Annotated in this window: 53 protein-coding genes and 1 pseudogene; 39 read left to right on the top strand and 15 right to left on the bottom strand. The window is 59.3% G+C overall.

Going from position 1 to position 55,861, the window contains the following annotated elements; genetic code table 11:
• Nucleotides 1-44: 44 nt before the first annotated feature.
• Nucleotides 45-686, bottom strand: coding sequence for an MBL fold metallo-hydrolase (locus ACYVM5_RS10790; protein ID WP_460618123.1), 642 nt, complete (start codon nucleotides 684-686; stop codon nucleotides 45-47).
• Between the two features lie 123 nt (nucleotides 687-809).
• Here ACYVM5_RS10790 and ACYVM5_RS10785 point away from each other — a divergent pair, with 123 nt between their 5' ends.
• The 7 genes from ACYVM5_RS10785 to ccsA (ACYVM5_RS10755) all read left to right on the top strand — a co-directional run bounded on the left by ACYVM5_RS10785 (nucleotide 810) and on the right by ccsA (ACYVM5_RS10755) (nucleotide 10,346).
• Nucleotides 810-1,886, top strand: coding sequence for an NAD(P)/FAD-dependent oxidoreductase (locus tag ACYVM5_RS10785; RefSeq protein WP_460618122.1), 1,077 nt, complete (start codon nucleotides 810-812; stop codon nucleotides 1,884-1,886).
• Nucleotides 1,887-2,087: 201 nt separating this feature from the next.
• Nucleotides 2,088-5,369 (top strand): hypothetical protein, encoded by a 3,282-nt coding sequence (locus ACYVM5_RS10780; RefSeq protein ID WP_460618121.1) that lies wholly within the window; start codon nucleotides 2,088-2,090, stop codon nucleotides 5,367-5,369.
• Nucleotides 5,370-5,500: 131 nt separating this feature from the next.
• Nucleotides 5,501-6,169: a heme exporter protein CcmB gene (locus ACYVM5_RS10775; protein WP_460620181.1), complete on the top strand. Its 669-nt coding sequence runs from the start codon at nucleotides 5,501-5,503 to the stop codon at nucleotides 6,167-6,169.
• Nucleotides 6,170-6,171: 2 nt separating this feature from the next.
• Nucleotides 6,172-6,837, top strand: coding sequence for a cytochrome c biogenesis protein CcsA (ccsA, locus tag ACYVM5_RS10770; RefSeq protein WP_198067237.1), 666 nt, complete (start codon nucleotides 6,172-6,174; stop codon nucleotides 6,835-6,837).
• Nucleotides 6,827-7,072 (top strand): CcmD family protein, encoded by a 246-nt coding sequence (locus ACYVM5_RS10765; protein WP_460618120.1) that lies wholly within the window; start codon nucleotides 6,827-6,829, stop codon nucleotides 7,070-7,072. The genes ccsA (ACYVM5_RS10770) and ACYVM5_RS10765 overlap by 11 nt, the downstream gene beginning before the upstream one ends.
• Nucleotides 7,073-7,129: 57 nt before the next feature.
• Nucleotides 7,130-7,558 (top strand): cytochrome c maturation protein CcmE domain-containing protein, encoded by a 429-nt coding sequence (locus tag ACYVM5_RS10760; RefSeq protein ID WP_198076662.1) that lies wholly within the window; start codon nucleotides 7,130-7,132, stop codon nucleotides 7,556-7,558.
• Nucleotides 7,559-7,745: 187 nt separating this feature from the next.
• On the top strand, nucleotides 7,746-10,346 hold the full coding sequence (gene ccsA / locus ACYVM5_RS10755) for a heme lyase CcmF/NrfE family subunit (RefSeq protein WP_460618119.1): 2,601 nt from the start codon (nucleotides 7,746-7,748) through the stop codon (nucleotides 10,344-10,346).
• A 312-nt stretch (nucleotides 10,347-10,658) separates the two neighbouring features.
• Here ccsA (ACYVM5_RS10755) and ACYVM5_RS10750 read toward each other — a convergent pair whose 3' ends face one another.
• The gene (locus tag ACYVM5_RS10750; protein ID WP_460618118.1) at nucleotides 10,659-14,309 is read right to left on the bottom strand and encodes a T9SS type A sorting domain-containing protein; all 3,651 of its coding nucleotides are present in this window, start codon (nucleotides 14,307-14,309) and stop codon (nucleotides 10,659-10,661) included.
• Nucleotides 14,310-14,552: 243 nt separating this feature from the next.
• On the opposite strand from ACYVM5_RS10750, the gene ACYVM5_RS10745 reads away from it, so the two are divergent.
• The 7 genes from ACYVM5_RS10745 (at nucleotide 14,553) to ACYVM5_RS10715 (ending at nucleotide 18,982) form a co-directional block, all read left to right on the top strand.
• Nucleotides 14,553-15,347, top strand: coding sequence for a Rossmann-like and DUF2520 domain-containing protein (locus ACYVM5_RS10745; RefSeq protein WP_460618117.1), 795 nt, complete (start codon nucleotides 14,553-14,555; stop codon nucleotides 15,345-15,347).
• A 70-nt stretch (nucleotides 15,348-15,417) separates the two neighbouring features.
• A complete protein-coding gene (locus ACYVM5_RS10740) occupies nucleotides 15,418-15,753 on the top strand; it encodes a 2Fe-2S iron-sulfur cluster-binding family protein (protein WP_460618116.1) in 336 nt (111 codons plus the stop codon).
• A gap of 120 nt (nucleotides 15,754-15,873) precedes the next feature.
• Nucleotides 15,874-16,110, top strand: coding sequence for a Fe-S cluster assembly protein IscX (gene iscX, locus ACYVM5_RS10735; protein ID WP_460618115.1), 237 nt, complete (start codon nucleotides 15,874-15,876; stop codon nucleotides 16,108-16,110).
• 140 nt (nucleotides 16,111-16,250) lie between these two features.
• Nucleotides 16,251-16,445 (top strand): cold-shock protein, encoded by a 195-nt coding sequence (locus ACYVM5_RS10730; protein ID WP_168673555.1) that lies wholly within the window; start codon nucleotides 16,251-16,253, stop codon nucleotides 16,443-16,445.
• 153 nt (nucleotides 16,446-16,598) lie between these two features.
• Nucleotides 16,599-17,537, top strand: a complete 939-nt coding sequence (locus tag ACYVM5_RS10725) for a geranylgeranylglycerol-phosphate geranylgeranyltransferase (RefSeq protein ID WP_460618114.1) — start codon at nucleotides 16,599-16,601, stop codon at nucleotides 17,535-17,537.
• A 155-nt stretch (nucleotides 17,538-17,692) separates the two neighbouring features.
• A complete protein-coding gene (locus ACYVM5_RS10720; RefSeq protein ID WP_460618113.1) occupies nucleotides 17,693-18,385 on the top strand; it encodes a YjjG family noncanonical pyrimidine nucleotidase in 693 nt (230 codons plus the stop codon).
• A gap of 48 nt (nucleotides 18,386-18,433) precedes the next feature.
• Nucleotides 18,434-18,982 carry a nucleoside/nucleotide kinase family protein gene (locus tag ACYVM5_RS10715; protein WP_460618112.1) on the top strand — a complete coding sequence of 183 codons (549 nt, stop codon included), beginning with the start codon at nucleotides 18,434-18,436 and terminating at the stop codon, nucleotides 18,980-18,982.
• A 375-nt stretch (nucleotides 18,983-19,357) separates the two neighbouring features.
• Here ACYVM5_RS10715 and ACYVM5_RS10710 read toward each other — a convergent pair whose 3' ends face one another.
• A complete protein-coding gene (locus tag ACYVM5_RS10710) occupies nucleotides 19,358-19,744 on the bottom strand; it encodes an RDD family protein (protein ID WP_460618111.1) in 387 nt (128 codons plus the stop codon).
• 151 nt (nucleotides 19,745-19,895) lie between these two features.
• Between ACYVM5_RS10710 and pruA the strand changes: the two genes are divergently transcribed.
• A complete protein-coding gene (gene pruA, locus ACYVM5_RS10705; protein ID WP_460618110.1) occupies nucleotides 19,896-21,560 on the top strand; it encodes an L-glutamate gamma-semialdehyde dehydrogenase in 1,665 nt (554 codons plus the stop codon).
• A gap of 109 nt (nucleotides 21,561-21,669) precedes the next feature.
• On the opposite strand, the gene ACYVM5_RS10700 is transcribed toward pruA, so the two are convergent.
• Both ACYVM5_RS10700 and ACYVM5_RS10695 read right to left on the bottom strand, forming a co-directional pair.
• On the bottom strand, nucleotides 21,670-22,086 hold the full coding sequence (locus ACYVM5_RS10700) for a response regulator (RefSeq protein WP_460618109.1): 417 nt from the start codon (nucleotides 22,084-22,086) through the stop codon (nucleotides 21,670-21,672).
• Nucleotides 22,067-23,626, bottom strand: a complete 1,560-nt coding sequence (locus ACYVM5_RS10695) for a sensor histidine kinase (protein WP_460618108.1) — start codon at nucleotides 23,624-23,626, stop codon at nucleotides 22,067-22,069. Before ACYVM5_RS10695 ends, ACYVM5_RS10700 begins: the two co-directional genes overlap by 20 nt.
• Before the next feature lie 233 nt (nucleotides 23,627-23,859).
• Here ACYVM5_RS10695 and ACYVM5_RS10690 point away from each other — a divergent pair.
• The 11 genes and pseudogenes from ACYVM5_RS10690 to ACYVM5_RS10640 all read left to right on the top strand — a co-directional run.
• Nucleotides 23,860-24,249 (top strand): annotated as a pseudogene (locus ACYVM5_RS10690) (NADH-quinone oxidoreductase subunit A); the annotation flags it as partial.
• Nucleotides 24,250-24,351: 102 nt separating this feature from the next.
• The gene (locus tag ACYVM5_RS10685) at nucleotides 24,352-24,909 is read left to right on the top strand and encodes an NADH-quinone oxidoreductase subunit B (protein WP_305014534.1); all 558 of its coding nucleotides are present in this window, start codon (nucleotides 24,352-24,354) and stop codon (nucleotides 24,907-24,909) included.
• A 110-nt stretch (nucleotides 24,910-25,019) separates the two neighbouring features.
• Nucleotides 25,020-25,580, top strand: coding sequence for an NADH-quinone oxidoreductase subunit C (locus ACYVM5_RS10680; RefSeq protein ID WP_460618107.1), 561 nt, complete (start codon nucleotides 25,020-25,022; stop codon nucleotides 25,578-25,580).
• Nucleotides 25,581-25,673: 93 nt separating this feature from the next.
• Nucleotides 25,674-26,861 (top strand): NADH-quinone oxidoreductase subunit D, encoded by a 1,188-nt coding sequence (locus tag ACYVM5_RS10675; protein WP_460620180.1) that lies wholly within the window; start codon nucleotides 25,674-25,676, stop codon nucleotides 26,859-26,861.
• 21 nt (nucleotides 26,862-26,882) lie between these two features.
• A complete protein-coding gene (locus ACYVM5_RS10670; protein WP_460618106.1) occupies nucleotides 26,883-27,458 on the top strand; it encodes an NADH-quinone oxidoreductase subunit NuoE family protein in 576 nt (191 codons plus the stop codon).
• Nucleotides 27,459-27,488: 30 nt separating this feature from the next.
• A complete protein-coding gene (nuoF, locus tag ACYVM5_RS10665; protein ID WP_342295887.1) occupies nucleotides 27,489-28,829 on the top strand; it encodes an NADH-quinone oxidoreductase subunit NuoF in 1,341 nt (446 codons plus the stop codon).
• Nucleotides 28,830-28,955: 126 nt separating this feature from the next.
• Nucleotides 28,956-29,972 (top strand): NADH-quinone oxidoreductase subunit G, encoded by a 1,017-nt coding sequence (locus tag ACYVM5_RS10660; RefSeq protein ID WP_460618105.1) that lies wholly within the window; start codon nucleotides 28,956-28,958, stop codon nucleotides 29,970-29,972.
• A gap of 122 nt (nucleotides 29,973-30,094) precedes the next feature.
• Complete coding sequence (gene nuoH, locus ACYVM5_RS10655; RefSeq protein WP_460618104.1) at nucleotides 30,095-31,174, top strand: complex I subunit 1/NuoH family protein; 1,080 nt, start codon at nucleotides 30,095-30,097, stop codon at nucleotides 31,172-31,174.
• 6 nt (nucleotides 31,175-31,180) lie between these two features.
• A complete protein-coding gene (locus ACYVM5_RS10650) occupies nucleotides 31,181-31,759 on the top strand; it encodes a NuoI/complex I 23 kDa subunit family protein (RefSeq protein ID WP_460618103.1) in 579 nt (192 codons plus the stop codon).
• A gap of 84 nt (nucleotides 31,760-31,843) precedes the next feature.
• Complete coding sequence (locus ACYVM5_RS10645; RefSeq protein WP_342295879.1) at nucleotides 31,844-32,350, top strand: NADH-quinone oxidoreductase subunit J family protein; 507 nt, start codon at nucleotides 31,844-31,846, stop codon at nucleotides 32,348-32,350.
• A 213-nt stretch (nucleotides 32,351-32,563) separates the two neighbouring features.
• On the top strand, nucleotides 32,564-33,514 hold the full coding sequence (locus ACYVM5_RS10640; protein WP_460618102.1) for a phytanoyl-CoA dioxygenase family protein: 951 nt from the start codon (nucleotides 32,564-32,566) through the stop codon (nucleotides 33,512-33,514).
• Nucleotides 33,515-33,653: 139 nt separating this feature from the next.
• On the opposite strand, the gene ACYVM5_RS10635 is transcribed toward ACYVM5_RS10640, so the two are convergent.
• Nucleotides 33,654-33,842, bottom strand: coding sequence for a hypothetical protein (locus ACYVM5_RS10635; protein WP_460618101.1), 189 nt, complete (start codon nucleotides 33,840-33,842; stop codon nucleotides 33,654-33,656).
• A gap of 274 nt (nucleotides 33,843-34,116) precedes the next feature.
• Here ACYVM5_RS10635 and ACYVM5_RS10630 point away from each other — a divergent pair, with 274 nt between their 5' ends.
• A complete protein-coding gene (locus ACYVM5_RS10630) occupies nucleotides 34,117-34,662 on the top strand; it encodes a hypothetical protein (protein WP_460618100.1) in 546 nt (181 codons plus the stop codon).
• 64 nt (nucleotides 34,663-34,726) lie between these two features.
• Here the strand turns inward: ACYVM5_RS10630 and aspS are convergent, their stop codons facing one another.
• Nucleotides 34,727-36,490 carry an aspartate--tRNA ligase family protein gene (gene aspS, locus ACYVM5_RS10625; protein WP_460618099.1) on the bottom strand — a complete coding sequence of 588 codons (1,764 nt, stop codon included), beginning with the start codon at nucleotides 36,488-36,490 and terminating at the stop codon, nucleotides 34,727-34,729.
• Between the two features lie 169 nt (nucleotides 36,491-36,659).
• Between aspS and ACYVM5_RS10620 the strand changes: the two genes are divergently transcribed.
• The 4 genes from ACYVM5_RS10620 (at nucleotide 36,660) to ACYVM5_RS10605 (ending at nucleotide 38,894) form a co-directional block, all read left to right on the top strand.
• On the top strand, nucleotides 36,660-37,100 hold the full coding sequence (locus ACYVM5_RS10620) for a T9SS type A sorting domain-containing protein (protein ID WP_460618098.1): 441 nt from the start codon (nucleotides 36,660-36,662) through the stop codon (nucleotides 37,098-37,100).
• A 72-nt stretch (nucleotides 37,101-37,172) separates the two neighbouring features.
• Nucleotides 37,173-37,733, top strand: coding sequence for a hypothetical protein (locus tag ACYVM5_RS10615; protein ID WP_460618097.1), 561 nt, complete (start codon nucleotides 37,173-37,175; stop codon nucleotides 37,731-37,733).
• A gap of 3 nt (nucleotides 37,734-37,736) precedes the next feature.
• The gene (locus ACYVM5_RS10610) at nucleotides 37,737-38,174 is read left to right on the top strand and encodes a nucleoside deaminase (RefSeq protein WP_460618096.1); all 438 of its coding nucleotides are present in this window, start codon (nucleotides 37,737-37,739) and stop codon (nucleotides 38,172-38,174) included.
• Nucleotides 38,175-38,279: 105 nt separating this feature from the next.
• Nucleotides 38,280-38,894 carry a superoxide dismutase gene (locus ACYVM5_RS10605; RefSeq protein ID WP_198067266.1) on the top strand — a complete coding sequence of 205 codons (615 nt, stop codon included), beginning with the start codon at nucleotides 38,280-38,282 and terminating at the stop codon, nucleotides 38,892-38,894.
• Nucleotides 38,895-38,989: 95 nt separating this feature from the next.
• Here the strand turns inward: ACYVM5_RS10605 and ACYVM5_RS10600 are convergent, their stop codons facing one another.
• Nucleotides 38,990-39,466, bottom strand: a complete 477-nt coding sequence (locus tag ACYVM5_RS10600; protein WP_460618095.1) for an SMI1/KNR4 family protein — start codon at nucleotides 39,464-39,466, stop codon at nucleotides 38,990-38,992.
• Between the two features lie 295 nt (nucleotides 39,467-39,761).
• On the opposite strand from ACYVM5_RS10600, the gene ACYVM5_RS10595 reads away from it, so the two are divergent.
• Both ACYVM5_RS10595 and ACYVM5_RS10590 read left to right on the top strand, forming a co-directional pair.
• The gene (locus ACYVM5_RS10595; protein ID WP_460618094.1) at nucleotides 39,762-40,892 is read left to right on the top strand and encodes an alkene reductase; all 1,131 of its coding nucleotides are present in this window, start codon (nucleotides 39,762-39,764) and stop codon (nucleotides 40,890-40,892) included.
• Between the two features lie 148 nt (nucleotides 40,893-41,040).
• The gene (locus ACYVM5_RS10590) at nucleotides 41,041-42,327 is read left to right on the top strand and encodes a nucleoside permease (protein ID WP_460618093.1); all 1,287 of its coding nucleotides are present in this window, start codon (nucleotides 41,041-41,043) and stop codon (nucleotides 42,325-42,327) included.
• A gap of 110 nt (nucleotides 42,328-42,437) precedes the next feature.
• On the opposite strand, the gene ACYVM5_RS10585 is transcribed toward ACYVM5_RS10590, so the two are convergent.
• On the bottom strand, nucleotides 42,438-42,848 hold the full coding sequence (locus tag ACYVM5_RS10585) for a nucleoside-diphosphate kinase (RefSeq protein ID WP_460618092.1): 411 nt from the start codon (nucleotides 42,846-42,848) through the stop codon (nucleotides 42,438-42,440).
• Nucleotides 42,849-43,075: 227 nt separating this feature from the next.
• Between ACYVM5_RS10585 and ACYVM5_RS10580 the strand changes: the two genes are divergently transcribed.
• The 5 genes from ACYVM5_RS10580 (at nucleotide 43,076) to ACYVM5_RS10560 (ending at nucleotide 47,402) form a co-directional block, all read left to right on the top strand.
• Nucleotides 43,076-44,122 carry a DHH family phosphoesterase gene (locus ACYVM5_RS10580; RefSeq protein ID WP_460618091.1) on the top strand — a complete coding sequence of 349 codons (1,047 nt, stop codon included), beginning with the start codon at nucleotides 43,076-43,078 and terminating at the stop codon, nucleotides 44,120-44,122.
• A 38-nt stretch (nucleotides 44,123-44,160) separates the two neighbouring features.
• Complete coding sequence (locus ACYVM5_RS10575) at nucleotides 44,161-45,204, top strand: FKBP-type peptidyl-prolyl cis-trans isomerase (RefSeq protein WP_460618090.1); 1,044 nt, start codon at nucleotides 44,161-44,163, stop codon at nucleotides 45,202-45,204.
• Between the two features lie 89 nt (nucleotides 45,205-45,293).
• Nucleotides 45,294-45,890 carry an FKBP-type peptidyl-prolyl cis-trans isomerase gene (locus ACYVM5_RS10570; RefSeq protein ID WP_460618089.1) on the top strand — a complete coding sequence of 199 codons (597 nt, stop codon included), beginning with the start codon at nucleotides 45,294-45,296 and terminating at the stop codon, nucleotides 45,888-45,890.
• 10 nt (nucleotides 45,891-45,900) lie between these two features.
• Nucleotides 45,901-46,422, top strand: a complete 522-nt coding sequence (locus ACYVM5_RS10565) for an FKBP-type peptidyl-prolyl cis-trans isomerase (protein ID WP_460618088.1) — start codon at nucleotides 45,901-45,903, stop codon at nucleotides 46,420-46,422.
• Nucleotides 46,423-46,448: 26 nt separating this feature from the next.
• Nucleotides 46,449-47,402, top strand: a complete 954-nt coding sequence (locus ACYVM5_RS10560; protein WP_460618087.1) for an FKBP-type peptidyl-prolyl cis-trans isomerase — start codon at nucleotides 46,449-46,451, stop codon at nucleotides 47,400-47,402.
• Between the two features lie 88 nt (nucleotides 47,403-47,490).
• Here ACYVM5_RS10560 and recO read toward each other — a convergent pair whose 3' ends face one another.
• The 4 genes from recO to ACYVM5_RS10540 all read right to left on the bottom strand — a co-directional run bounded on the left by recO (nucleotide 47,491) and on the right by ACYVM5_RS10540 (nucleotide 51,812).
• On the bottom strand, nucleotides 47,491-48,210 hold the full coding sequence (gene recO, locus ACYVM5_RS10555; protein WP_460618086.1) for a DNA repair protein RecO: 720 nt from the start codon (nucleotides 48,208-48,210) through the stop codon (nucleotides 47,491-47,493).
• Between the two features lie 63 nt (nucleotides 48,211-48,273).
• A complete protein-coding gene (gene porZ, locus ACYVM5_RS10550; protein ID WP_460618085.1) occupies nucleotides 48,274-50,625 on the bottom strand; it encodes a type IX secretion system anionic LPS delivery protein PorZ in 2,352 nt (783 codons plus the stop codon).
• Nucleotides 50,626-50,696: 71 nt separating this feature from the next.
• The gene (locus ACYVM5_RS10545; RefSeq protein WP_460618084.1) at nucleotides 50,697-51,323 is read right to left on the bottom strand and encodes a thymidine kinase; all 627 of its coding nucleotides are present in this window, start codon (nucleotides 51,321-51,323) and stop codon (nucleotides 50,697-50,699) included.
• Nucleotides 51,324-51,473: 150 nt separating this feature from the next.
• Nucleotides 51,474-51,812, bottom strand: coding sequence for a 2Fe-2S iron-sulfur cluster-binding protein (locus ACYVM5_RS10540; protein ID WP_460618083.1), 339 nt, complete (start codon nucleotides 51,810-51,812; stop codon nucleotides 51,474-51,476).
• A 37-nt stretch (nucleotides 51,813-51,849) separates the two neighbouring features.
• Between ACYVM5_RS10540 and ACYVM5_RS10535 the strand changes: the two genes are divergently transcribed.
• Entirely contained in the window at nucleotides 51,850-53,031 is a 1,182-nt protein-coding gene (locus tag ACYVM5_RS10535; RefSeq protein ID WP_460618082.1) for a hypothetical protein, read from the top strand.
• A 60-nt stretch (nucleotides 53,032-53,091) separates the two neighbouring features.
• Here ACYVM5_RS10535 and ACYVM5_RS10530 read toward each other — a convergent pair whose 3' ends face one another.
• A complete protein-coding gene (locus ACYVM5_RS10530; protein ID WP_460618081.1) occupies nucleotides 53,092-54,429 on the bottom strand; it encodes a hypothetical protein in 1,338 nt (445 codons plus the stop codon).
• Entirely contained in the window at nucleotides 54,429-55,664 is a 1,236-nt protein-coding gene (gene rodA / locus ACYVM5_RS10525) for a rod shape-determining protein RodA (protein ID WP_460620179.1), read from the bottom strand. Before rodA ends, ACYVM5_RS10530 begins: the two co-directional genes overlap by 1 nt.
• Nucleotides 55,665-55,861 lie beyond the last annotated feature (197 nt).

Here is a 55,861-nt window from a genome sequence, read left to right as displayed (position 1 = left end):
GAGAATGGGCCGTTGCCCAATTCCTCATTCCCCATTTTTCATTCTTAATTTAAAAAAGGGTTGCCGCGCCGCTCCTCGCCGATGGTGGTGGCGGGGCCGTGGCCGGGGTACACCACGGTGTCGTCGGGCAGGGTCATGAGCTCGGTTTCGATGCTGTGGAGCAGCGTGGCGTGGTCGCCGCCGGGCAAATCGGTGCGGCCGATGCTGCGCTGAAACAATACGTCGCCGCCAATGACGGTGGCCGTAGGCGCGTGGTAGAAAACGACGTGGCCCGGCGCATGGCCCGGCGTGAAACGTACTTCCAGTTCGGTCTCGCCGATGTGCACGGGCTGGCCGGCCACCAGCTCGCCGGTGGGTTCGGCCGGCTGGTACTGCGGGAAGCCGTAGCTGCCGGCGTAGGTGGGCACGGCGCGCAGCGTGGGCAGGTCGAGCCGATGCAGCAGGAACGGAGTGCCGGGCCAGGTTTTCAGCACAAACTGGTTGCCCAGCACGTGGTCGATGTGCGCGTGGGTATTCAGCAGCATAACTACTTGCAACTTATTCTCCTCCACGTACTCCCGCAGGGCCTGCTGCTCGGCGGGCGCGTAGCAGCCGGGGTCCACGATGGCGCACTGCCGGGTGGCCTCGTCGATGAGCAGGTAGGTGTTCTCGGAAAAAGCGTTGAAGGTGAAACCAGCGACAGTCATAGCAAAACAGAGGGTCTGAGCAATGCGGAAAGGTACGACGCGGGGCGGAATGAGGAATGAAGGCGTTTGCCATTCTCCAGTTCTCAATGCCTCATTAAGCCCGGCGTCCTTACCTTGCCAGCCATGACGAACTGTGATTTTCTGGTGGTGGGCCACGGCATTGCGGGCGCCACGCTGGCTTATGTATTGCGCGAGCGGGGCCACCGGGTGCTGGTGTACGACCCCGGCCAGGAAAACTCGGCCTCGAATGTAGCAGCGGGCCTGATGAACCCGGTGGCTGGCAAGCGCTTCGCTCTCACCTGGCAGGCGGCCGAGCTGTTGCCCTTCGCAGCCACGTTCTATCGCGAGCTGGAGCAGCGCTACCAGCAGCCGTTTTTCACCGAAACGCCTATTTTCAAAATATTCGGCTCAATAGAGGAGCAGAATGCCATGCTGGCCCGCAGCGCCGACAACCCGTGGGGTGACTTCGTGGCCGCTCTCGATACCACCGACCCTGGTCTGCCCGGCGTGCACGCGCCTTTTGGCGGGGCCTGGCTGCGGCACGGCGGCCACGTAGCCGTGCGCGAATTATTGGCAAGCATGTCCGCCGAGGGCACCCGCGACGGCTGGCTGCGCCGCGAAGCGTTTGACTGGAGCCAACTGGCTTTCGGGCCCACGGGAGCCGAATACGCCGGGCAGGTGCGGGCGCGCCACGTTATCTGCTGCGAAGGCGCGGCGGCTGTGCGCAATCCTTACTTCAACTGGCTGCCTCTCACGCCCAACCAGGGCGAAGTGCTGGACGTGGAATGCCCGGGGCTGAGCCCGGACCAGGTGCTCAACCGGGGGGCCTACGTGGTGCCAATGGGCGCGGGGCGGTTTCGGGTGGGCGCCACCTACCGCTGGCCGCCATTTGCCGACGGCCCTACGGCCGTGGGGCGCGAGGAGCTGGCCGCGCGGCTCACCGTGGTCACCGACCTGCCGTTTGCCGTGACGGGACAGCGCGCCGGGGTGCGGCCCGCCGTACGCGACCGCCGGCCGCTGCTGGGCCCCCACCCCACCGTGCCGGCCTTAAGCTTTTGCGGCGGCTACGGGTCCAAGGGCGTGATGCTGGCCCCGCGAATGGCGGTGCTGCTGGCCGATTTTCTGCTTAATCAGACGGAGCTTTGGCCCGAAGCCAGCTTGCACCGTTATAAGGCTTTACAACCGGTCGGCGTGCATTAAAACCTCGTTGAGCGTGGCCCTAAGCGGGGAGGCGGGGCTCCGTTTGAACGGCCGAAGTGCGGCCGGATAACAATTCTCCGTTAACTGCTTTTATTGCAGCCCGGGCGGGCAGTTTGGGGCTTGCTCAGCCGCCCGGCCTAGTCCGCAAATTTTTTAGCGTTTCGGCGGATTAATTTTTGTTTTTGCTCGTTGGTTCTCATTATGACCATTCCACTATCCACTACTACGAAGCGTACGCTGGGGGTCCTGGCGCTACTGCTCCCGATGCTTTGCCCGCCCACGGCCCTGGCCCAAACGGCGCAGGAGCCTTTTGGCCGGGTACGTATTCAGTATAAGGATTTCCGTTGGCAGCAGCTTAGCACGCAGAATTTCAACGTGATGTACTACGACGGCGGCCAGGGCAGCGCCCGCCGCGCCGCCGAGTACGCCGAGAAGGAGCTGCAACGCATCACGGCGCTCATCGGCTATTACCCATACTCGAAATCGACGCTGCTGTTCTACAACTCGGTGGGCGACTTGCGCCAGAGCAACATCGGCCTCACCGCCACCCAGCAGCAGATAAACGGCGGCGAAACTCCGCTGGCCCGCATGAGCAAGGTCCAGATTGCCTTCACCGGCGAGGAAACCGAATTCAAGCGCCAGCTCAGCACCCAGATTACGGAGGTGCTGCTCAATGACATGATGTACGGCGGCTCGCTGAAGGAGGTGCTCCAAAGCAGCTACCTGTTGCAGCTGCCCGACTGGTTTATCGGCGGAGCCTCGGCCTACGCCGCCGAAGGCTGGAGCGTGGACATGGACGGCTACATGCGCGACATGACCAAACAGTACCCCACCGGCAACCGCACGGCGCCGTTTTTCCTGCGCGATTCCAAGCTGGCCGGCCAGAGCATCTGGAACTACGTGGCCGAGCGCTACGGCTACACCACCATTCAGAACATTCTGAACCTGACGCGCATCACGCGCGACGTGGAGGTGGGCATCAGCTCGTCATTGAACGTGCCGTTTAAGGTTTTCCTGAAAGACTGGCTGACGTACTACCGCGAACTCAACGGCCAGCCCGTGGCCACGCTGGTAGAGCCCGACAAAAAATTCCGGCAGAGCGGCCGCAACCGACACGCCGATGTGTTCTCGCAGCCCATTGTGAGCCCAAACGGCCAGCAAGTAGCTTATGCCCAGAACGAAGGCGGCCGCTACCGCGTGATGGTGGTAGACCGCGACGGCCGCCACCGCCACACCCTGAGCCGCGGCGGCTACCACACCCCCGACCAGCAGGTGGAAACCCGCCTGCCCGTATTGGCCTGGCGCGGCAACTCCCAGGTGGCCGTGGCCGAGATGAGCCGAGGCGAAATGGCCCTGCACCTGCGCGACGCCGACGGCCGTGGCTTGGTGCGCCGGGTGCGCGAGGCCATCCGGTTTTCGCGGCCGGCGTCGTTGTTCGCCGCTTATGACCAGATTCTGAGCATGAGCTACTCGCCCGATGGCAAGGCGTTGGTATTTAGCGCCGTGCGCAATGGGCAGAACGATATTTACCTGCTGCGAGCCGGCAGCCGCAAGGTGGAGCAGCTCACCGACGACTTATTCGACGACGTGCAGCCGGTGTTCCTCCCCGGCGGGCAGGCATTGGTTTTCAGCTCCAACCGTTACCTCGATTCGCTGGGCCGGGCCCGGCCAGCCACGTTCCAGAACGTGGTGAACAACTACGACTTGTTCCAGTACCACCTCGACGGCCGCCCCGTGCCGGTGGAAACGCTGGTGAGCACGATTTCGAACGAAACCCGCCCTCGCGCCATCTCCGACGATGAAATTCTGTACCTCGGCGAGGAAAGCGGCGTGCGCGCGCTGTATCGGTATTCGCTGAAAACCAAACAGCATGCCCCGTTAACCAACTGGCTGCCCAACACGCAGGACTTTGATTACAGCCCGCTGACTTCGGCGCTGGTATTCGTGGCCCCGGCGCAGTCGCGCGACATCCTGTACGTGTACCCCGAGTACCCGCTGCCAACCACGCTGCCCCTCACCAAAACCGCCCGCCAGCAAACGCTGGAAGAACGCTCGGCCGTCCCGCGGGCTGCTACTCCCAAGCCGGCCGCGCCGGCGGCCACACAAGCCGCTACCACTGTAGCCGTGCCGGCCGCTGCGGATACCACTTCGCAGTCGGCCAACCGCCGCGAGCGCCGCAAGGCCAACGAAGCGGTGAATACCAGCGACTACCAGTTTGAGGAAGATGAGCCCGTACAGGCCGCCTCAGCCAAACGGCGCCGCCTCACGCCTACCGCCGCCTCCACGGCAGCGGCGGCCACGGCCAAAGCGCAGGCCGAAGCCCCGGCGCTCACTGGCCCTTTCCGCTACGACACGCGCTTTATGGCGGATAACGTGTCGACCTCGCTGTACATGGACCCATTGCTGGGCCTCGGCCTGCAATTCAAAGCGGCCCTGACCGATGTGCTGGAAAACCAGCGCATCGACGCCAGCTTGTTTGGATTATTCGACTTGCGTACCAGCAATATCCGGGCTTCCTATACCAACCTGACCAAGCGCTACGACTGGGGCATTTCTTACCAGAAACAAGCCTATTTTTTCGACCTCGACGACGGCCGCTACCGCTACGGCCGCCACGAAATAGCCCCCACCATTGCCTACCCACTCACCCACAACCTGAGCGTGCGCGGCGGCCCCCGCTTCGTGAGCATTTCGCGCACCCGGCTAGGCGATGTGTCGACGGAATCAGACCAGAGCTACAACTACCTGGGCTACAACGGTGAGCTGGTGTTCGATAACAGCATCAACACCGGAGTGAACATGGTAAGCGGCACCCGTCTGAAAGCCAGCGTGCTGAACCTAACCAATATGAATAGCCAGAGCCTGAGCTTCGGCAAGTTTGTTATCGACCTGCGCCACTACCAGAAAATCAGCCGCTCCATTGTGTGGGCCAACCGGGCCAGCTACGGGCAGTTTTTTGGCTCCCGGCCGCAGGTATTCCGCATTGGTGGCATGGATGATTGGTTGAACGGTGGATACACTGGCAACCGTTTCCTGACCGACTACCAGGCTCCCGACCAGGTATTCAACCAGGAGTTTGTGACCAACCTGCGCGGCTTCGACTACAGCGCCCGCAGCGGCCCGCGCTATGTACTGTTCAGCAGCGAGTTGCGTATTCCCATTGTGCAGTACTTCGCGCACCGACCCATCTATTCGGGCTTCTTCCGCAACCTGCAATTGGTGGGTTTCACCGATGCGGGCACGGCTTATTCGGGCACCAACCCGTTCGGCACCGACAACTCGGCCAATACCAAAACCACGCAGTTCAACCAGTATTTTGGGGCCACGGTCACCAATTTCAGCAACCCGTTGCTGGTGGGCTACGGCGTGGGCGCACGCACCACGCTGCTGGGCTTCTACGGCAAAGTAGACGTGGCCTGGGGCCAAGAAGACTACGTGACCCACGGCCCGAAATTTTACTTCACGCTGGGCTACGATTTCTAAGGCTTGCCCGGCAAGCACACTCCCCACCGGAAGGTTCTGTTGAGCATGGCTCGGCAGAACCTTCTTTTTTATGCCCCTCAGCGCCCGGTCCGGTCGTATCTTTGCGGCCCGAAACCGACCCATTGCCTGTGCTGCTCCGCGAAATTTCCACCCTGCTAGCCAAAGACTTCCGCCTGGAATGGCGGCAACGGGCGGCACTGGGCGGGCTGCTGCTCTACGTAGGCAGCACGGTATTCGTGTGCTTTCTGAGCTTTAGCCTGCGCGGCGGCACTCCCCCGCCCCCGGCCTGGAATGCGCTGCTGTGGGTCATTCTGCTCTTCGCCGCCATCAATGCCGTGGCCAAAGGCTTTATGCAGGAAAGCCCCGGCCAGCGGCTGTACTACTACACATTGGTGCGGCCGCAGGCCGTCATTCTGGCCAAAATCCTGTATAATACCCTGCTGCTCACGGCCGTGGCCTTACTGGGCCTATTTCTCTACACCGTATTTCTGGGCAACCCGATTCAGGATGCGCCGCTGTTTGTGGCTAATCTGATACTTGGGGCGGTGGGCTTTGCCACCACGCTCACGCTGGTATCGGGCATTGCGGCCAAGGCCGGCGGCAACGGGGCCACGCTCATGGCCATCCTCGGCTTCCCGCTGATGGTGCCCATGCTGCTACTGCTCATCAAGGTGAGCAAAAATGCGCTGGACGGGCTCGACCGCAGCGTGAGCCAGCAGTCGCTACTCACGCTCCTGGCCCTGAACATGTTGGTGGGCGCGGTATCTTATTTGTTGTTTCCTTTTTTGTGGAGGGGTTGAGTATGAAATGGACCTGGTGGAAGGTATTGACCGTGGTGTTCCTGCTGTATTCGGCGGCGGCGGGCTTTTTGCTGCCGGTGCCCCGGCTGGCCATCGTGAATGAGAGCATTCGCAACCTGTACTTCCACGTGCCAATGTGGTTTGCCATGATGGTGATTCTGGGCACGTCGGTGTTCCGGTCGATGCAGTATTTGCGCAATCCATCGGCTCGACTTGATATACTCAGTCACGAAGCCGCCAAGAGCGGAATTGTGCTGGGCGTACTGGGCTTAGCCACGGGTAGCCTGTGGGCCAAATACACCTGGGGCGCGTGGTGGACGCCTGACCCGCGCCTGAACGCTGCGGCCGTGGCCATGCTCATCTACGGGGCTTATCTGGTGCTGCGCGGCTCGTTCCGCGACGAGCAGCAGCGGGCCCGCGTGTCGGCCATCTATAACATTTTCGCGTTTGCGGCGGCCATTCCGCTGCTGTTCATTTTGCCACGTTTGGCGGGCAACTCGCTGCACCCCGGCCAGACGGGCAACCCCGGCTTCAACAAGTACGACCTCGACAGCACCATGCGGATGGTGTTTTACCCCGCCGTTATCGGCTGGATTCTCTTCGCTTTCTGGATGACTCAGGTGAGTAGCCGGCTGGCCTTTTTGCAATTGAAAATCGATGAAAAATAACCTGTTAGCCCGCCTGTTCGGCGCATTCGGCCTGCTGCAAATCCTGCTTTTCACCGCCACCACGGCCCTGGCCCAGGCGCCCGGTGCCGAGGCGCCCGAAATGGCCGACGCGCTGCGCGCCAACGGCAAAATCTACGTGGTAGTGGCCGCCGTGGTCATCATCGTGGCCGGCTTGCTGTTCTACCTCATCTCGCTCGACCGCAAGGTGAGCAAGCTGGAGAAAGAAATAAAGTAGCCTGAAACTGTGCCCGCGCGGCACCCGAACGTTGTTACTGCTGTTAGCTATATCCTTATGAAAAAGTCGCACCTCTTCGTTCTGGCCATCATTGCGGTGGCCGCTGCCATCATCCTCAGCACCACGGCTGATGCCAGCGTGTACGTAGGCTTCGGCGAGGCCCGCGCCCGCGCCGCCGAGGGCAACACCACTAAAGTGCACGTAGTGGGCAAGCTGCCCCGCGATGCACAGAAGCGCCCGCTAGGGTTGGAATACGACCCGATGACGGACCCCAACTACTTCGCCTTCACGCTGGTAGACACCACTCACCTGGCCCAGCGCGTGGTGTACAACAACCCCAAGCCCCAGGATTTCGACGCCTCCGAGCAGGTAGTTATTACCGGCTGCATGAAGGGCGATGTGTTCATGGCCGACAACATTTTGCTGAAGTGCCCAAGCAAGTACGTCAAGAAGGATTTGAAGGGCGCGACGGCTTCGGTCAACTAAGTATTGGCAGCGGCTGACCCAAAACCAGGCGGTGGGGGCAACGAAAATTCGTTGCCCCCACCGCCTGGTTTTTTCATTGCTCCAGCCCTCTCAAAAGACTGAAACGGCGACTTTTTCCTCGACCACTTGTTAATGAACCTCCCGGCTCCGGCGGCGCGGCCGTAAATTTGCCCGATATTCTTTGCTTATGAACTTATTAGTAGGACAAATCGGCCACCTCAGCGTCATTATTGCCTTTGCGGCGGCGCTGGTGGCGGCGTATAGCTATTTCCAAGCCTCGCGGGGCCGGGCGCTGGGCGAGGAAGATGCCAGCTGGCTGCGGCTGGGGCGCGGCGCGTTTTTCGTGCACGGCGCGGCCATTGTGTCGGTGATTGTATGCTTGTTCAACATCATTCACGCGCACCGCTACGAGTATTACTACGCCTGGAGCCACAGCTCCAATCACCTGCCGGTGCAGTATATGATTTCCTGTTTCTGGGAAGGCCAGGAGGGCTCGTTCCTGCTCTGGATATTCTGGCAGGTGGTGCTGGGGTTCTGCATCATGAAGTTTAACCGTAAGTGGGAAGCGCCGGTGATGGCCGTTTTTAGCGGCGTGCAGCTGTTTTTGGTGAGCATGATTCTGGGCGTGGTGCTGGGCGGCGTGCGGCTGGGCTCCTCCCCTTTCATCCTGCTGCGCGAGTTCCTGACCGACCTGCCGGTGTGGAAGATGAACCCCAACTTCGTGCCCAAGGACGGTACCGGCCTCAACGCCCTGCTGCAGAACTACTGGATGGTGATTCACCCGCCCACGCTGTTTCTGGGCTTTGCCCTGACCTTGGTGCCCTTCGCTTTCGCCATTGCCGCGCTCTGGAAAAAGGAGCTGACGGCTTGGGTAAAACCGGCTTTGCCCTGGACGCTCATCGGCGGCGGGGTGCTGGGCGTGGGCGTGGTCATGGGTGCGTACTGGGCCTATGAAACGCTGAACTTCGGCGGCTACTGGAACTGGGACCCGGTGGAAAACGCCGTGTACATTCCGTGGCTGGTGCTGGTGGCCTCGCTGCACGGCCTGGTGCTGTGGCAGAAGCGCCGCACCGGTTTGCGCACCGCGTTTGCGCTGGTGGTGGCCACGTTCGTGCTGATTTTGTACGCCACGTTCCTGACGCGGAGCGGGGTGCTGGGCAACGCCTCGGTGCACTCGTTTACGGACCTCGGCCTGTCAGGACAGTTGTTTATTTACCTGGCGGCCTTCACGGTGCTGGCAGTGGCGCTGCTGGTGTGGCGTTGGAAGGAGATTCCGATTTCGCAGAAAGAGCTGACGGCTTATAACCCTGAGCTGTGGGTATTTGTGGGCGCGACAGTGCTGTGCCTCGGGGCGTTCCAGGTGCTGTTCACCACCAGCATTCCGGTGTATAATTCGTTTATGGGGCTGCTGGGCATCAAGACCAACGTGGCTTTGCCGGCCGACCAGATTGCCCACTACTCCAAGCTGCAATTGTGGATGGGCGTGGGCGTGGCCCTGCTCTCGGGCGTGGCCCAAATTATGTGGTGGCAGCGCAATACTAAGGAAACGCTCGTCAACTCGCTCACTGCCCCCACGCTGCTGGCACTGCTGGGCACGGCGCTGGTGGTGCTGCTGGTGCGGTATAATGGCCTCACGATTTCGCCGGCTTACGTGGTGCTCACGCTGGCAGGGCTGTTTGGGGTGCTGGCCAATTTCGGGACCATTTTCACGCTGCTGCGGCGCGGAGTACGGCTCTCGGGCGGTGCGGTGGCGCATTTGGGCATTGCTTTGATGCTGCTGGGCGTACTGGCATCGTCGGGGTATTCGAGCATCATTTCGCGCAACGTGTCGGGGCTGCTGTATTCGCGGGAGTTCACCGAGGATTTGAACCGCGACAACGTGCTGCTGTGGCGCAACGAAACCGCGCCCATGCACGGCTACCAGCTCACATACACGGGCCAGTACTTTGAGGTGCCGGGCGTACCGGGCTACGTGGATAAACAGTTCCTGTACCGTACCGACGACGACTACAAAGCCCTGGCCCGCGCCCCAATTACCGTGGACGGCAAGGTTTACTACAAAACCGGCGACACGGTGAACATCCTGCCGGAAAACACCTATTACCGCATCAATTACAAGGACCAGAAATCGGGCGAGCAGTTCACGCTGTACCCGCGGGCGCAGGTGAACGAGGAGATGGGCGGGCTGCTGGCTTCGCCAGCCATTAAGAAATTCTGGGGACACGACATTTATACCCACATTAGCTCGGTGCTGGACCCGCGCAAGGAGAAGCCTTGGAGCGAGGCCAAAATGTCGGTGCTGAGCGTGGGCGATACCATTTTCCTCAACGATTACTTTGCCGTGTTCCGGGCGGTGGAGGCGGCGCACGAAACGGCTGGCCTCAACCTGCAAAAGGGTGACCTCGCCTTGCAAGCCGACATGATTGTGTACGGCGAAAAACGCCAGTACCACGTGCATCCCGTGTTTGTGGTGCGCAACCGCATGGTGGGCAGCCTGCCCGACGAGGCCGAAGACCTCGGCGTGCGCATCACCTTCAACTCGGTAGACCCGGCCAAGGGCAAGTTTACCTTCGGCGTGAGCACCACGCAGAAGGACTACGTCATCCTGAAAGCCATGGAAAAACCATTCATCAACCTGCTCTGGAGCGGCACGCTGCTCATGGCCCTCGGCTTTGGCCTGAGCGTGCGGCAGCGCGGCAGCAAGGGTGTGCTGGCCGATGCCTCGGCCGAAGCAGAAGCTCCGGCCGAGCCCAGCGGGCGTGCGGTGCGGCCCCAGCCGGTGGGCTAGGCCCACTATGAAGTTGCTGAAAAGGCCACTCTGCTTCGCGGAGTGGCCTTTTTTCATCTGGCCCAACGGTACCTGCTGGCGGGGGCTACGGATGGGCTGACAGGCACCACGCACGGGTTGACATGCGCCACGAACAGGTTGACACGGCCTAAACGTAGGTTGATATGCCCCAAATGCAGGTTAACATGGGTTACGGGCACTTCACTACGTCCAACGGGCATTTCACTACGCATCTAGGGTGCTTCATTACGGTCACAAAAAAAGGGCCGCCCAATGGGCGGCCCTTTTGCCGAAGTGCAGAGAAGCCGAAGCTTACTTCACAATCGAAATCTGCTGCTGGGTGTACTCCTCGCCGTTGCGGACTTTGATGGAGTAGATGCCCGAGGCGAGCGAGGACAGGTTCACGCTGTTGCTGAAATTGTCCTTGGCCGAGCCCGTGTACACGCGCTGGCCGAGCATGTTAGTTACTTCCACAGCCATGGCCTGTTTGGCGTTGGCACCGTGGATTTCCAGGTTGAACACGCCCGTGTTGGAGGGGTTCGGGAACACGCTCACAGCGCGCTTCAGGGCCTCCGAAGTAGCCAGCGGGCCAGCCGAGATGCTGAGGTCATCGATGGCCAGGAAGCCCTGGTTGGCCTGGCTGATGGCGTGGAAGCCCACGTAGTAGTTGCCGGCCGTGGCGGGCACGAGGTCGAGTACGGCCGGGGTGGTGGTGTTGTTGGCCAGCAGGTATGAAGCGCTGGTCAGGGCGGCGTTGGTGTAGAGCAGGTTGGTCTGGCCAGCAGGAGTAGCGGCAGCGCCGTACTTCACTTCGAGGCCTTCGGTGTAGCCACCCGTGGCCACGCGGTAGTAGAACGAAACGCGGTAGCGCTGCGTGGTGGCCAGGGTCAGGGCCGGGGTGAAGAACCAGTCGTTGGCCGCCACTGTGGGAGTCGGGCCCTGGTTGTTGTAGGAGTACACCATGGCATTAGGAGCCGAGCGGGCCACGTTGGTGGTGGCAGGGTCGACTACCGTGCCGGTGGCGCGCCAGGTGAAACCGTCGTTGTTCACATCGGTTACGGTGATGCCGCAGGGCAGCGTCTGGTTGGCGGCTACTACGTCGAAGTTCTGGGCGTAGGGGAAGGCGGCGATGGTGGGCGGCGTGCAAGCCGTGGTCACACGTACCGGGCCACCCAGGCCGCTTTGCGACGTGGCACTGCAGATGGTCTGGATGTAGAAATCGTAGGTGGTGCTAGCCGACAGGCCAGACAGCGTGTAAGTGGTGCCGGTGAAGGAAGGCGAGGTAACGCTGCCCGTACCGCCGGGGGTGAAGCCCTGCGGACCGTAGATAATCTGGTAGCCCGTAGCACCGGCCGCAGCCGTGAACGAGAACGAGGCCGATGTAGCCGTGCTGCCCGTGATGGCCAGGCCCGTAGGCGTGGGGCACGAGTTGGGAGTGGCCGTTTCAGCTTCCAGCATGAAGCGAATGTTGTTGGAAGCAACATCGGTCGGCGTAGAAGTCACAGTGGGGGTGAGGTTTACCGAGTAGAAGGTGGCCGCGCGGGCAGGGGTTTCCGCTTCGTAGCCCATGGGGCTTACTTGGGTGCCGTTGGCGGGCATCACCTGAGCCAAGCCCACAAGGAAATCTCCAGCGGGCACGTTGCCGGTCAGGCTGAAGGTATGCAGCTGGCCGAGGTCAGCAGTGGTTACCAAGTAATCGGCCGAGCGGGCAATTACGGCTCCGGTCGTTGCGTTCAGCACCACGCCATACACGGTGGTAGGAGTGCTAACGAGGGTAGCGTCATTGCCAATCACGGCCCGAACAGCCGTCACATCGCGCGTCACGTTGGTCGTGAACTTACCGCAGAAGGCCAGGGTACGGGCTGCCGCGTTAGGCACGAAACCAATACCGCCGGCCTGCGTGGCCCCGGGAGTGATAAACGAGTAGCGCGTGGGGCTGGTCGTCATGGCCTGGGCCACCGAGTTGTTGCCGTTCACATCATCGTTGGGCACGGTTACGGTCACGGTATTGGCACCGGCGTTGGGCAGGGTGATGTTGGCGAAGGTCACAACGTTTGTTGCGCCTACGGCCAGCGAGGTCACGGTCTGAGTCTGGGTCACGGTGTTGGCACCGGTGATGTTCAGCGTAACTACAGTGGGGGTAGTGATGGCAGCAGCCCCGGCGTTGCGCACCACGGCACGCAGGCTGAAGGGGTTGCCAGCGGGCACGGCTACCGAGCCGTAGCCCTGAATCTCGTTCACGGCCACGTCGTTGTTGGCCGGAGCAGCCGTCACGGCTTCTACCAGGTAGCGGCTGGTGCCAGCAGCGGCGTCCGTGGGGGTCCCCCCGGCGGGCGAGAAGCGGTAGAACGTACCCGGACGAGTCGGCGACTCACTCTGCACGCCCATCGGGAAGAACGAGGCCGCACCGTTGCTGGCCGGCGATACCTGCACCATGCCCACGATAAAGTCACCGGCTGGCACCGTTACCGGCGCGGTCAGGGTGAAGGTATGCATGGCATTAATGTCGGCAGCCGTTACCACAAAATTGGCCGAGCGGCCCAGTACGGCACCCGTTGCGTCGAGCACGATGCCGTAGAGGGTTTCACCCACCGTGGTTTTTTGGGTGGGCGGAATGGCCGCCGCATCGTAAACAAATGCTCGCACTGCCGTTATCGAACGGGCCGTGCTCAGCGAATACTTGGCACCGAAGCCCAGCTCAGTGCCCGAGCCGAAGCCTACGGCGCTGCTGGCCCCTACGCCCGGCGAGACATAGGAGAAGGTAGTGGTGTTCACCACCTGGGTTTCGGCCTTGGAGTTGTTGAGGTTGTTATCGTCGTTCGGTACCGAAACCGTGACGGTGTTGGTGCCTTGGTTGGCGGGGGTGTAGGCGGCAAACGTTACCGTGGCGCTGGCTCCCACAGCCAGCGAGGCAATGGTCTGGGTGTTGGTGAAGGTGTTGGCACCCGTCACGTTCAGGGTCACCGCTACGTTGGTCAGCGCATTGGTGCCGTTATTGGTCACCAGTGCTTTCGCCGCGTGCGGAGCGGCACCAGGTACTGCCAACTGGTTGATGGTGTAAAGCAGCGAAACGCCGGCGTCGTTGGGCACGGTGGGCACAAAACGGTAGGTGCGGCCGTTGTCCGGCGGCACTGCCTGGCGGAAGTTAAATGCGCCGGTAGCGCCGGCCGTTACGGGGCCGCTGGCAAAAGTCACGGCCGCATCACCCCACGGCGATACCGAGCCTTTGGTAACCTTCAGAATCTGAGTAGGTCCGTTGCCGGCACCTTTCAGGCCCGTCTGGGCATACTTAAAGTTGTTGTTGGCGGCGGCGGCTACCGTTGGGGCCGCGTACACAAACTCGATGGTGCCGTTGGCTTCATACAGCTTCACCTGGAACGCCATGTTGGCGTACTGGTTGGCCACGTTGGTGCCGCCCACATCCGAAAGCTGCACTTTGTCAGCCACGTTTTTCCACTGAATGGTGCACACCCGGCTGCCAGCCGTGCCGGTGGTGGCCATGCGGTATTCGGCGGTGCTGGTGCCGCTCACCAGGTCGTAGTTGAAGGGCGACACCAGGTTGATGTCGTTGGCCGCCGTGCCCAGCAGCGTGCCGCCGTTATTCGACTCGGCATAGGCTGTGTAGAGGGCCACCGTGGGGACCGTCATACCGGCAGCCGCACCCAGCTTCAGAAAGCCGTTGGTGTTCAGGATGAAGCGGTCCATCGTCGCGCCGTTGTAGGCGAAGTTGAACCCGATGAGTTGCTCGGCCGAGTTGGCGTCGTCCGTGCTGCTCGTCGTAATAACCGTACCCGTCGTACCCAGGTCGGTGTAGGTACCGGCTACGTTCTGGGCGTTGGCGATGGGGTAATTAAGCGTTGTTTGCGCCTGCGCGCCCACGGCGGTGCCCGTCGCTAGCAGCGCGGCCAGGGCCATGTGCCGCAGGCGCACATTAGTCCTCGGACGATTGTATTGGTGATTCATTGAAAAGAGGGAGTAAAATGGGTGAATAAGAGTATTTTGAAGTTGCGAAATGAATGCTAACTGACCTCCGTGCAAGTAGCCCCACAGGCCGGACGGTAGCTTTGGGGCTACAAGTTGCTAAACTTTGGGCACAAATCATTGAGCCCGGTCCTTTTTGCCGCTAGCTCAACCTTGGTGCTGGCGGTGAGTAGCATAGTCAGCCACTTACCTTGTTTTATAAATATTATAGTTCATCATTAATTAATGATAAATACTCCCTCGAATCCCCTTCGTATCGGCCTGTTTGGTACCGGCCGCGTAGCCAGCCAGCTGGCCCCGACGCTGGTAGCCGCCGGCCACCAGTTGTCCTTTATATGGAGCCGCACAGCGACGGCCGCGACGGCCCTGGCCGCCATGCTCCCCGGCACCCCGGCATTGACAACCCTGGCCCCGCCGCTGCCCACCGCCGATGTGTACCTGCTGGCCGTGCCCGATGCGGCCGTGGAGCCGCTGCTCGCCAGCATCAGCTGGCCCGAGGGTGCCGTGGTGGCGCACCTGGCGGGTGCGTTGCCGCTGTCCGTATTTGCCGCGCAGCCGGCGGTGCGCGGTGGCGTGCTCTACCCGCTTCAAACCTTCAGTCCGGGCCGCACCATAGCCTGGCCCACGGTGCCGCTGTGCGTTGAGGCTGCCACCCCGGCCGCCGAAACCGTCCTGCTGGCCTTGGCTGGCAGCCTCAGCCGGCACGTGTTGCAACTCGATTCGGCCCAGCGGCTCAAGCTGCACGTGGCGGCCGTGTTTGCCAACAATTTCACCAACCACCTGTTGGGCATTGCCGACGCCTTGCTGGCCGAGGCCGCCCTGCCGCCGGAATTGCTGGCCCCGCTGGTGCGCGAAACGGTGGATAAGGCCCTTACCAATCCGCCCTTCACGGTGCAGACCGGGCCGGCTGTGCGGCGCGATGCGCCCACGCTGGCCGCCCACCACGCGGCGCTGGCGGCGCACCCGGCCTGGCAGGCGCTCTATGCGCAGCTCACGGCTAGCATTCAGGCCCAGCTTTGATGCCGGGGCTGGAGAGAGTACCTTTGCGGCGGCAAATGCCGCGTATTATTCGACTTTTTTGATTCCTGTTTTGTCCGTTTCCGCCACCACCATCACCTTCCAGTTCAACGACGGCCAGCCGGCCCAAACCCACGTGGCGGCCTCCGGCGAATCGGTGCTCGACGTGGCGCTGAACAACGGCATCCAGCTCCAGCATAACTGCGGCGGCGTGTGCGGGTGCAGCACCTGCCACATTTACGTCAACGCCGGCGGCGACGACCTGCCCGAAATTTCCGATAAGGAAGAAGACTTCATTGACCGCGCCGAGAACCCGCGCATCAACTCGCGCCTGGCTTGCCAGTGCGTGGTGGAGAAGGACATGCAGCTCGTGGTCACCATCCCGCCCCAACACTTCCTGGGGCACTAGTTTTTTTAGGGTAAGAGGGTGTGGGGGATAGGCGGGCATGAGGTCTAAAATAGATTTCAATCTGGTCTTCTTTTTTAACGCATCCCTTCCTACCCCCATACCCTCTTACCCTAAAGCAGAATGAACCACTTTGAGCCGCCCATGCACTGGGCCGACCACGAGGATATCGCCATGGCGCTCTACGAGAAGTTCGGCGACGACTTCACGGAGGCCAAAATCTACCGCATCCGCTTCACCGATTTGATTGAGTGGGTGCTGAGCCTGAGCAACTTCGATGGCACCCGCGAACAAGCCACGGAAGGCCACCTGGAGCAGATTCAGGCCAAGTGGGTGTATGAGTGGCGCGACAACCAATAACGGTTCAGCCTGAGCCGCTGGCCGCCCAACCCCGCGTTGGCTTCCCGCGTAAGCGGAGATGAAATGGCTTGTTAATGCTGTTTCAGGCCTTTCCGCAGCCTTTACCCGGGCGGTTTTTTCTTTTCCTTTTTGTTTTTTGCATGAAAACCGGCATCATCAAATTTTTTAACGAAGCCAAAGGCTATGGCTTCGTGACCGACGACCAAACGAAAGAAGATTTTTTCGTACACGTAACGGGCCTGAACGGGACCACAGTGCAACAAAACGACCGGGTGGAATTTGAAACCCAGGAAGGCCGCAAAGGCATCAACGCCGTGAACGTGCGCAAAATCTGAGCTTGAAAACGCTCTGATGGCTGCGCCCCGCGCCATCGCAAAAGCCTCTCCCGCAACGGAGAGGCTTTTTTATGCCCGGCCCGGACCTCCTACCCGCAGGCAGCCCGTCACTTCTGCCGACCTTTGCACTTCGCCTGCCCCGTGCTTCTGCCGATGAACCCGCTGCCCCCCAAGCCACCTGCGCCCGCCCTGCCCCCGCCCCTCCCCGTGGAGCGGCTGCGCACGGCCCTGCCCACGCTGGTGCGCTGGCCCAACCTGCTGATAATGCTGCTGTGCCTGGCGCTGGTACGGGCCGGCCTGCTTCTGCCCGGGGTGCCGCTGCGCGCGTCGCTGCTGGACCGGCGCTTCGGGCTGCTGGTGTGGGCAGCGCTGCTGGTAGCGGCGGCCGGCTACATCATCAACGACTATTACGACGTGAAAATTGACGCCATCAACCGGCCCGACCGGCTGGTGATTGGGCGCGTGGTGAACCGGCGCATGGCCATGCTGGCCCACATGGTGCTCAGCGGGGTGGGCGTGCTGGTGGCCGGCTGGCTGCACCCGGTGCTGGGCCTCGTCACGCTGGGCACGGCCCTGCTGCTGTGGGGCTACTCGGCGCGCTTCAAGCGGGTGGCGCTGGTGGGCAACCTCAGCATTGCCACCCTCACGGCGGCGCTGGTGCTGCTGCCCGAGCTGCAGCTGCAGCTGGAGCGCCACGACAGCCACAGCGTGGTGTGGCCCTACGCGCTGGCCGCCTTCCTGCTCACGATGGTGCGCGAGATTGTGAAGGATGTGGAGGACATGCGCGGCGATGCCCAGCACGGCTGCCGCACGCTGCCCTTGGTGTGGGGCGTGGCCCGTACCAAGTGGGTGGCCGGTTTTTTCCTGGCTTGCCTGGCCCTGCTCACGCTGGGGGCCACGGGCCGGCTGTTTGTGAGCGGGCACTGGCCGCTGGGCCTGTGGCTGCTGCTGCTGGTGCTGCTGCCCATGGCCCAACTATCCCGCCTGCTCATCCGGGCCGACCGGCGGCGGCACTTTCGGCACCTGAGCACGTTCTGCAAGGGCATCATGCTGGCCGGCGTGCTAAGCATGGCCCTGGCCGGCTCGGTATGATTGATTTTGCCGTGCTATGCTATTCTGTCATCCTGAGCAGAGCGAAGGACTTTATCACCGTTGAACTGTTTGCAGTAATCCAATCGAAGCAAATGTGATAAGGTCCTTCGCTCTGCTCAGGATGACAGCCGACAACGAATAACCTAAAACGCTGAATGAAATACCGCCACCTCTTCTTCGACCTCGACCACACGCTGTGGGATTTCGAAAAAAATGCCAACGAAACCCTGCTCACGCTTTACGAGCGGCACGATTTCGCCCGCTACGGCACTTTTTCGGCCGACCAGTTTATCAGCGTCTACAGCGACATCAACCACGCCCTCTGGCGCTTGTACCAGAGCAATAAAATCACCCAGAGCCAGCTGCGCGAGGTGCGTTTCAGCCGCACGCTGACGCGGCTGGGCCTAACGGAGGACCAGGTTCCGGCCACCATCTCGGCCGAGTTCACCGAAATTCTTCCTCAGAAATCGGCGGTATTTCCCTTCACCCACGAGGTGCTCGATTACCTCAAGCCCAAGTACCGCCTGCACCTCATCACCAACGGCTTCAACGACGTGCAGGGCATCAAGCTCACGTCGTCGAACCTGACGCACTACTTCGAGGAGGTCATCACCTCCGAGGAAAGCGGCTGCCTCAAGCCCGACCCGCGCATGTTCCGCCACGCCCTGGAACGCACCTGGGCCACCGCCGCCGAAAGCCTGATGATTGGCGACAACCTCGAATGCGACGTGCTGGGGGCCTACAACGCCGGCATCGACCAGGTGTATTTCAACCCGGATAAACGGCGACACTTCAACCAGATTACGCACGAAATCAGCTGTCTGAGTGAACTGAAGAGCTTTTTGTAACTGATGCTTGGCTACGACAGGCCGGCTACCTCAAACTAAGCACCAAAAATGGTACACCTCATTGGCCTCTCCGGCCGCCGGGGCAGCGGCAAAGACACCGTGGCCCGCATCCTGCAACAGCTCCAACCCGAGCGCCAGTGGCAGGTTCGCTCCTTCGGCGACTCCATCAAGTCCGTCTGCGCCGCCCTCACGGGCGAGGCCGTGGCCCCCTACTACACCCAGGAAGGCAAGGCCGAGCTGGTGCCCACCTTCCACCGCACGCGGGGCGAGATGCTGCAGCAGGTGGGCAGCGCCCTGCGCGCCTGGGAGCCGCTGGTCTGGGTCGATGCCTTCTTTGCCGGCCTGCCTCATGATGCCTTCGTGCTGGTACCCGACGTGCGCTTCGCCAACGAAGCCGACCCCATCCGCGCCCGCGGCGGCCTTATGCTTCGCGTGGAGGGCGACCCCCTCCACCAGCGCGGCGACGGCACCCGCGACGACAACCACCCCAGCGAAACTGCCATGGACGACTACCCGCACTTCGATTTTACGTTGCACAACACCGGCTCGTATGATGACCTCACGCAACAGGTGCGGGAGTTGCTGGCGCGGCTGTAGATGGTTGCCGAGTCTTTTGAAACACGATTCCGCAACCTAAAACGGCATTCCGCAAGCTGAAACACCATTCCGCACCGCTGAAACGGCATTGGGGGGTTCTGAAACACCATTCCGCAACCCCAAAACACTATTCCGGCAAGGCAAAACACGATTCCGCCCTTCCAAAATGGCATGCCGCTGCCCCGAAACGGTATTCCGCAACGCGAAAACGGCATTCCGCTAACCCAAAACGGCATTCGGACCTCCCAAAACAACATTCCGTTAATCCCAAACGCCATTCCGCGACGATAAAACGGCATTCCGCTGACCCCAAACACTATTCCGCAGCCTGAAACACCATTGCTCCGCATACATTCCGGCATGTCAATTCACTATTTAGCTTGCTAAATCAACATTATCGGCTTGCCTTGAGCATTCCACACATTCCGTTCCCGCCAAATAATCACCCAATCTTCTAGCAGGATTTATTAGCAGCATAACTACCTCAATTGGCCAGATAAGGATGGTGATATTTCGAATGAAACACTGCCCTGAGCCAGCCGCCAGCTTGCTGTGCGGGTCTACTACCATCAATCCTAACAGCCTTTTGGCAGGGCTTTTCCCCTGCACACAGTCCTTGTTTGCATAGACAAGCATGCCAATTCCAAAAGCCAACGTGCCGTTATGGCTGTGCAAATCAATTAGCCACATGATGGGCACAAAAATGCACGACATGATGAGATGGTCTAGAAAAGAGGAAATGAGGCGCTTACGATGATTCATGCAGGCTCAATTTTATGCGAAGCCCATAAAGGTGACAAAAAAAGCAGTAGCCCGTGCAGCACTGCTTCGGCTGCGCCCGAAGCTGTAATGGCGTCTCAGCTACCTTTGCCGCCTCCCACCCCAACCTATTCAAGCACCTAACCCCAACCCTATGGCCACCGGCTTTTTCAACGTCCCGACCCCGATTAACGAACCCGTCAAAGGCTACGCGCCCGGCTCAAAAGAGCGGCTCGAGTTGCAGCAAGAGCTCAAGCGCCTGCGCGGGCTGGAGCTGGATATCCCCATGCACATCGGCGGGAAGCACGTCCGCACCGGCGACCTGCGCCGCATGAGCCCGCCGCACGACCACCAGCGCACCCTCGGCCACTTCCACTACGGCACCACCGCCCACGTCACGCAGGCCATCGATGCCGCCCTGGCCGCCCGCACCGCCTGGGCCGAGCTGCCCTGGGAGCACCGCGCCGCCATCTTCCTGAAGGCCGCCGAGCTGCTGGCCGGCCCCTACCGCGCCCGCATCAACGCGGCCACCATGCTGGCCCAAAGCAAAAACGCCTTCCAGGCCGAAATCGACGCCGCCTGCGAGCTCATCGACTTCTTCCGCTTCAACGTGCACTTCATGCGCCAGGTGTTCGAGCAACAGCCCGAAAGCCTCCCCGGCATGTGGAACCGCCTGGAGCAGCGCCCCCTCGAAGGCTTCGTGTTCGCCCTCACGCCCTTCAACTTCACCTCCATCGCCGCCAACCTGCCCTCCTCGGCAGCCATGATGGGCAACGTGGTGGTGTGGAAGCCCGCCGACACCCAGGTCTACTCCGCCCAGGTGCTCATGGAGCTGTTCGAGGAAGCCGGCGTGCCCGCCGGCGTCATCAACCTCATCTACGCCGACGGCCCCGTGGTGGGCGACGTGGTGTTTAAGCACCGCGACTTTGCTGGCATCCACTTCACCGGCTCCACCAAAGTCTTCCAGACCATCTGGCAGGAAATCGGCCAGAACATCCACCGCTACAAATCCTACCCGCGCATCGTGGGCGAAACCGGCGGCAAGGACTTCATTGTGGCGCACAAGACGGCCCACGCCAAAGCCGTAGCCGTGGGCATCTCGCGCGGCGCTTTTGAGTACCAAGGTCAGAAATGCTCGGCTGCTTCCCGCGTCTACCTCCCCAGCAACCTCGCCGATGAAATCCTCGGCTACGTGAAGGAAGACCTGGCCTCCTTCAAAATGGGCGATGTGGAAGACTTCTCGAACTTCATCAACGCCGTTATCAGCGAAGTTTCCTTCGACAAGCTCGCCAAATACATCGACGGCGCAAAGGCCGACCCGAACGCCGAAATCATTGCCGGCGGCGGCTACGACAAATCGAAAGGCTACTTCATCGAGCCCACCGTCATCGTGGCCAAAGACCCGAAATACATCACGATGTGCGACGAGCTGTTCGGCCCCGTTGTCACCGTTTACGTCTACGACGCCGACAAATTCGAGGAAACCCTGGAGCTGGTGGATACCACCTCGCCCTACGCCCTCACCGGAGCCGTCTTCTCGCAGGACCGTTACGCCATCGATTTGGCTTCGAAGAAGCTGACGCACGCCGCCGGCAACTTCTACATCAACGACAAGCCCACCGGCGCCGTGGTGGGTCAGCAGCCCTTCGGCGGCGCCCGCGCCTCCGGCACCAACGACAAAGCCGGCTCCATCCTGAACCTGCTCCGCTGGGTGTCGCCCCGCGCCATCAAGGAAACCTTCGTGCCCGTCACCGACTACCGCTACCCCTTCCTCGGCTCGGAGCCAGCCGAGGATTTGAACCGCGACAAAGGCCTGTAAGCCGCAACAAAAACGGCCCGTATCACATGATGCGGGCCGTTTTTGTGTTTTCATCATTCCAAACCGCCCCGTCACTGGCAGCTTCACGGCTCCGCGTCATGCCCCTCAATCAGCAGTCACAGGGTTCATCATCGGCCAGCGCCTCACCATCGAACTGTGACTGAATAGCGCGGATTTCTTCGCTATCCAACGGCTTGTGAATCAGGCCAGCCACCAAGTCGTATTGCTTGGATTTCTCCAGGTCATTCAGTGCCAGCGACGAGGTGAGGATGTAGATATGACAGGTGCCGCGCAACGCCTCCTGGTAAGGCGTCAGGGCATCGAGAAACTGCCAGCCATCCATCAACGGCATATTCAGGTCCAGAAATACGACCTGTGGCATGGCCTGTTTTCTCCCCACCAGCTTATCCAGCGCTTCCTGGGCCGACTGAAACGTGCAGATGCAATTGGAAAACCCTTCGGCTCGCAACAGATGCTCGGTGAGGTAGATGGCGAGTTCATCGTCATCAATGAGGTAGGTTTTCATCCGCATAGGGCCTGAAATGAAGAGTGAATTCGGTTCCTTCACCGGGGCGGCTTTCCACGGCAATCTCGCCGCCCATGGCTTCTACGTGCGCCCGTACCAGATACAGGCCAATGCCGCGCCCGGCCTGCCCCGCATGAAAGCGCCGGTAGAGTTGAAAAACGGTGTCGCCGGCCTGCTGGCGGTCAAACCCCAAGCCATTGTCGCGCACCGTAATGGTTAATCCCTCCGCCGGGGTCGCGGTAGCCATGATGTCAATTACCAGCGGCCGGGCGTCGGCCCGGTACTTAATGGCGTTGGAAATCAGGTTGTGAAAGATGCTATGGAAATACGCCCGGCTGCCGGCCACGCGCAGGTCCGCCGGAATGGCAATACGGAGCTGGCCGCTTGCGGCTTGCAATGCCTCGTGCAGGCCCTGCAGCGCCTGCTGGCACACGGCGGCCAGCGGCACCGGCTCGGGCCGGTAGCCGGCCTGCTCGTCGCGCACCGACAGGATGTCGTTCACATCGGTCAGCACCTCGTCGAGCAGCTGCAGGCTGGTGCGCAGGTTGTGCAGCGACGTGTCGAACACCGCCGAGTGCTTATCCACCCGCGCCAGCAGGTCGCTAAATCCCAGGGCATTCGCCAGCGGCGCCCGCAGGTTGTGCGACACGATGTAGGTAAACTGCTGCAGGTCGTTGTTCTGGCCAATTAGCTTCTCGGTCATCAGCCGCTGCTGCCGTTCGGCCTGCTTGCGCGGCGTGATGTCCTTCATGGCCCCAATCATACGCACGGTGCAGCCCGCCGCATCGCGCAACAGGTAGCCCCGGTCAAATACCTCGGCCCAGCTCCCATCGGCCCGCCGGAACTGGTACTCCTCCTCCCAGAACACGTTTTTGGTTTCAAACGCCGTCCGGAGCAGGCCCGCCACCACACGCGGGCTGTCATCAGGGTGCACCAAATCAGCCCATTTGCGGAATGGCGTCGGGTTTTCGGTGAGTTGATGACCAAATAAATCCTCAAATCCCTCCCCCCAATACAGCGTGTCGGCGGCCACGTTCCAGTCGTAAATGGCGTCGGTGGTGGCCTTCAAAGCGTAGGCAAACCGCTCGTTGCTGAGGCGCAACGCCCTTTCCACCTCCTTTTCCTTGGTCAGGTCGTGCACCACGCCTACCAGCTGGGAGCAGCGGCCGTGCTCGTCGGGCACCGGTGTCACGCTCACTTCGCCCGTCACTCGGCCCGTCGGATAATCAGACGTTTCCTGCCAAACCACGCGCTCCATGCTGGCAATTGCCTCGCGGTATTTGGTTAGCACCAAGCTGAGCGAGGGCTCCGGAATAATGTCTTCTACGTAGCGCCCCAGTACCTGCTCCAGCGGCAGTCCGGTCGTTTTCTCGAAGGCTTTATTGGCAAATACAAACCGGTACCGCCCTTCGCCCTCCACGCTCAATACGAACGTGACATCGGCAATGGTATTGAAAAGAACCGAAAGCTGATGCTCCCGCTCCGCCAGCGCCGCACTGGCCGCCGCTGAACCCGGCGCAGCATTATCAGGATTAGACATGGAACAGGGAAGATTAGCGACCAGCTTGCCCCTAAAGAAAGCACATGTAATCCAAATAAAAGCCCGTTGCGCTGCGAATTTTTCGGCCGGCCGCTGTACCAATAACCGGTCATCTGCGCCCCAATTCGGCCATCCCTCCAGCGGTTCACGTTTCAACATTGCGCCCCAACCCCGTGGGCGCTACCTTTGCCCTTCAGCGCCCGTGAGGCCTGTTTGCTATATAATTGACCACTATGTATCTAGCCCTGCCGGCTGCCAATTATCAGCCCTCCGATTATCTCCCGATTGTCATCCAATTCGGTCTGGCCCTGGCTTTTGTGGCCTTCGCCATGGTGGTTTCGCACTTGGTAGGCCCCAAGCGCCACAGCACCGTGAAGGATGCCTCCTTCGAGTGCGGCATCGAATCCGTGGGCAATGCCCGCACCCCGATTTCAGTAAAATACTTCCTCACGGCCATTGTTTTCGTGCTTTTTGATGTGGAAGTTATCTTCATGTACCCCTGGGCCGTGAATTTCCGGGCGCTCAACAAGGACGGCTATTACGGCTTCATCGAGATGATAATCTTCATGACGCTGCTGCTGGCGGGCTTCTTCTACATCATCAAAAAGGGCATTTTGCGCTGGAATGAAGTACCAGCCGGCCAAACTTTCACCAGCGCCCCGGTGTTGGAAAACCGGCCCGCCCAAGTGGCCAAAGCCGCTTAATCTGCTTGTCCTTATATAACTATGGCTGATAACCGAGTTCCTGAAATAAAAACCGTTGAGGCCCCCGAAGGCGTCGAGGGCGCTGGCTTCTTTGCCACCTCGCTGGAGAAAGTGGTGGGCATGGCCCGCGCCAACTCGCTCTGGCCCCTGCCCTTCGCCACGTCCTGCTGCGGCATCGAGTTCATGGCCACCATGGGCTCGCACTACGACATCTCCCGTTTCGGCTCCGAGCGTCCCAGCTTCTCGCCCCGCCAGGCCGATTTGCTGATGGTGATGGGCACCATCGCCAAGAAAATGGCCCCCATCGTGAAACAGGTGTACGAGCAAATGGCCGAGCCCCGCTGGGTGCTGGCCATGGGTGCCTGCGCCTGCTCGGGCGGCATTTTCGACTCCTACTCCGTGCTGCAAGGCATCGACCGCATTATTCCGGTCGACGTGTACGTGCCCGGCTGCCCGCCCCGCCCCGAGCAGGTGCTCGACGGCCTGATGCGCGTGCAGGACCTGGCCCGCAACGAATCCTTCCGCCGTCGCAACGCCCCTGAATACCAGGAACTGCTGGCGTCTTATAATATTAAGTAGATTTTTAGAACCAGGAACTTAGAACCAAGAGCTTGGAGCCGCCCCGTTGCGCTTCTATTTAAAAGCTCACCATCTCTAAGCTCTGAGTTCTACGCTCTAAGCTCTCCAGAATGACTCCTCAAGATGCTGCCGCCGCGCCCGAAGCGCCCGTTGCCGAAGACCCGATAAAGGCCCAGAACGCGCAGGTAATGGCGTTGCTCACCCGCTTGTTTGGCGAGGGTACCTTCACCGATGTGCACGAGCCCTACGGCCTGCTGACGGCGACCACGACGCGGGAGAAAATCCACGAAATCATTGCCGGCCTGCAGCAGGACCAGGAATTGAAATTCCATTTCCTGACCACGATGTGCGGCATCAACTACCCCGAGAATCCGGGCAAGGAGTTGGGTATGATTTACCACCTGCACAGCATGACAAAGAACATCCGGCTTCGCCTGAAAATCTTCTTCCCGATTGCCGACCCGGTGGTGCCGACCCTGACCGACCTCTACAACACCGCCAACTGGATGGAACGCGAGGCCTACGACTTCTTCGGCATCATCTTCACCGGCCACCCCAATCTGATTCGCATCCTCAACGTGGAGGACATGGACTACCACCCCATGCGCAAGCAATACCCGGTGGAAGACGGTACCCGCGAAGACAAAACCGACCTGTTTTTCGGCCGCTAGGCCCCTGATACTCATATCATGGCAGTAAACGACGCCCTGGCAGGCACCCACAAGATTCAAGAAGAGGCCGCCGCCCAGCGCCCCGGCCAGCTGATGCCCATTCTCAACGACTTCAGCCAGGAGCTGACGACGCTGAACCTGGGCCCCACGCACCCCGCCACGCACGGCATTTTCCAGAACATCCTGCAAATGGATGGCGAGCGCATCGTGTCCGGCGTGCCCACCATCGGCTACATCCACCGGGCTTTCGAGAAACTGGCCGAGCGTAAGCCGTTCTATCAGATTACCACCCTCACCGACCGGATGAACTACTGTTCGTCGCCCATCAACAACCTGGGCTGGCACATGACGGTGGAGAAGCTGCTCGGCGTGACCGTGCCGAAGCGCGCCCAGTACATTCGGGTGATTATGATGGAGCTGGCCCGCATTGCCGACCACCTCATCTGCAACTCAATTCTGGGCGTAGACACTGGTGCTTTCACCGGCTTCCTCTACGTGTTCCAGGAGCGCGAGAAGATTTACGAAATCTACGAGGAGGTGTGCGGCGCCCGCCTCACCACCAACATGGGCCGCGTGGGCGGCATGGAGCGCGACCTCTCGCCCGTGGCCCTGCAAAAGCTGCGCGCCTGGCTGAAAAGCTTCCCGGCCGTGATGAAGGAGTTCGAGAACATGTTCAACCGCAACCGCATTTTCATGGACCGCGTGGTGAACGTAGGCCCGATTTCAGCGGAAAAGGCTCTGAGCTACGGCTTTACCGGCCCCAACCTGCGGGCGGCCGGCGTCGATTACGACGTGCGCGCCATGAACCCCTACTCTTCCTACGAAGACTTTGAGTTCGACATTCCGGTGGGCACCAACGGCGACACCTACGACCGTTTCATCGTGCGCAACGAGGAAATTTGGCAGAGCCTACGCATCATCAACCAGGCCCTCGACAAGCTACCCGATGGCCCCTACCACGCCGACGCCCCGCATTACTACCTGCCTACCAAGCCGGAAGTGTATAAGAACATGGAGGCGCTGATTTACCACTTCAAAATCGTGATGGGTGAGATTGATGCGCCTGTCGGTGAGGTATATCACTCCGTGGAAGGCGGCAACGGCGAGTTGGGTTTCTACTTGGTTTCGGACGGTGGCCGCACGCCGTATCGCCTGCACTTCCGCCGACCGTGCTTCATTTATTATCAGGCTTATCCCGAGATGGCCGTGGGCACGACGCTGTCGGACGCCATTGTCATTCTCTCGTCCATGAACGTCATCGCCGGCGAGCTGGACGCTTAGTTTTTGTTGAAATTGACTGCTATGGAGCCGACTACCGCGCCCACCAAACCGCAATTCTCTCCCGCCGCCCAGGCGGAAATCAAGCGCCTGCTCACGCACTATCCCGAAGAGCGGAGCAAGTCGGCACTGCTACCGATTCTGCACATCGCGCAAGCCGAATTTGGCGGCTGGGTGAGCCCCGAAGTACAGGACTTGGTGGCTGAAACCCTGAAAATCAAGCCGATTGAAGTGTACGAGGTGTCGTCGTTCTACACCATGTTCAACCTCAAGCCGGTAGGCAAGCACGTGCTGGAAATCTGCCGTACCGGCCCTTGCATGCTCCGCGGCTCAGATGAGCTAACAGCCAATCTGGAGCGCATCACCTGTGCCAAAGTGGGCGGCACTTCGCCTGATGGTAATTTTACCCTGAAAGAAGTAGAGTGCTTGGCTGCCTGCGGCTTCGCCCCCGTCGTGCAGGTGCGCGAGAAATACTACGAGCAGTTGGATACGCCCGAAGCGGTGGATGCCATGCTCAACGAGTTGCGCGGTCAGGTTCATCGGCCCATCCTCTCGTGGGAAGAAAGCAGTAGCCTGCCCAACTCCCTGAAAAACAACTAACAGCTGGCCATCAGCACAACGCTTAATCCTATGGGCCGCAAGCTATTAACTGAACATATCAACGTCGAAGGCATCAATACCTTCGAGGTGTACCGCAAGCACGGCGGCTACCGCTCCGTGGAAAAGGCGCTCAAAACGATGACGCCCGATGAAGTGACGGAAGAAGTGAAGAAGTCGGGCCTGCGCGGGCGCGGCGGCGCGGGCTTCCCCGCTGGTATGAAGTGGGGCTTCCTAGCCAAGCCGGAGGGCGTGCCGCGCTACCTCGTCTGCAACGCCGACGAATCGGAACCTGGTACTTTCAAGGACCGTCAGCTGATGACGAAACTGCCCCACCTGCTCATTGAGGGCATGATTACGGGCAGCTATGCCCTGGGCGCACGCACCAGCTATATCTACATCCGCGGCGAGTTGTTGTACGTGCTGCGCATTCTGGAGAAGGCCATTGCCGAAGCTTATGCGGCTGGTTTCCTGGGCGAGAACATCCTCGGTTCGGGCTACTCGCTCGATTTGCACGTGCATCCCGGTGGCGGAGCTTACATCTGCGGCGAAGAAACTGCCCTGCTGGAGTCGCTGGAAGGCAAGCGGGGCAACCCGCGCAACAAGCCGCCATTTCCGGCCGTGCAAGGTCTGTACGCCCGCCCCACGGTGGTGAACAACGTGGAAACCATTGCAGCTGTGCCGGTTATCGTGAACGAAGGCGGCGACGAGTACGCCAAAATCGGCATCGGCAAAAGCACGGGTACCAAGCTCATTTCGGCCTGCGGCCATCTGAACAAGCCCGGCATCTACGAAATTGAGTTGGGCCTGCCCGTTGAGGAATTCATCTACTCCGATGAGTACTGCGGCGGCATCTGGAAGGGGCGCGACCTGAAAGCCGTGGTGGCCGGCGGTTCGTCGGTGCCAATTCTCCCTAAGGAACTGATTCTGAAAACGGCGGCCGGCGAAAACCGCCTGATGACCTACGAGTCGCTGAGCGACGGCGGCTTTGTGACGGGCACCATGCTGGGCTCGGGTGGCTTCATTGCGATGGACGAAACGACGTGCATCGTGAAGAACACCTGGAACTTCTCGCGCTTCTACCACCACGAGTCGTGCGGGCAGTGCTCGCCCTGCCGCGAGGGCACGGGCTGGATGGAAAAGGTATTGCACCGTCTCGAGCACGGGCACGGCTCGATGCACGACATCGACCTGCTGGTGAGCGTGGCTAAGCAGATTGAAGGCAACACCATTTGCCCGCTGGGCGAAGCGGCCGCATGGCCGGTAGCGGCTGCGGTGCGCCACTTCCGCCACGAGTTCGAATGGCATGTGACCAATCCTAAAGAGGCTACGGCTCCTGGTGCAGCATATCGCGGCGCGGCGGTGCTGGCTTAATTTCAACTTCTGTCATGCTGACGAAGGAAGCAACTTATCACGGCTGCCTTCATCAGAACCAGTTATTACCCGAGTCCTGCGAACGTGATAAGATGCTTCGCAAGCTCAGCATGACAAAACTATCCAATGGCTAAAATAACGTTCGACGGCATTGAGGTGGAAGTTCCGGACGGAACCACCATCCTGAACGCGGCCCGCCAGATTGGCGGTGGCATCGTGCCGCCCGCCATGTGCTACTATACCCCGTTGAAGGGCTCGGGCGGCAAATGCCGCGCTTGTTTGGTGAAGGTTTCGGCTGGCTCGGCCAAGGACCCACGGCCTATGCCCAAGCTGGTGGCCTCGTGCATCACTACGGTGCAGGACGGCATGGTGGTCGAAAACACCATCAACCAGCAGGTGATGGACGTGCGCAAAGGCATCGTGGAGATGCTGCTCATCAACCACCCGCTCGATTGCCCGGTGTGCGACCAGGCCGGCGAGTGCAGCCTGCAGGACTTCGCCTTCGAGCACGGCGTGAGCACCACCCGCTACGAGGAAGAGCGCCGCACCTTCGAGAAAATCGACATCGGCCCGCTCATTCAACTGCACATGACGCGCTGCATCCTGTGCTACCGCTGCGTGTACACCGCCGACCAGCTCACGCCCGAGCGCGTGCACGGCGTGCTGGGCCGCGGCGATGCTTCGGAAATCGGCACCTATATCGAGAATATCATCGACAACGAGTTCAGCGGCAACGTCATCGACGTGTGCCCGGTGGGCGCACTGACCGATAAAACCTTCCGCTTCAAGCAGCGCGTGTGGTTTACGAAACCTGTGGATGCCCACCGCAACTGCACCACCGACAAATGCAACGGTCGCGTAACCCTTTGGTATAAAGGCAAAGACGTACTGCGTGTGACGGCCCGCAAGGATGCCTACGGCGAAGTGAAAGAGTGGATTTGTAACACCTGCCGCTTCGACAAAAAGGAAACGTCGGATTGGGTACTGGAAGGCCCGGCGCACATCAGCCGCGCCTCGGTGATTGCCCAAAACCATTACGAATTGCCGGTGGTGAACCCGCAGGTAATCCAGGATTTGCCCGAAAGCACCACCCGCGAACTGGAACGCAACCCGCCGCTGCGCTTGGGAGGCTTAAACAATTAAAATCGCCTGTCATGCTGACGAAGGAAGCATCTTATTACCGCTGCTTTCGTCAGAAATAACTAATTAACTAGCTGCATGAACGTGATAAGATGCTTCACTTCGTTCAGCATGACATATAGAATATGACTCTCCCCGCTCTGGGCTGGCAAGGCCTCGTCGTTCTGGCAACCTTCGGCATTTCGCTGCTGATTGCCACGTATTGCACCTACGCCGAGCGCGTAATCGCCGCATTCCTGCAGGACCGGGTGGGCCCGGACCGCGCTGGTCCGTTCGGCCTGCTCCAGCCGCTGGCCGATGCCGTAAAGCTCTTCACCAAGGAAGAATTCTTTCCCGCCGGGGCCAATAGGGCGCTATTTGTGTTCGGCCCCTGCCTGGCCATGGTCACGGCCCTGATGTCGTCGGCGGTTATTCCGTTCGGCAACTTCCTGCAATTCGGTGACACCATCGTGCATTTGCAGGGCATCGAAATCAACGTGGGGATGCTTTACGTGTTCGGCATTGTGTCGCTGGGCGTGTACGGTATTATGATTGGCGGCTGGGCCTCGAACAACAAGTTTTCGCTGCTAGGCGCCATCCGCGCCGCTTCGCAAAATATTAGCTACGAACTGGCGATGGGCCTGGCCCTGATTGCCGTCCTGATGATGTCGGGCACGCTGTCGCTGCGCGAAATCACGCTGCAGCAGTCGGTAGCTGGCGAATGGCACTTCTGGAACATTGCCCGGCAGCCGCTGGGTTTTGTCATCTTCATCGTCTGCGCTTTCGCCGAGACGAACCGCACGCCTTTCGACTTGCCGGAGTGCGAAACTGAGCTTATCGGCGGCTACCACACCGAGTATAGCTCCATGAAAATGGGCCTGTACCTGTTCGCTGAATACATCAACGTGTTTGTGGCTTCGGCTGTGATGAGCGTGCTGTACTTCGGTGGCTTCAACTTCCCTTTCCAGTACGAGCTGCGCGATTGGTTCGTATCGAGCCGCGGCCTGGAGTTGGTGACGGCTCAGAACATCATTACCATCCTCGGGCTGGTGGGTTTGTTTGCCAAAATATTCGGCTTTATTTTCTTCTTCATGTGGGTGCGCTGGACGCTCCCGCGCTTCCGCTACGACCAGCTGATGCGCCTGGGCTGGACCATCCTCATCCCCCTGGCTATTTTCAACATCTTGCTCACGGGCGGCCTGATTACGTTCGGCGTAATTAAATAACGACTTATGGAATCCTTAAGCAAACGCGCCAAAGTTCTCGAAAAGAAGCCCATGACCCTGGCCGAGCGGGCTTACCTGCCGGCTATTTTCCAAGGCTTATCGATTACGATGCAGCACTTTTTTCGGGCGGCGACCAAGAAGCAGGTCACCATTCGCTACCCCGAAGAGACGCGCCCCTTCTCCCCTGTTTTCCGCGGCCTACACGTGCTGAAGCGCGACGAAGTCGGCCGTGAGCGTTGCACGGCCTGCGGCCTCTGCGCCGTGGCCTGCCCCGCCGAAGCCATTACGATGGTGGCCGGTGAGCGCAAGAAGGGCGAAGAAGGCCTCTACCGCGAGGAGAAATACGCGGTGAGCTACGAAATCAACATGCTGCGCTGCATCTTCTGCGGCCTGTGCGAAGAAGCCTGCCCGAAAGCGGCCGTGTACCTGCAAGCCGATAAAATGGCCCCGCCGCGCTTCGAGCGCGACGAGTTCATTTACGGCAAGGACCGGCTGGTGGAGCCTGTGACGCCGGATAACCGTTCGAAGCGCGGCATTCAGCTCACGCCCGAGCAAGCCGATAAGCTGCGCTCGCAACTTGCATAATGTAGCGCGGACTTTTAGTCCGCGACCGGCATTTCTTCTTTTATCATTGCCCCACTCGCGGACTAAAAGTCCGCGCTACTGCTTATGTCCCTCTTCCTATTTCTCTCGTTCGTGGCCCTGCTGAGTGCATTGGGCGTGGTGCTAGCCAAAAACCCGGTGCACAGCGTTCTGTTTCTCATTCTCACGTTCTTCACGCTTTCGGGGCACTACCTGTTGCTGAACGCGCAGTTTCTGGCGGCCGTGAACATCATCGTGTACGCCGGCGCCATTATGGTGCTGTTTCTGTTCGTGATTATGTTCCTGAACCTGAACGAGGACACTGAGCCCCACAAACCTGCCCTGGCCAAGTTTGCGGCCGCCATCGCCGGGGGGTCGCTGCTGCTGATTCTGGTAGCCGCGCTTCGCAACGTGAGCCCCGCCGGCTACGACCCCACCAGCTTCGATTCGCAGATTGGCATGGTTGACCGCCTGGGCATGGTGCTGTTCAAGGAATACGCGCTGCCGTTCGAGCTGGCTTCCATACTGCTGCTGGCCGCCATGGTGGGCTCGGTGATGCTGGGCAAACGCGAAACGGGCGAGCGAAACTTCTAGATTGAATGATTTGAAACGGAAAGCGGCAACTGAAATTCAGTTGCCGCTTTTTTTGTGTTCCGCTGTAATTTGCCATAGCTCGGCCAAGTGCAGCGTTTGGGTTCACTTTTTATCAGGATTTTAAAGCATATGGAAGCGCAGATTGACTTTGCTCCGTCAGTGGAAACCGGGAAAATTGGGGTGATGCATTTAAAGCGTTTCTGGGCGCAGTCTTTGGCCAAGCGCAATGGCGTATTCATCGAGCAAACCGAGAAAAGCTGGCGCTTTGATAACCTGCTGCTCAACGGCCTTGGTTTGCCGATTGAGGAAACCATGCGCTATTTGATGCAATCGGTGCCGAGCTTTGCGGAGTTTGAAAACTGGGTTCTGGCAAAAAACAACGGGCAGACTGACACGTTGCAAATCGAACGTCTCAACAGCATTATTTCCAATCAACCTTATCCGGAAAGGCTGATTGCGAATTTGCGCGAAATTGAGGAAGCTGAAGACGTACTCAGCGCTGAGGATTTGGCCTTCTGGGCTGAACATGGCTATGTAATTCTTCGCGCAGCCGTTTCGAAAGAACAGGCCCGGGCCACCGAAGAGGCCGTGTGGGAAATTTTGGGCATGGACCCTGGCGACCCCGCCACTTGGTATGAAAAGCCCATTGGCAAGGGCATTATGATGGATTTTTACCACCATCCAACCCTGCTCGAAAACCGTCAATCGAAGCGGATTCAGAAAGCTTTTGCCCAGCTATGGCAAACGGCCGACCTCTGGAAAACCACCGACCGCACCAGCTTCAACCCGCCCGAAACTGCTGCCTACCAGCATCAGGGCACGCCCCTGCATTGGGACATGAGCCTGGAGCCGCCACTGCGCTTTGGCACCCAGGGCCTGCTGTACCTCTGCGACACGCCGGCCGAGCAGGGCGCTTTCCGCTGCGTGCCAGGCTTCCACCGCCAGTTGGAGCACTGGCTGGCGGCGCTGCCTGCCGGCACCGACCCGCGCCGGGTGAATCTGGACGCGTTGGCCGCGCCAATTGCGGCCGAAGCCGGCGATTTTATTATCTGGCACCACGCCCTGCCGCATGGCAGCAGCCCAAACCACGGTACTTACCCACGCATCGTACAATACCTCAATATGTACCCGGTCGAGTTCAAGGAAAATATGGCTTGGTTGTAATTAGGCGGCAGAATAAATGGTCGCGTTATGTTCTTGAACAGCAATGCCGAACCCAGTTAGGTTCGGCATTGCTGTTTGCGTTAAATTTTAATTTACGAAGCTTATTAATCGAATAGAATAGCTGGAAATAATGCCGTAATTAATTGTAAGAAATAGCAGTAGCACTCGTATTCACCTGTGCGATAACCGTGGAGCGAATGGGCGTGGACCGGTAGGTGGGCACCCGCATCTTGTGCATCGGCGAAGCGACCAGCTGTACTTGCATCAGGGAAGCAGCAAGGGCGCTCCAGAACAGAAAAACGGCGGCGAAGATGTACAGCTTGGACATATGACGAGTGGTTAAGTTGTTAACTGATACAAACCTACTCGGTGAATTCAGGGCTGGGGTTGCCTCTTCGCTTAGCCAGGCTCGTAGCCCGTCGAACTGGGGGTTTTACGGCCCTAACATATCGGCGCTTTCTCATTGCCAATAAAAAAGCGGCAACTGAAGTATCAGTCGCCGCTTCCGTTTCTACCGTTTCTTTTCGCCTCTGCGATGAGCGGTGCGGGCAAGGCTGAGCAATGTGCTTCGGATGCTTTGCCAACGGCACATATATTTGGCTATGGGTGCTCTTTTGTTTCTGTTTTACTTCGCTATTGCAGTTGCCATTGCGGGACCATTTGTGTTCTCCTTAGCGTTCTACAAATGGTGGCAGAAACGAAACTTACGTGCGACTGTATTTTTAATCCTTGCTGGGGTGCTTTTGCCATACAGCTATTTGGTTTACGACGCATTTTATCCGTCGGATAGCTTCTATAAAGAGGAATTTGTAAAGCTTACCAATTTTCCTTTTCCAGCTACTGGCAACATCACTAAGAAATCCGCATCTTACCCTGACATACATGGTGATTATGCAGCTTGCGCCCAAATTGAGGTTTCACGAACAGAATATGATGGGTTATTAGAGCACTTCGCAAACAACCCATCTTATGCTTATGACAGCACCACCTTTATTGGATGCGAAGAATTCTATTGGGTCACCAATAACATCGATAAGAACGAATATGTGAGGCGATTTGCAACAGGTGATGTTGTTACAGGAGCTTATGTTTTCGTCGGTTTCCTGAGTGATAAAAAAACAATCATTGTGTATCGCGTCAGTAGTTAATAGAAAGCAAAAAGCGGCGACTGATATTTCAGTCGCCGCTTCCGTTTCTGACGATTCAAAAAATCTACTTTGCTACTACCGCCGTGGCGATGCTCAGTTCCTTGAGCTGCACGTCCGAAATCGGCGAGGGCGAGTCAATCATTACGTCGCGACCGGAGTTATTTTTCGGGAAGGCGATGAAGTCGCGGATGGAATCGGAGCCGCCGAAGAGGCTGCAGAGACGGTCGAAGCCGAAGGCGAGGCCGCCGTGGGGCGGCGCGCCGTACTCGAAGGCATCGAGCAGGAAGCCGAACTGGGCCTGGGCTTCTTCGGGGGTGAAGCCGAGTAGCGAGAACATGCGGGCCTGCACGGCGCGGTCGTGGATACGGATGGAGCCGCCGCCGATTTCCACGCCGTTTATCACGAGGTCGTAGGCGTTGGCGCGCGTCTGGCCGATAGTGGCTGGGTTGTCGAGTAGGGCCAGGTCCTCGGGCTTGGGCGAGGTGAAAGGGTGGTGCATGGCGAAGTGGCGGTTTTCCTCTTCGCTGAATTCGAGCAGCGGGAAATCAATCACCCACAGCGGTGAGAACGAGTTGGGGTCGCGCAGGCCGAGGCGGCGGCCCATTTCGAGGCGCAGCTCGCTCATGGCTTTGCGGGTTTTGGCTTCGGGGCCGGCCAGCAGCAGGAGGAGGTCGCCGGGGTTGGCGTTGAAGGCGGCCTTCCACTTCTGCAATTCTTCCTGCGAGTAAAACTTGTCGACCGAGGATTTCACCTGGCCGTCGCCCTCCACGCGGGCGTAGACGAGGCCGGTGGCCCCGATTTGCGGGCGCTTCACCCACTCGGTCAACTCGTCGATTTGCTTGCGGGTGTAGGCGGCGCAGGTGGCCGCGTTGATGCCCAGCACCAGCTCGGCGCTGTCAAAGACGGGGAAGCCCTGGCCTTTCACGGTGTCAGTGAGGTTGGCGAACTTCATCTCGAAGCGGGTGTCGGGCTTGTCGTTGCCGTAGTCGCGCATGGCGTCGGCGTAGGTCATGCGGGGCACGGTGGGGAAATCGAGGTTTTTGATTTCCTTGAACAGGTAGCGCACCAGGCCCTCGAACATGTCGAGGATGTCTTCCTGGGTCACGAAGGCCATTTCGCAGTCAATCTGCGTGAATTCGGGCTGGCGGTCGGCGCGCAGGTCTTCGTCGCGGAAGCACTTCACAATCTGAAAATAACGGTCGAAACCCGACACCATAAGCAGCTGCTTGAACGTCTGGGGCGACTGCGGCAGGGCGTAGAATTCGCCGGGGTTCATGCGCGAGGGAACCACGAAGTCGCGCGCGCCTTCGGGCGTGCTCTTGATGAGCACCGGGGTTTCCACTTCGATGAAGTCCTGGCCATCGAGGTAGCGGCGCACAGCCTGGGCCATTTTGTGGCGCAGCATAAGGTTGTTGCGCACCGGGGTGCGGCGCAGGTCGAGGTAGCGGAACTTCATCCGCAGGTCGTCGCCGCCGTCGGTGTCGTCTTCGATGAGGAAGGGCGGCAGCTTGGCGGGGTTCAGGATTTCAACCTTCTCGGGGCGAATTTCGATACCGCCGGTTGGCATTTTATCGTTTTTGGAGTAGCGCTCGGCCACTTTGCCGGTCACGCTCAGCACGAACTCGCGGCCGAGCTGGCGGGCGGTTTCGCGCACGGCTTCGGCCTCCACGCCTTCCTCCAGGGTCACTTGGGTGAGGCCGTACCGGTCGCGCAGGTCAATCCAGAGGATGGCGCCTTTGTCGCGGGTGCGCTGCACCCAGCCGCAAAGGGTGACGGTTTGGCCGATGTGTTCGGGGCGGAGTTCGCCGCAGGTGTGGGTACGTAGCATGGACCGCAGATTTAACGGATTCTAACTGATTTAACGGATTATTGAGGTTCCGCTTTTTTCTGCGAAGGTAGCCACTGGGCCGCCGGGGCGAAACCCAAACTTTGGTACGGAGTATGCAAAGGGCGTTAGCAACTGCGTTCCTTTGTCTTCTCAATCCCTTCAACCCCCAATGAAATTCCTCCCCTCTTTCGCGCTGGCTGCCGCTTTGTTGTTCGCCGGCTCCGCGCAGGCCCAAACCAAAATCAAGACCAAAACCAAGTCCGACGCCACGGGCATGGAGATTAAATCGAAGGGTACGGCCGGTGCCGTCACGCTCGATGGCCCCATCAAGCGCATCGAAACGCTGTCGGGCATCGACGTTTTCCCCAAGCCAAACTCGACCGATATTCTGCTCAGCTTCACCCAGCAGTTCACCAAGCCCGGCACGCTGGTGATGACCGACTACAAGAACAAGGTGATGTACCAGACCGAGCTGGACCCCGCCAACAACACCGGCGCGCCGGTGAACCTGGGCAAGATTCCGGCCGGCACCTACCTGGTGGAGGCCAAAACCGGCAACTATGTGTACTGGAAGAAGGTGCGCATTAAGTACCCCACCATTCGGCGCTAACCGATGCCTTAGCAGTGCCCCGGCCCCAAAAGCCGGGGCACTACTTTTATGCCCTCATCGTTGCTCTTTGCCATGAAATTTACATTTGCCTCGCTCCTGCTGCTGTTTTTTGGCCTCACGGCCTTCGCGCCCAAGCCTAAGCTCACCACCGTGAAGCTGGCCTCGAGCCTGAGCGTGGGCGTGCCGGTGGGCTTTGCCCCGCTGCCCGACGACGGCATTGCCGTGAAATATCCCTCGCCGCGCAAGCCGCTGGCCGTGTTTTCCAACCCCAGCGGGCGCGTCGATTACAGCGTAGCCGTGCGCCCCACCACCTTCGAAAGCTTCGATTACGGCGTGCTGATTAAGATTTACAAGTCCAGCATTCAGCGCCTTTATACCAAGGTTGACTTCATCAAGGAAGATATTCGGACCGTGAACGGGCGCGATTTCATCTATTTCGAATTTGTGTCGACGGTGGCCGACAGCAAGCGCACCGGCAGCCAACTGGCCCCCATCAAACGCTACCAGACGGTGCAATACGCCATTGAGGGCACGCAATTGTACGTCTTCACCTTTGTGGCCCCGGCCGAGGAGCAGGCGCAGTGGCAGCCCACGGCCCAGGCCGTGATGGGCGCTATTGTGATGAAGAAATAAGCCGTGCCGGTTACCGATGACTATTTTATGGCCCAGGCGCTGGCCGAGGCCGAAAAAGCCTTTGCCGCCGATGAAATTCCCATCGGGGCCGTGGTCGTGTTCGAAAACCAGATAATCGGGCGGGGCTACAACCAGACCGAGCGCCTGCGCGACGTGACCGCCCACGCCGAAATGCTGGCCCTTACCGCTGCCGCCAACTACCTCGGCAATAAATACCTGGCCGACTGCACCCTCTACGTCACCATCGAGCCGTGCGTGATGTGCGCCGGGGCCAGCTATTGGGCCCAGGTAAAAGCCGTGGTGTTCGGGGCCGACGAGCCGAAAGTGGGCTTCCGGCGGCACGGGGCACTGTTGCACCCGCGCACCAAGCTGCGCGGCGGCGTGCGAGCCGAAGAATGTGCGGCCCTGATGCGTAAATTTTTCAGTTTGAAGAGGAAATAATCTACATTTGACCTTCCCGATAAAACGGCCGCAACCATGCACCGAGCCGGCTGTTTTATTCCTGCTCAATAATCTTACTCACCACCACCCAAACACTCAGTAATTATGGCTTTCGAACTCCCGAAACTTCCGTACGCTTACGATGCCCTCGAACCCACGTTTGACGCGCAAACCATGGAAATCCACCACAGCAAGCACCACCAGGCTTATGTGACCAACCTGAACGCGGCCATCGCGGGCACGGAGATGGAAAACCAGTCCATCGAGGAAATCCTGCACAACATTGCCAAGGCCCCGGCGGCCGTGCGCAACAACGGCGGCGGCCACTACAACCACTCGCTGTGGTGGACCATCCTGTCGCCCAACGGCGGCGGGCAGCCCACCGGCGCGGTAGGCGAAGCCATCAACAAGGCTTTCGGTACCTACGACAAGTTCAAGGAAGAATTCACCAAAGCCGCCACCACGCGCTTCGGCTCGGGCTGGGCCTGGCTGTGCAAGCAGCCCGACGGCTCGGTACAAATCTGCTCGACCCCGAACCAGGACAACCCGCTGATGCCTGAAACCGGCTGCAAAGGCATGCCCATCCTCGGCCTCGACGTGTGGGAGCACGCTTATTACCTGAAATACCAGAACCGCCGCCCCGACTACGTGGCCGCCTTCTTCAACCTCATCAATTGGGATGAAGTGAACAAGCGCTTTGCCGCTGCTTACGCCGCGTAGTTTCGGTAGCGTTTCAAGCTGCAAAAAGGCCCGTCTCCGGTTAGAGGCGGGCCTTTTTTTGTGGGTTTTGGGATTACTGTTTGGATGCCCGCAACTTACTCTTCCACGGAATCGCCATCGACCAAACCCGCGAGGAATGCCCCAAAATTATCGGCGAGTTGTACATCCTGTTCCATCTCCGTGTCAATCCAGGCCACACTTGGAATTGGCCCCTTGCGATAATCTAGGGTAATAAACCAGTGTCCGTCCCCGCTAAGCAACACTTGCTTTTTCGGCAGTCCCCATTCTTGAGTCATGTACTCTGTATCCAAGATGCTTACCGGGCTGTGGTCACTGGGAAGGACAAGGCCAAAGAGTTCATCGAAGGGAACATGCGTTTCTGACCAAGAAGTCGCCTTTGTAGTAAGAAAAGCGAATCCCCTCGTGTAGCCTCCATTCTGCTGTTTCAGCAAGGCTAATAGTTCATGAGGAAGCTGTACCCCGAGCGTTTGTTCTGCTTGTTGTACGAATTCATCGCTAAGCGGGGGCGCTTTCGGAGATGCTGGGTCCCAGAAGGTAGTTAAATCAATCATTACGGGGCTCGAATGCTGAGATGGAATAGGGTAAAGTAAGTCCTCTTTTTCCCAAACCCGTTCCCAAAACTGCTCAAGCCGCTTAATGTGTCTGTTTGATTCTCGGAAACACATTGCCTAGGCAAAGCACCCGAAACACCAACCGGCGGCGCGCTTCTGAAACGGCCCACCTTCCCGAAAAATAAGATTTTGCGGGAACGGCAACCAGTCGAAAACAATTCGTGTACGTACCTGCTTTATCACCGCGTTTCATCAAACCCGGCGACTCACGCACGACGCCACTTAAATCGACCTCATGTCAAGCAAAGCCTTTGAGCCCGCCAAACTGGGCAACCTCACCCTCGCCAACCACCTCGTAATGGCCCCCATGACGCGCAGCCGCGCCCTGGGCAACGTGCCCAACGAGCTGATGGCCGAGTACTACCGCCAGCGCGCCACCGCCGGCCTCATCATCACCGAAGGCGTTTCGCCCTCGGCCGATGGCCTGGGCTACGCCCGTATTCCCGGCCTGTTCAATGCCGAGCACGTTACCAACTGGCAGCGCATCACCGAAACCGTGCACCACCACGGCGGCCACATTTTCGTGCAACTGATGCACGCCGGCCGCATTTTCCACCCCCTCAACCTGCCCGAAGGTGCCGAAGGCATCGCTCCCTCGGCCGTAGCCGCCCAAGGCCAGATGTGGACCGACCAGCAGCAGATGCAGGACCAGCCCACGCCCCGCGCCCTGCGTTCTGACGAGCTTGCCCGCGTGCGCGACGAGTACGTGCACAGCGCCAAACTGGCCCTCGAAGCCGGTTTCGATGGCGTGGAGCTACACGGCGCCAACGGCTACCTGCTCGAGCAGTTCCTGAACCCTGCCAGCAACCAGCGCACCGACGAGTACGGCGGCAGCATCCAGAACCGCGCCCGCTTCGTGCTCGAAGTAACCAAAGCCGTGGCCGAAGCCATTGGCAAGGAGCGCACCGGCATCCGCCTTTCGCCATGGGGCGTATTCAACGACCAGCCGAACTACCCCGAAATCGACGAGACCTACGCCTACCTGGCCGAGGAGCTCCAGAAAATCGGCGTGGTGTACCTGCACCTCGTCGACCACCAGAGCATGGGCGCGCCCGCTGTGCCGGCCCAGGTAGTGCCGCTCATCCGCGGCAAGTTCACTAATACACTCATCCTGAGCGGCGGCTACACCACCGTGGCCCAGATTGACACCGCCCTCGCCGGTCCGGCCGACCTCATCGCCATCGGCCGCCCCTTTATCTCGAACCCCGACTTGGTGGAGCGCCTCGAAAAAGGCCTGCCCCTGGCCGAAGCCGACCAAGCTACTTTCTACGCCCCCGGTCCCAACGGTTTCGCCGACGGCTACACCGACTACCCCACGGCCGACGGCCAGCCCGCTGGCACGTTCTCGCCCACCTACGAGGCGTAAAACACCCCTCAACGGCTAATTAAGGCCCCTGCGAAGCTTGCCCCTCACCGGGCGCTTCGCAGGGGCTTTTTTATTTATCTTTGACGGTCGTGGCTCGTGCGCCGCGCCTGCATCTGTCTTATCCCACCCTCTTTTGCCCCGTTCCCGCATGAATACGAAGTTGCGCCTTACTGTCCTGAGTTTCCTCCAGTTCTTCATCTGGGGCTCGTGGCTGATTACGATTGGCGCTTATTGGTTTCAAACAAAGCAATGGTCAGGTGCCCAGTTTGGCGCCATTTTCTCCACCATGGGTATTGCTTCCATCTTCATGCCCTCGCTCATGGGCATTGTGGCCGATAAGTACGTGAACGCCGAAAAGCTCTACGGCGTGCTGCACATCCTGGGCGGCCTCGTGCTCTGCGCCATTCCGCAGGTAACGGACCCCGGCACGTTCTTCTGGGTTATCCTGCTGAACATGATTTTCTACATGCCCACGCTGGCACTGTCCATTGCTGTATCCTATTCTATTCTGAAACGGCAGGGGCTCGACGTGGTGAAGGATTACCCGCCCATCCGCGTGTGGGGCACCATCGGCTTCATCGTGGCCATGTGGACGGTGAGCCTGCTCGGCTTCGAGAAATCGGCCAGCCAGTTCTACGTGGCCGCTGGCGCGGCTATTCTGCTGGGCATCTACTCGTTCACGCTACCCGCCTGCCCGCCGCAGTCGGCCAACACCTCCAGCCAGAACCTGGCCGAAATCCTCGGCCTCAAGTCGTTTGCTATTCTGCGCGACCGCAAAATGCTCACCTTCTTTCTTTTCGCCCTTCTGCTGGGTGCCGCCCTCCAGCTCACCAACGCCTACGGCGACACCTTCCTGCACGATTTCGACAAGAATCCGGCCTACCAGGAAACCCTGACGGTGAAGTATCCGGCCATCATCATGTCCATCTCGCAGATTTCGGAAACGCTGTTCATTCTCGCCATTCCGTTCTTCCTGCGCCGTTTCGGCATCAAGCAGGTGATGCTCTTCAGCATGATTGCCTGGGTGTTGCGCTTCGGCCTGTTTGCCTACGGCAACCCCGGCCAGGGCCTCTGGATGATTATTCTCTCGTGCATCGTGTACGGCATGGCCTTCGATTTCTTCAACATCTCGGGCTCCCTGTTCGTCGAAACCCAGACGCAGCCCAGCATCCGGGCCAGCGCCCAGGGCTTGTTTATGATGATGACCAACGGCTTCGGGGCCGTACTCGGTAGCTCGCTCAGCGGCCTCATCATCCAGCACTACTTCACCGATGCCAACGGGGTGAAGGATTGGCACAGCATCTGGCTCACGTTTGCGGGCTACTCGCTGGTTATTGCCGTGTTGTTCGTGTTTATTTTCAAACACAAGCACACCACCCAGCCGGTAGAAGATTCTTCGCACGTCGAGCCGCTGCTCTCCGTTGAGCAGGCCTAAGTAAGCTCAACAATACAAGATTGGTATAAAAACAGTCTGTTTTTAGTATAAAGAAAAAGCCCGCCCTGCATGCGCAGAGCGGGCTTTTTGCTGCCCTGGGGCAGTCGAAATTATTTATTACCGAAGAAGAACTCGCCTTCAATCTGCGCATTTTCGTCCGAGTCCGAACCGTGCACAGCGTTGGCTTCGATGCTCTTGGCGTACTTCTTCCGGATGGTGCCTTCCTCGGCGTTGGCCGGGTTGGTAGCGCCGATGAGGGTGCGGAAATCGGCCACGGCGTTGTCTTTTTCGAGAATAGCCGCCACGATGGGGCCGCTCGACATGTATTTCACGAGGTCGTTGTAGAACGGACGCTCGGCGTGCACAGCGTAGAACTGGCCAGCGCGCTCGGCGCTGAGGTTGATTTTCTGGAGCTCCACGATGCGGAAGCCGCCGGCCTCAATCATGCTCAGGATGCCACCAATGTGGTTTTCCTGAACGGCATCGGGCTTAATCATCGTGAATGTGCGGTTGGTGGCCATTGCGTTGGTCGGGGGAGATTTGGGGGGTTAAAAATATTATTGAGCCACAAAAGTAGCACGAAAGCCCACGGGTTGCTTTGGCCGGGTATGGCCGGCGGTTGAGATACTTGCGGAGAACCTTCCGGGGGGAGTGCGTTGTTGGGAACGGATTTATGCCGACTTTTGCCGCCCCAATTATTCGTAAGCCACCGGCCCTCAGTTCCGTTTCCGGGCCATTCACGTTGTCGATGTCTAGTTCAATTTCCGCGCTGCAAGCATTGCTGGCGCAGCCCAAGCAGGTTGTTATCACCACCCACCACAAACCTGACGCCGATGCGCTGGGCTCGTCACTGGCCTGGGCCGGCTACCTCAAGCAGAAAGGCCACCACGTGACGGTGGTCACGCCATCCGATTATCCGGCCTTCCTCAATTGGATGGAGGGCAACGACGAAGTAGTTATTTATGAGAAGCGCCAGAACGACCGGCAGGTGCGCGACCTCATCGCCCGCGCCGAGGTCATCTGCTGTCTCGATTTTAGCTGCCTGGGCCGCATCAACGAGCTGGGCGAATACATCCGGGTAGCTAGCGCCACTAAGGTGCTGGTCGACCACCACCAGGAGCCCGAGGACTTTGCCGACATCACGTTTTCGGTGCCCTCGGCCGCGGCCACAGCCGAGCTCATCTTTGAAATCATCCGCGACCTGGGCGACCAGGACCTCATCACCAAGGGCATGGGCGAGGCGCTATATGCGGGCATCATGACCGATACGGGCTCGTTCCGCCACCCCAGCACCTCGCGCAACGTGCATTTGATTATCGCCGAGCTGTTGAAAGTGAACATCGATTTGTCGTCGGTGCACCGCCGCATCTACGACTCGCATTCCGAAATCCGCCTGCGCTTTCTGGGCTTTGTGTTGAAGGATAAGCTGGTGGTGAACCGCGAGTTCAACACGGCTTACATCGCCATCACGCAAGAGGAGCTGCGCGAGTACCAAAGCAAAACGGGCGACACCGAAGGCTTGGTAAACTACGCGCTGAGCATTGAGGGCATCAAGTTTGCGGCCGTTTTCATTGACCGGGGCGTGGCCGTCAAAATTTCTTTCCGCTCGGTGGGCAACTTCTCCGTCAGCGACTTCTCGCGCAAGCATTTCGACGGTGGTGGGCACCACAATGCCGCTGGCGGCATCAGCTACCTGTCCCTCGATGCAACCGTGGAGCGCTTCCTCAGCATCCTACCCGAGTACAAGGAGCAATTAACGGGCGTGCCCGCTGCCGTAGCGCCGCCGCTGGTGTAACTTTGAAGCGTTTCTGACTCCTCACTTCTTTTTTTTTCATGCGTTTTTCCTCCCGCTCTGCGCGGCAGCTGGCCCTGGCGGCCGGCGTGCTGAGCTTCGCTTCCCTCACCGCCTGCAACAAAGGCGGGGGTGACTTTGCCAAGACCAAGTCCGGCATCGAATACAAGATTTTCAAAAAAGTAGGCAACAGCTACGAGCGCCGCGAAATCGGTCCCGATGGCGACCCGACCTACAAAGACCGGGTGGGCAAGTTCCTGCTCGGCAACATGCAGTACCGCACCGGCAAGGACTCGGTGCTCCAGAACACCCGCCGCGACGTGGGCCTGCCCGTGCCCCTGCCCCTGCAGGAGCTGAAGCAGAAAGGCATGCCCGACGAGGCCCTTTCCTTGCTGCAGCCCGGCGACAGCGGCGTGTTCCGCTTCCAGGTCGATTCGCTCATCAAGCCCAAGTCGGGCCAGCCGGTGCCCCCGTTCCTGCGCAGAGGCGGCAACGTGGTTCAGATGTTCGTATCGACCACCGACAAGCTCATCACCCAGGCCGAAGCCCAGGCCATGCAGCCCGAGCTGCAGAAGCGCGCCATGGCCGCTCAGCTGAAGCAGCGCATGGCCTCGCCCGAGTACGCCAAGCAGATGCAGGCCCAGAAGGATGCCCAGGCAAAAGCCATGGCCACCCCTGAGGTGCAGGCCCAGCTGAAAAAGGATGATGCCGTACTGCAGGAATACATCAAGAAAAACGGCCTCACCGTACAGAAGACGCCCTCGGGCATCTACTACCAGGTGCTGAAGCCCGGTACCGGCGCTACGGCCAAAGCCGGCCAGACCGTGAGCGTGAATTACAACGGCACGTTGCTCAGCGGCAAGCAGTTCGACTCGTCGGACAAAGCTGGCAAGCCGATTGATTTTCCCCTCGGCCAAGGTGCTGTGATTCCGGGTTGGGACGAGGGCATTGCCCTGCTCAACAAAGGCAGCCGCGCTATCTTGCTCATTCCTTCGCCGCTGGCCTACGGTACTCGTGGTGCGGGTGCCGACATTCCGGCCAATTCGCCCCTGCGCTTCGAAGTGGAACTAGTTGACGTTCAATAATCATTCTTATAGTGCTGGATTCCGGCCAACGGGCGACGCGGCATTGCTGCCCGGGCTCCGTTGGTCGGAATCTTTTTATCCTCTTCGCCATGAATAAATTTCTGCTCCGTGCGCACCATTTGGTGCTGGGTGCCTGCCTGCTACTCGCCGCTCCGGCCCTGTGGAGCTGTAACTCGCAAACAACCTATCAGAAGCAATTGGCTGAGCACCAGAATCTGCTAAAAGGCATCGATGAGGACACGATTCACAACTACCTGGTCCGGACCAATCTGCTGAAAAAAGCCCACCGCACCAATTCCGGCCTGTATGTGGTGGACAGCGTGGCGGGGACCGGCACGCCCGTTACTACGGGCAAGCAGGTGCGCGTAAAGTATATCGGACGGTTTCTGAGCACCGGGGCCAATCCGGGCTCGACAGGTTACCCAGCGTCATACGGCAACGCCAACTATCCGCAGGGCACTATTTTCGACAACTCCTCGGAGAACCATACCCAGTGTGGCTGCGTGGTGTTTACGGGTGGCAGCGGTGCCATTCCCGGGTTCAATGAAGGCCTGTTGCTGATGCGCCAAGGCGACCGCAAGTTGCTCCTCATTCCCTCCTACTTGGCCTACGGCCCCACCGGTTCATCCACCATTCCCACCGATTCGGCTTTGATGTTCGACGTGGAAATCCTCGAAGTATTTTAATCATTTTGGCATGCACGGCACCACAGCCATTGGATGGGGAATGGGCAGCCTGCTGCTCGTGTTAATGCTTGGCAGCCCGACGGCCCTTGCCCAGGTTAACTCCAAGCCGGCCGTGCCCACTACGCCTACCACCCCCATCGTCGGCGCCAGCCCCGATACCGCGCACCTCGCCCCGCAGTTTACACCGGGCGGGGTGCGTTTTGTGTTTCGGGAGCGCGGCACGGGGCCGCTCCCCAAACTAGGCCAGCGCGTGGCCGTGCGCTACACCGGCTTTCTGCCCGATGGCCATGTGTTTGATGCAACGGCCGCCTCGGGTGGGCCAGTGCGGTTTCGGGTGGGGCGCAAGGAAGTAATTGCGGGTTGGGACGAGTTGTTGCCGCTACTGCCCGTGGGCTCTCGGGTGCGCGCCTCCATCCCGGCGGCCCTGGCCTACGGCGCGGCCGGCGTGCACGACCCCGACGATGACTCCCGGTACCTCATACCACCCAATACCGACCTAGTGTTTGAGCTACAGGTTATCAGCGTGCGGTAGCTCTTTTCAGACCCTTACTCTAACTAATGCGAAATCTGTTTTTTGCCGCGTTAGGTGCCCTGCTCAGCTTAGCCCAAACGGCGCAAGCGCAGGCACCTGCCACTGATTTTTCCCGTTTGCCCGCAGGCACCGAGTACCGCCTTTTCCGCAAAGACGCGGCTGGGCACTACCAGCCCCGCGCCCTCGCCCCCACCGATGCGCCCTATGCTAGCCGCGCCGGCCAGGTGCTGACGGTATTTATGGAATTCCGCACCGGCCGCGACTCGGTGCTTATGAACTCGCGCCAAGTGCAGCCGCTGCCCCAGCCGGTGGCCCTGCCCGCGCAGGTTACTCCCGGCAGCCTGGAGGAAGCCTTGGGCCTGCTCCTGCCCGGCGACAGCGCCATCTTCCGCTTCCCGGCCGATACCATATTTGCGAAAACCTTCCGCCAGCCCGTGCCGCCGTTTTTGCGCAAGAGCGGCAACACGCTGGTGGTGCTGGCCAGCGCCCGCGAGCTGGTGACGATGGCCGAAATGACGGCCCGCCACCAGAAGCAGCAGGAAGAAAACATCCGCCAGGGCAAAGCCCTGGCCGCGGCACAAATGACCAAGGACGTGGCCGCTATTCAGGCCTACTTGAAAAAGAACAAGGCCACGGCTAAGAAAACGACGGGCGGCACTTATTATATTCTCAAAAAGCTCGGCACTGGCGCCACGCCCAAAACCGGCCAGACCGTGCGCGTGCTCTACCGGGGCACGGTGCTGGCCACGGGTCAGGAATTCGATTCCTCGGCCAAGCACGGCAATGAGCCCATTTCCTTCGTGCTGGGCCAGGGCCAGGTTATTCCGGGCTGGGACCAAGGCATTGCTATGCTCAACAAGGGCAGCAAGGCGGTATTGCTCATCCCCTCGCCCATGGCCTACGGCCCCCGCGGTGCCGGGGCCGACATTCCCGCCAACGCAGTGCTTCGCTTTGAAGTGGAGTTGGTTGACTTTAAATAGAAAATTAAGCTAAAAAATCAGACCGTTGTTTGTTGGAAACCAGTTACTCACAAGGCAGCTGGCTTCCAACAAACAACGGCCTGATTTTTTAATTGAGGACCTGCGACAGAATATCCAATGAGCGAATTTCGCCCATCTGCTCCACGTGCAGCTGGTAGTAGCGAATGAGCACGTTCAGCAGTTCATGGCGCACGCGGCCGTTGGGTATGGTACTGGTGGTAGGGTCGCGCAGCAGCTCGTCGAAATAGCCGTCGAACTCGTGCAGCCGCAGGGTGGCCGGCCCGGTCGCGCCCTTGGCAGTGGCCGCGTGGCCAGCCATAATCACTTGGTCGGTCAGCTCTGCTCCGGAGCTGATGCCGAAGCCCAGATAGGCCGCTAACTGCAACAGAAAGACCAGCGCGAAGTTCTCGCTGCCCGACTCTTGGCGGTCAAAGTCCAAAATGGAGTCGTGTAGGAACTGGAAGAGGGGTTCGTTCTGCTCTTCCTCACGCACGGCCCGGCCCACCACTTCCGACAGAAACAGCACCACGCTGCTCTTATGTACATCGTAGGGCAGCGTCTGGAAGGGCTCAGCGCATCGAAACTCCGACAGCCGCGTGAGGCCGCCGCTGCCCCGGGCCACGTAGGCCACCAGTTCCAGCAGCGTGAAGGGTTGAAACAGGGCAATGCGCCCCGGCGGCTTGGCCTTGCGCACGCCGTTCACTACGTAGGTCTGCACGCCCAAGCGTTCGGTGTACACCCGGGCAATGATGCTCGTTTCGCGGTATTTGAGGTAGCTGAGGACAATGCCCCGCGTCTTAATCAGCATAGGGAGAAATAAAAAAGAAAGCCGTAGAATGGGCGCCGCGCCCCATTTCTCCTTCTACGTTCCTTATTTGCTAAGGACGGCAACTTTGCTCACGCAGCCGTTTTTGCCGTCTGCATCCGACGACAGGACGAGGTAGATACCCGAGCGCACACGCTGGCCATCGGGCTTGGTCAGGTTCCAGGTAACAGCCCCGCCGGTGGCCGTGGTGGCATATACCAGGTGGCCCGCCACATCCGTAATTTTTACCAGCGCGTTGTTAGCCAGGCCTGTAATACCGACCTGTCCTTGAAAATCCGGCCGCACGGGGTTCGGGAATACGGCCGTGCAATTTGGCTCGCCTTCGGTCACGGTGGCTGAGCCCCGGTAGGCCACCACGCCGGCATCGGTGGCCACCCATACTTCGCCGGTTTTGTCGTTCACTTTCACATCTACAATGCGGTTGGACGGCAGGGGGCTGTTGGCGGTGGTGAAGTGCATCAACGCCTCGTCGGCATCGGGACTGAACAGCCACAGACCATTATCGGTACCGAACCACTTGCGGTCGGCACCGTCAACGGCCAGCGTCCGCACTGCTTCGCTGAACAATGCCGGAAACCCAGTGCCCTCCCCCCGCCGCACCACCGGCAGCGTAAACCCGGCCTGCGATAAGAACGGACCGCTCGGGTCATTAAACACGGCTACGCCTTTGATGGTCGCCGCCCAGATATACCCGCGCCGGTCTTTCGCCAGCTCGTAAATCTGGTTATCGGGCAGGCCGGTGGAAGTGGTAAAAAACCGCGGAGGATTGGCGGCATTCAATGCAGGGTCGATAGCATAGATGCCCAACGGTGCGCCGGTCGGGTCCGTCTTGCGCGACACGGAGGCCCAGACGTACCCATTATCATCCAGCGCAATACGTTCGAGGGCTTCCAGACCCAATGTGTACGGAACGATTTGCCAGGTATTAGCCGTGGGGTCGAATAACGACAAGCCCGACACTCCGGGGCGCAAGTGACGGTTCACCACCCACACTTTGCCGTCGGCAGCCGTGGCCACATCGGTAATATCCACACGGTTACGGTCACCAAATGTGCCCAGCAAAGGGCTACCCGACGGACTGCCTTCGCCAAATAGCCGGAACTTACCTGGCCCTTCCCACTCCAACAGGCCGCCGTTGAAATTGCCGACGTAGAGCTTGCCATCCGGCGTGCGCGTGCCCCGGACTGGGCTGGTCGGGTTGGGGAAATCAGCCAGGTTAGGATAGGAAGTAGCATCGAAGTTGGTCCATTGGCCGCCCTTGTATTCGTAGAATCCAGCTCGGTAGCCCGACAATTCGTACCGCTCACCGTATTTGCCTGTGAAAATATCAACGATGTTCGTGCGCGCATCTGCCAGTATGCTGAAGGCCAGGCTACCGGCAGGCCCATTGGCTACGAACGACTCGATAACCGTGCCTGTGCCTGGTTGCACCCGCAGTAAGCCCTTGTTGTAGTTGGCCACGTAGTAGCTGCCATCGCGCGCGCGCACTGCATCCTCTGTAAATGTCCCGGCCGTGGGCGGAACCACGGTGGCAACGGTGCTATTGCCACCAAGGCGCCGTACTCCGGCATTGTCGTCGATGGCTAACACCCCGATGCTGCTGAAACGCAGACTCCGAAACTGCCCGGAATAGGTGCCAGGAACTGCCTGCCACCCGCTGACCGCGTAGTTATACACACCCACGCCGTCGACGGCCGCGTACACCTGCCCCCCGTAAGCAGCCAGGAACCGATATATTGGCCGGTTGGTCACCAGCGGCACCGGCAAGGCCACTGTCCAGTTATGATAGTCCAGAAGGTTATTTACCAACGCTCCCCGCAGCAACCCTGCCGAGGTGGCCAGGTAGAGGTAGCCTCCGGCCGAAGCGGCATCATATACGCTAACCATCGCTCCACCGGGACCAATGTTGCTGTAGGTATCGGAAATTTCGAGCTTGGCTAAGTCAATCACTACCAACCCAAAACCGCACGACAAATAAGCCTTACCGCCCCCAATTGATATCCGGTTGATGGTTTTATCCCCTTGAATAGGTTTGCGCAGAATGTCGTTCAGGTTCCGCACACTGCCGTTGGGCCGCAGGATGTCAATATTGGCGTTGCGGTATCCCAGCACCGTTTGCTGCGTCACCGAATCATAAGCCAAGGCCGTCACAGACACGTCGTTTAGGCCGTCGCGACGCGAGAGCACCTGCGTGGTATTCTGCTTCTTATCTAAAAAATAAAAGGAATTTTCCGTGGCTACGTACAGCCGGTTTCCCGCATCGACCAGCAGCAAGGGGTGGTTGGTGGGGAGGTGTAGCTGCCAATCACCATAGCCAACTGTGCCTTGGGCAAAGATGGTATTTGCCCACAAAAACAATCCGGCCAACCCAAACAAACAACGGAAAAAGTGGGACATATGCTCAGCAAAAGCTCAAAGGAAGGATAGAAAGCAGCAGGGCTGCCGTTGCCAACGCTGCACCCCGAAATTTAGTGCGCAGCGGCCGAGCGGGCTGCTGTTATGGGTTCCTTGGCCTGCATGCCTTCCAGAAAACACGGCCGGCAGCGGGCTTCGTAAGAATCGGTTTCGCCCAGCAACACCTGGCTGGCGCTGGCCGCAATGCGGTAAGAATACGACGCAATTTCGCCGCAGCACACGCACACGGCGTGCACCTTGGTCACGTACTCGGCCGTGGCCAACAGGGCCGGCATGGGGCCAAATGGACGCCCTAAGTAGTCCATATCCAGCCCGGCTACGATGACGCGGGTGCCGTTGTTGGCCAGCTGCGCGCACACATCCACCAGCGAATCATCAAAAAACTGGGCTTCGTCGATGCCCACCACGTCGGACCCGGCCGCGAGCAGCAGAATTTCTGAGGCAATGGCCACCGGCGTCGAACGAATCCGGGCGGCGTTGTGGCTCACCACATCCTCGGCGTGGTAGCGCGTATCAAGCGCAGGCTTAAATATTTCGACCCGTTGCCGGGCAATGCGGGCACGGGTAAGGCGGCGAATGAGTTCTTCGGTTTTGCCCGAAAACATAGAGCCACACACCACTTCAATCCAGCCCCGACGGGGGGCGTTGTGGCGGTTTCCGACGCGAGGTTCAATAAACAAAATACGGGCGGGCTTGGGTGGTTTTGAATCCTAAAGTTAGGAACGAACTGCCAAGGGCAACGCCCATCGCATCCGTTAGCGCCGCTCCGAATGAGCAAACGTTCTGACCGCCTGCCTTTACCTCCCTATGCGGCCTGGCCATTATTTTGATTAATCGGCAGCCGGCCTTTCGTCGTACCGCACATGGGGCAACTTTGTAGCTTCGGGCACCCTGCCGGTGGCATCACCCGCGGGCAGCTGGGCCTGGCAGGTCAGGCGCTCATTGGGCAGCAGCCGGCCCGCCGCCTGGTAGCGCAGCTCCGGCGCCGTGAGCGGGCTCAGGTTTTCCTGGCCTGAACACAGCTGCAGGCGGCAAGTGGTGCAACGCCCTTTGGCACCGCAGGCGTGCATCCAGTCGTGGCCCGCGGCTTGCAACGCCGCCAGCAATGTTGTCCCGGCGGGTACGTTCACGGCCGCGCCGGGCAAGTTCTCAATCGTTAACAGGGGCATTTGTGCCTAACTTCGGCCACCGAAACCCGGCCTTTTTATGAACGACAAATATAGCCTCGCTAAGTGTGCACAGTATGGCCGCCGCCTGGCCGCCCGGCTCTGCGACCAGCATTTTGGTGCTCAGCCTACCACTACCCTCGACGGCGCGGCCGTGCTCAAATTCACGCCCGTTCGCCAGCTCAACTTATTGGTTATCCGCCAGCTATTGGGCCAGTGGCAGGCCGAAACCGCCCGCCTGCGGAGCGCTTATTTCGATTTTGAGGCGGCCCCCGTCCAAGCGGCTCTGGCCCAGTTCATGAACGTACTTTCGCGCCACATCAGCCTGAACCGTGCGACTTTTGAACCGCTGCTGGCCCAGGCAGCGGCCGATACGCTTGGCATTGTAGCCGACCCGACAGGCAGCTTCCAGCGCCTGCTGCTCGGCAATACCGAAACGCCAACGCTGGCTGGGCTGCGCGACAATCTGCGTTACATCGACATCGACAAAGCCTTTTACCAGGGTTTTGTCGACAGCCTGCCCGTTAGCGACGACCTCGGCCGCGATTTTCTCACGCATCGGTTCGAACTTTACCATGCGGCTAACTACAAGGCTCATCAGCCCATGCAGCGCCTCGTCACCGAGCTCAGTGCCCTGCTTCCCCTTACCACTGCCGACCTGCTTGAGGATGGCCCGGTATCCGCTGCCATAGCTTCCCCGCGGGTCGAAGAGCCTGTTGCTGCCCCGGCACCGACGCCAACTCCGGTGGTTGCGCCTCCCACATTCGTCGCGCCCCCCAAGCAGGAGCTACCGCTGCCCGCCACGCCAGCTACTCCCAAGCCCGCTCCCACTGTCGAAACCCCAGCCCACCTTTCACCTGATGCCGACTCAGCCAGCGTCCCCCTGCACGAAAAGCTGAAAGCCGGCCAGCAAGTCGCCCCTGCGTTAGCCGAAACCCTTCGCGCCACGGCGGCGCCCACTTCGCTGGCCGAGCGCTCCGGGCCTAAAGTTGATACCCTGCGCGAAGCTATTTCCATCAATCAGCGCTTCAGCTTCATCAACGAGCTGTTCAACGGTGAAAACATGGATTACCACGCCGCCATCCAGCACCTCGACTCCCTGCCCACCATCGACCAAGCTCGTGCTTACGTCACTACCGACCTCTCACAGCGCTACGACTGGAGCCGCAAGGAAGAACATGTCAACAAGCTTCTGAAGCTCATTGAGCGCAAATTCGCATAGCAATATGCCTTGCGCTTTCCGGCATCGAGTTGTTTTTTCCAAGAAGGCTGGCCGTATCGGCTAGCCTTCTTGGTTTAGCGGCATCTGCGGTGGCCACCTAAGCCCAGCCAGCGCCAGTGCCAACAGCAATGGCCACACTGGCACCAAGAACCGAGCAGCGCCCAATGGCCCCGTTAGGACTGCTACGTACAGTAGCAGTCCCACTGCCACCCAACGCCCATAGCGGCACGCGGTACTACCATATTGCAGCTGCCGGAAGCCGCGCACGGCAAATCCCAATCGGGCTACGTTTGCCAGCAATATCACTCCCAACATCCCCAATTGCCCCCAAGGCAGACCAATAACAGCCGGCCACAGCCGGCCTTGTCTCGCCTGAGTCAACAAGCCGCCCCCAACCGGCGATGGCCAGCCCAGCAGCTGGCTCAAATCGAAGCGGCCCGGGTCTAGGAATAAAGTCACCATTCCTTGCACATGCTGCCGCACATACAAGCCAATATGCTCGGTCAGCATTGCCGCCGCCTGGGCCTGAATAAAATGCTGCCGCGTCGCAAAATCCGGCATAGCATTCGCCCGGTCGATTACCTGCGTTACCCATTTTTCTTCAACCTCCGGTCCGGCAATCTGCCGGAGTACTCCTGCCGCATTGTATTGCAGCAAGTTTATCTCTGCGATGCTGGAAAAATGAAAATACCCCGTTCGCTGCTGGTTCCATAGCATATATAGCCCAACCACTAGCACGGGCAATACGCCGATAGCCGTAACTGCTGACCGGCGATACCGCCATCCCACAACTATTGCCAGCACAGCTGCCACAAAAGCTAACGGATAAAAAACCGGCTTTAGCAACGAAGCAGCAACCACGGCCCCCGCCCCACCCGCACAATACCGCAATCGAGGGGAATGCATAAATGCAAGGGCAGCGACTGCAATGCCAAGCACCGCCGTTTGCAGCAGCATTTCACTCATCACGGCATTCGCATAGATAAGTTGCGCCGGAAAAGTCAGCACGACCACCAATGCCAGTACCCAATCCCGGAAGTTTGGATATGCCCATCGGGCCCACCACCTCAAAACCAACCCAAGGTTCAGCAAACTGAGCATGTTCTGAACCACCAGCAGCATTACCGGCCATCCACCGGCCCCTCCCAGTCCCAAAATAACCAACGGATAACCAACCGGTCGAATAGTGAATTCCTGCACCGCTTGGCCGCGAGGTGCCCCCCCCGGCCAAGGGCGGGCATAAAGCTCCCCATGCCGCCATAGGTTCTCCGCCGCCTGATTGTAGCGACCGGTATCCACAAAAGACCAACGCCCCTGGTGCAGTACCCATGCCAACGTCAGTACGTGCGCGCCCACCAGCACCGCCCACACCCAGCCAGGGACGCGTGATTTCTCCATCAGCGCACCAAGTCTTGCTTACGGTAAGCATCCAGCGCCAGCAGGCTAAACAGCAGAATGGTAAACGACCACAGTGAAGACCCGCCATAGCTAAAGAATGGCAGCGGAATTCCTACCACTGGGGCCAGGCCCATGGTCATGCCCATATTCACGGTGATGTGAAAGAACAATACACTGGCCACGCAATACCCATACGTGCGCCCAAACACCGATTTCTGTCGCTCAGCCACATAAATAATGCGCCATAACAAGGTCAAGTAAAGCCCAATGACTACCAGGCTTCCCATCCAGCCAAATTCCTCCCCGACAGTACAGAAAATAAAATCAGTGCTCTGCTCAGGCACGAAATCGAACTTGGTCTGCGTCCCCTGTAGAAACCCCTTCCCCACCAGTCCTCCCGACCCAATGGCAATTTTGCTCTGAGTCACATTCCACCCCTTGCCTAATGGGTCTGAAGAAGGATTAATAAGTATTTCTATTCGCTGCCGTTGGTGAGGCTGCAGCACATGGTTATAAAAGAAATCTACCCCTACTACCATCCCAATCACGGCCGCCCACACCCCTATTGCCAGCGGCAGGTGGTGTCGCAAAACTCGTCTATTCAATCCCAATACGGTCAGCAGAATAACCGTAAAAGCTGCCACCAGCCACATTTTCGGCACTATTAAAGCCAATATCAATACAACACCAGCCACGGCCATTAGCAGCAATATCAACGGCGACATTCCTTCCCTAAAATAAGCCAGTAACAGTGCCCCAAAAACCAGTGCCTGGCCCGATTCATTCGACGCCACAATCAACAATGGTGGCAGTAGCGTAATCCCAGCTAAAATCAACTGGTCTCGCCAATCCTGATACCTCAGGTTAATACTTGCCATAAAGCGCGAGGCCGCCAGCGCAGTTGTAAACTTTGCAAACTCCGCCGGCTGTAGTCTTACTGGCCCCAATTCCAACCACGACCTCGACCCAGCAATTGGACGCGCCACTACCATCGTTACCAGCAGCAACACAATCATCCCCACATATAAGGCATATGCTAAAGTGTCATACGCTTTATAATCAACAACAAGCAGCACAACAATCAACACAATAGCCGTAGCAATCCACAATAATTGCTTAAACCAGTTGAATGCCATCAACTGGTCAAAACTCATACTGCTCAATGGATTCGCTGGCGCATCTGGCGAATAACTCGACGCGTAAATACAAATCCACCCAATTGCAACTAATATCACATAAAGCAATACCGTGACCCAGTCAATACTTCGGCTGTAACGTGCGGGAGAAACTTGCACAAATAATAGTTGTATGAATAAGTTGACAAAAATACAATAGTATAATCTTTCATTTGCGACGGGACAAGGGGTAACAGCAAAATGCCCCGTCGCTGGCGAAAGCGGCGGGGCATTACTATAAAAGGTTGGCGGCGACC

The organism is Hymenobacter ruber, assembly GCF_054783255.1.
The sequence above is the reverse complement of the archived record's forward strand: the minus strand, read 5'-3'. Positions and strand labels throughout refer to the sequence as shown.

Excerpts from the sequence above, each read along its gene's own strand:
- ACYVM5_RS10790 (WP_460618123.1), bottom strand. The coding sequence starts at position 686 with ATGACTGTCGCTGGTTTCACCTTCAACGCTTTTTCCGAGAACACCTAC.
- ACYVM5_RS10785 (WP_460618122.1), top strand. The coding sequence starts at position 810 with ATGACGAACTGTGATTTTCTGGTGGTGGGCCACGGCATTGCGGGCGCC.
- ACYVM5_RS10780 (WP_460618121.1), top strand. The coding sequence starts at position 2,088 with ATGACCATTCCACTATCCACTACTACGAAGCGTACGCTGGGGGTCCTG.
- ccsA (WP_198067237.1), top strand. The coding sequence starts at position 6,172 with ATGAAATGGACCTGGTGGAAGGTATTGACCGTGGTGTTCCTGCTGTAT.
- ACYVM5_RS10765 (WP_460618120.1), top strand. The coding sequence starts at position 6,827 with ATGAAAAATAACCTGTTAGCCCGCCTGTTCGGCGCATTCGGCCTGCTG.
- ACYVM5_RS10760 (WP_198076662.1), top strand. The coding sequence starts at position 7,130 with ATGAAAAAGTCGCACCTCTTCGTTCTGGCCATCATTGCGGTGGCCGCT.
- ccsA (WP_460618119.1), top strand. The coding sequence starts at position 7,746 with ATGAACTTATTAGTAGGACAAATCGGCCACCTCAGCGTCATTATTGCC.
- ACYVM5_RS10750 (WP_460618118.1), bottom strand. The coding sequence starts at position 14,309 with ATGAATCACCAATACAATCGTCCGAGGACTAATGTGCGCCTGCGGCAC.
- ACYVM5_RS10745 (WP_460618117.1), top strand. The coding sequence starts at position 14,553 with ATGATAAATACTCCCTCGAATCCCCTTCGTATCGGCCTGTTTGGTACC.
- iscX (WP_460618115.1), top strand. The coding sequence starts at position 15,874 with ATGAACCACTTTGAGCCGCCCATGCACTGGGCCGACCACGAGGATATC.
- ACYVM5_RS10730 (WP_168673555.1), top strand. The coding sequence starts at position 16,251 with ATGAAAACCGGCATCATCAAATTTTTTAACGAAGCCAAAGGCTATGGC.
- ACYVM5_RS10725 (WP_460618114.1), top strand. The coding sequence starts at position 16,599 with ATGAACCCGCTGCCCCCCAAGCCACCTGCGCCCGCCCTGCCCCCGCCC.
- ACYVM5_RS10720 (WP_460618113.1), top strand. The coding sequence starts at position 17,693 with ATGAAATACCGCCACCTCTTCTTCGACCTCGACCACACGCTGTGGGAT.
- ACYVM5_RS10715 (WP_460618112.1), top strand. The coding sequence starts at position 18,434 with ATGGTACACCTCATTGGCCTCTCCGGCCGCCGGGGCAGCGGCAAAGAC.
- ACYVM5_RS10710 (WP_460618111.1), bottom strand. The coding sequence starts at position 19,744 with ATGAATCATCGTAAGCGCCTCATTTCCTCTTTTCTAGACCATCTCATC.
- pruA (WP_460618110.1), top strand. The coding sequence starts at position 19,896 with ATGGCCACCGGCTTTTTCAACGTCCCGACCCCGATTAACGAACCCGTC.
- ACYVM5_RS10700 (WP_460618109.1), bottom strand. The coding sequence starts at position 22,086 with ATGAAAACCTACCTCATTGATGACGATGAACTCGCCATCTACCTCACC.
- ACYVM5_RS10695 (WP_460618108.1), bottom strand. The coding sequence starts at position 23,626 with ATGTCTAATCCTGATAATGCTGCGCCGGGTTCAGCGGCGGCCAGTGCG.
- ACYVM5_RS10685 (WP_305014534.1), top strand. The coding sequence starts at position 24,352 with ATGGCTGATAACCGAGTTCCTGAAATAAAAACCGTTGAGGCCCCCGAA.
- ACYVM5_RS10680 (WP_460618107.1), top strand. The coding sequence starts at position 25,020 with ATGACTCCTCAAGATGCTGCCGCCGCGCCCGAAGCGCCCGTTGCCGAA.
- ACYVM5_RS10675 (WP_460620180.1), top strand. The coding sequence starts at position 25,674 with ATGCCCATTCTCAACGACTTCAGCCAGGAGCTGACGACGCTGAACCTG.
- ACYVM5_RS10670 (WP_460618106.1), top strand. The coding sequence starts at position 26,883 with ATGGAGCCGACTACCGCGCCCACCAAACCGCAATTCTCTCCCGCCGCC.
- nuoF (WP_342295887.1), top strand. The coding sequence starts at position 27,489 with ATGGGCCGCAAGCTATTAACTGAACATATCAACGTCGAAGGCATCAAT.
- ACYVM5_RS10660 (WP_460618105.1), top strand. The coding sequence starts at position 28,956 with ATGGCTAAAATAACGTTCGACGGCATTGAGGTGGAAGTTCCGGACGGA.
- nuoH (WP_460618104.1), top strand. The coding sequence starts at position 30,095 with ATGACTCTCCCCGCTCTGGGCTGGCAAGGCCTCGTCGTTCTGGCAACC.
- ACYVM5_RS10650 (WP_460618103.1), top strand. The coding sequence starts at position 31,181 with ATGGAATCCTTAAGCAAACGCGCCAAAGTTCTCGAAAAGAAGCCCATG.
- ACYVM5_RS10645 (WP_342295879.1), top strand. The coding sequence starts at position 31,844 with ATGTCCCTCTTCCTATTTCTCTCGTTCGTGGCCCTGCTGAGTGCATTG.
- ACYVM5_RS10635 (WP_460618101.1), bottom strand. The coding sequence starts at position 33,842 with ATGTCCAAGCTGTACATCTTCGCCGCCGTTTTTCTGTTCTGGAGCGCC.
- ACYVM5_RS10630 (WP_460618100.1), top strand. The coding sequence starts at position 34,117 with ATGGGTGCTCTTTTGTTTCTGTTTTACTTCGCTATTGCAGTTGCCATT.
- aspS (WP_460618099.1), bottom strand. The coding sequence starts at position 36,490 with ATGCTACGTACCCACACCTGCGGCGAACTCCGCCCCGAACACATCGGC.
- ACYVM5_RS10620 (WP_460618098.1), top strand. The coding sequence starts at position 36,660 with ATGAAATTCCTCCCCTCTTTCGCGCTGGCTGCCGCTTTGTTGTTCGCC.
- ACYVM5_RS10615 (WP_460618097.1), top strand. The coding sequence starts at position 37,173 with ATGAAATTTACATTTGCCTCGCTCCTGCTGCTGTTTTTTGGCCTCACG.
- ACYVM5_RS10605 (WP_198067266.1), top strand. The coding sequence starts at position 38,280 with ATGGCTTTCGAACTCCCGAAACTTCCGTACGCTTACGATGCCCTCGAA.
- ACYVM5_RS10600 (WP_460618095.1), bottom strand. The coding sequence starts at position 39,466 with ATGATTGATTTAACTACCTTCTGGGACCCAGCATCTCCGAAAGCGCCC.
- ACYVM5_RS10595 (WP_460618094.1), top strand. The coding sequence starts at position 39,762 with ATGTCAAGCAAAGCCTTTGAGCCCGCCAAACTGGGCAACCTCACCCTC.
- ACYVM5_RS10590 (WP_460618093.1), top strand. The coding sequence starts at position 41,041 with ATGAATACGAAGTTGCGCCTTACTGTCCTGAGTTTCCTCCAGTTCTTC.
- ACYVM5_RS10585 (WP_460618092.1), bottom strand. The coding sequence starts at position 42,848 with ATGGCCACCAACCGCACATTCACGATGATTAAGCCCGATGCCGTTCAG.
- ACYVM5_RS10580 (WP_460618091.1), top strand. The coding sequence starts at position 43,076 with ATGTCTAGTTCAATTTCCGCGCTGCAAGCATTGCTGGCGCAGCCCAAG.
- ACYVM5_RS10575 (WP_460618090.1), top strand. The coding sequence starts at position 44,161 with ATGCGTTTTTCCTCCCGCTCTGCGCGGCAGCTGGCCCTGGCGGCCGGC.
- ACYVM5_RS10570 (WP_460618089.1), top strand. The coding sequence starts at position 45,294 with ATGAATAAATTTCTGCTCCGTGCGCACCATTTGGTGCTGGGTGCCTGC.
- ACYVM5_RS10565 (WP_460618088.1), top strand. The coding sequence starts at position 45,901 with ATGCACGGCACCACAGCCATTGGATGGGGAATGGGCAGCCTGCTGCTC.
- ACYVM5_RS10560 (WP_460618087.1), top strand. The coding sequence starts at position 46,449 with ATGCGAAATCTGTTTTTTGCCGCGTTAGGTGCCCTGCTCAGCTTAGCC.
- recO (WP_460618086.1), bottom strand. The coding sequence starts at position 48,210 with ATGCTGATTAAGACGCGGGGCATTGTCCTCAGCTACCTCAAATACCGC.
- porZ (WP_460618085.1), bottom strand. The coding sequence starts at position 50,625 with ATGTCCCACTTTTTCCGTTGTTTGTTTGGGTTGGCCGGATTGTTTTTG.
- ACYVM5_RS10540 (WP_460618083.1), bottom strand. The coding sequence starts at position 51,812 with ATGCCCCTGTTAACGATTGAGAACTTGCCCGGCGCGGCCGTGAACGTA.
- ACYVM5_RS10535 (WP_460618082.1), top strand. The coding sequence starts at position 51,850 with ATGAACGACAAATATAGCCTCGCTAAGTGTGCACAGTATGGCCGCCGC.
- ACYVM5_RS10530 (WP_460618081.1), bottom strand. The coding sequence starts at position 54,429 with ATGGAGAAATCACGCGTCCCTGGCTGGGTGTGGGCGGTGCTGGTGGGC.